We start from the raw sequence: 56,594 nt of genomic DNA, 5'->3' as shown, positions 1-56,594 counted from the left end.
GGGCCTGGGTGGGGCTCAGCTCGGCGAACGCGCACTCCTGCAACGCGGTGATCGTGTCGTGGTCGAGGGTGCCGGCCAGGACCCGCTCGGTGACGATCTCCTGCAGCCACGAGGGCCACCAGCTGTAGCGGCCCAGGATCAGGCTCGAGCGGACGGCGGTCGCCGGGGTGTGGCCGGCGTTGAGCAGGCGCGCGGCCAGCTCGGCGCCGAACGGCTCGAGGTGCAGGGCGGCGATGAACGCCCGGACCAGCGGCCTCGAGCCGACCAGCGGCTCGGCCTCGGCGGCGGCCCGCGCCCAGTTGCCCCGGAGCAGCCGGCAGAGGGCGTACGCGGCCTGGGTGCCCTCACTCCCGGAGCGCTCGTTGATCCGCTCGACCGTGCCCGTCAGTCTCTCGGCCGCCGTAGCGGCGATCTCGGCCCGCTCGGCGCTGTCCGGCCGGTTCAGGTGACGCAGCACCTTCTCCGTGGCGATCTCTCCTTCACGGCGCAGCAGCAGCGAAGGGATGCCGGGGAGGATGGCGTCGCCGAGCGCCTCGGTCACCGACGCGGCGTCGAACCTCTCACAGTTCTGCTCGAACTCGGCCCACCACGATTCGGGGTGGGTCCCGGTGGTCGTGCTCACGTGTATCCCCCTGGCTTCGACGGCATCTCGACCATCGCATCGGCCGCCGGGAGAAACGGACTTAGTGCAACTTTGCCGGACCGAACGTGCAACCTACCCGCAATGCTCGAACGGGCTGTCGTAGGCGGCATCGCCGATCGACCCACCCCACTTGACGCAGGTCTTGTTGGCCGCGGCGCGCACGGGCCCGGCGTAGTACTCGAAGTTGCCGGTGTCGCTCACCCGGTCGGCGCCCTGCACCTCGAGATAGGCGGAGGCGGCCGAGGCCGTGCCCACGTCGGTGGCCTTGAGGGTGACGGTGCAGTTCTTGCCGGTCGACTCGTTGTAGAGCAGGTAGACCTTGCCGAGCACGGTGCCGTCGCCGGCTTTGAGCGCGGCCTGGTCGATCACCGAGAAGGCGCTGCCACAGACCGCCTTGGGGGTGTGCGGATTGGTGGCGCCGACAGTCGGCCCGGTCGCCGTGGGATCGGCCGCCTCGGTCGGGTCGGTGGTGGGGCCTTCGGTGGGGTCTTCCGCCACGGGGGCGGTCGTGGCCGGTCGCGAGCGGGGCGGCTTCTTGGAACCCTGCTTGGTGGCGGTCGTCGCGGGATTGCCCTTGGGGTTGGCGTCCGGGTCGGCCAGGCCGAGGTCGGGTCCCTGGTTGGTTGAGGTGTTGGCCTCGCCCTTGCCCGGGCCCAGTGCGACCACGGTGCCGATGCCGATGGCGGCCACGAGGACACCGGCAGCGATCGCGGCCACGGTGGCGTTGCGGCGGCGCTTGCCATCCGATTTGCCGGGATTCCCGCCACCGAACCCGCCGCCACCGCCGCCGGTCGCGCCGCCGCCGAACCCTGCGCTGGGCGCGCTGCCTGCGGCTTGAGCAACGCCGGTGGGATAGGCCGCGCCCGCCGCCGCACCGAAGCCGGCGGGCGGAACGGCGGCGGATCCTGGGGTGAAGCCTCCCGGCGAGACCGAGGCCGACCCCGGTGGGAATCCGCCCGGCGAGATCGACGCCGACCCTGGTGTGAATCCGCCCGGCGAGACCGACGCCGACCCTGGTGGGAATCCGCCCGGCGAGAACGACGCCGAACCGGGCGTGAAGCCGCCGGGCGGCAGCGCGGCGGAGCCGGCCGCGGGCGACGGCTGCTGCCAAGATGCCGCCGCGCGCTGGGGAGCGGCCGGGCCCCTCGCGCCGAAGCCGGCGGCCGGGGCGGCGAAGCCGGCGGCCGGGGCGGCGAAGCCAGCGCCCGGGGCCGCGAAGCCGGCGCCCCGTGCTGGGGACTGGGTGACGTGCGGGACGGCTCGGGCGGCGGTCGCGAACGCGGCGGCGGAGGGGTAGCGGTGGGCCGGGTCTTTGGCGAGCGCGCGCATCACGACGGCGGCCGCCTGCGGCGGCACCTCCACCGGGAGGGTGGGTGGCTCGGCGGTGACGAGCTGCGCGAGCACCTGCAGGGGATGATCCCCGACGTACGGCGGGCGGCCCGCCAGGCAGCAGTAGGCGACCGCGCCGAGCGCGTACACGTCGGTGGCGCCGTCGAGGGGTTTGCCCTCGGCCTGCTCGGGCGCCATGTAGTGCGCCGAGCCCAGGACGACGTTGGTGCTGGTCAGCCCCTCGACGCCGGCCGACCTGGCGACGCCGAAGTCGACGAGGACGATGGCCCCGCCGGGGCGTACGAGAAGGTTGCTGGGTTTGACGTCGCGGTGGACGATGCCGGCGTCGTGCGCTACCTGGAGGGCGTCGGCGACCTGGCCCACGATCGTCATGGTCTCGGCGACCGGGAGCCGGCCCGCGGCCTCGATCCTCTTCGAGAGCGGGGTGCCGTCGATGTACTCCATGACCAGGTAGTCGAGGCGGCGGCCGTCGACGCTCGCGTTCTCGCCGTAGTCGTAGACCTGCACGATCCCCGGGTGCCGCAGCGCCGCCATGACGCGGGCCTCCCGCCGGAACCGGGCGATGAACTCCCCGTCGGCCATCAGCGTCGGCAGCAGCACCTTGACCGCCACCCCGCGGTGCAGCAGCAGGTCGACGCCGCGCCAGACCTCGCCCATGCCGCCGGCCGCGATCCGTTCGGTGAGCCTGTAACGGTCGCTGAGCACGACTCCCGGGGTTAGCACCCGATCATGCTACTGGTCGGGGTCGATCAGCCTCCGGGCCAGACGCTCGGCGTTCAAGGCATGGACGCCCTGATCGACGGCCGCCCGATCGTCGAGATCGACCCCCCGCCCGGCCAGCTCGGCGGCGATCGCCTTGGCCGGTCCCCAGCCACTCTCGTCGTCGAAGGCCTCGGCAAACTCGTCCAGATATTCGTCGACGGCGGCCACCACGGGCTCGATCCACCGCTCCGCGACACCCCGCCGCCCCAGCGCGAAGCGCACCCATCGGCGCAACGTCTCGGGCAGGGCCGCACGCTGCCCGGCATCGAGGACCACCTTGCGCGGCAGCCAGTCGGTGAGGAACAGCGCGACCGCCATCGGGCTCCAGCCCAGCGGGTGGTCGTGCAGATAGCCGTCCCCGTAATCAAGAAACAGATCAGCCAGCGAGGCAGCAACGTCGTCGCCAGGCTCGCCGCCCGCACCGGCCCCGGCAGCGTCACCGTCGCCGCTCGCCGCGTCGCCACCCGTCGCGTCGCCACCCGCCGCGTCGCCGCTCGCCGCGTGAGCGGTCACCTGGTCGGCGCTCGCCGCGTCGCCGCTCGCCGCGTCGCCGCTCGCCGCGTGAGCGGTCACCTGGTCGGCGCTCGCCGCGTCGGCGGGCGCGGAGCCGGCGCTCGCCGCGTGAGCGGTCACCTGGTCGGCGCTCGCCGCGTCGGCGGGCGCGGGGCCGGCGCTCGCCGCGTGAGCGGTCACCTGGTCGGCGCTCGCCGCGTCGGCGGGCGCGGAGCCGGCGGGCGCCGCGTCGGCGGGCGCGGGGCCGGCAGGCGCCGGGTCGGCGGTTGACGCGTTGGCGGCCAGGAACGCGGTGATCAGGGACTGGCGCTCCGCGGCGGGCAGCGGCTCGAAGTCGCGCCAGTCGGGCAGGTGCGGCGCGCATCGGGCCCAGGCCAGCGCCCGCGAATCGATGTAGTCGTCCTCGTCGGGGCGTGGCCACAGCATGTCGGTGGCGCGCAGCGCGTCGGCCAGCTCGGCGAGCACGTCGTCGGCCGTGGCCTCGGTCAGCGGCATCGGCGGCCGGTCGGGCCCGACCGCCTCCTCCCATGAGGCGGCCGCGCCGGCCCGGAGGACGTCCAGGTAGCTGATCATCGTGCCGGACGTCGTGAGGATCTGGGCCATCAGCGTGTGCGTCGCCTCCGCGTCGCCGGACGCCGTGAACTCGACGAACAACACCCGCTCGCTGTCCCAGACGTCGACGGCCCGCCACGCGCGCACGGCCTCGAAGCTGGGCGTGTCATGCCAAGCCGGCAGCGGCTGCGACTCGGCCAGCAGCTCGATCGCCTCGTCGAGCAACCGGTGCTCGCTCTCGCGCGCGACCCGCCGCAGAGCGACCACGGCGGCCAGCGCGTCGACGGTCCGCCAGCTCACGGCCCGGGCGGCGACTTCCAGGCACAGCTGGTGCTCGGGCTCGCGTTCGCCGATGGCGGCGTCCCGCCATGCCCGTCCCAGCCATCCGGAAGCCCACAGCTCGGCGCCGAGCACGCTGGGCTCGGCGTGGAGTCCGAGCGCGTCCGGCAGCAGGCGATCGGAGAGCCGCAGGTGCCGCACGACTCGGCCGGGTCTGGACTTGTGACGCCCACGTCCCGCCGGGCGGCCACGACTCTTAGGACTCACCGGCACACCACACCACAAATCGCCGGGCGGGTCCATCGCCCGTCAATAGGTCGCCCTCCCTCCGCTGATGTCGTACACGGCGCCGGTCGAGAACGTCACCCGGTCGGAGCAGAGCCAGGCGATCAGCTCGGCCACCTCCGAGGCCCGGCCGACGCGGCGCATCGGGATGAGGCTGGTGATGTGGGCGAGCGCCTCGGGACCGGTGTCGGCGTTCATCGGGGTCTCGATCACGGCCGGCGCGATCGCGTTGGCGAGCACACCGGTCGTGGCCAGCTCCTTGCCGAGCGACTTGGTCAGCGCGATGACTGCGGCCTTCGACGCCGAATAGGGCGACATGTTCGGATTGCCGTCCTTGCCGGCCATGCTGGCGATGTTGACGATCCGGCCCCAGCCGCGGGCGATCATGCCGGGGACAAAGGCCTGGCAGGCGTTGAACGTGCCTCGAACGTTGACCGCGAAGGTCCGCTCCCACCCCTCGAGCGGAATCTCCCACAGCGGCGCGTTGGGCCCCACGATGCCGGCCGAGTTGACCAGAATGTCCACCTCACCCGCCGCGGCCGCCACCTCCCGCACGGCGCCGGGGTCGGTGACATCCACGACGAGATCGGCCTCCGGCGAGAGGTCGAGCGTGAGCACCTCGACGCCGTCCGCCCGCAGCCGAGCCGCCGTAGCCGCCCCGATCCCGCTCATCCCGCCGGTGACCACGGCCCTCCGCGTCATCAGTGGGACTCCCGGGAGACGTGCCAGCCGCTGCCGCCGACGAGGAAGTCGAGGTCGGCGCCTGTGTTGGCCTGGCCGACGGTGTCGACGTAGAGCTTTTCCCAACCTCGCGTGGGCGCCGCGTAAGCGCTAACCGCGGCGGAGGCGGGCTCGCGTGCGGCGAGCTCCTCGTCGGGGATGTCGACGTCGAGGCGGCGCTTGGCTACGTCGAGCACGATGATGTCGCCGGTGCGGACCTTCGCTAGAGGGCCGCCGGCGGCGGCCTCGGGGGCGACGTGCAGGACCACCGTGCCGTACGCCGTGCCGCTCATCCGCCCGTCGCAGACCCGCACCATGTCGCGGACGCCGAGGGCCAGCAACTTGGCCGGGAGCGGCATGTTCGACACCTCGGGCATGCCGGGATAGCCCTTGGGCCCGCAGCCGCGCAACACGAGCACCGAGTCGGGTGTGACGTCGAGATCGGGGTCGTCGAGCCGGGTGTGCAGATCCTCGATCGAGTCGAACACCACGGCCGGGCCGCGATGGGAGAGCAGCGCGGGCGTGGCCGCGGCCGGCTTGATCACCGCGCCGTCGGGGGCGAGGTTTCCGTAGAGCACCGCAATGCCCGCCTCGGGCTGCAGCGGCTCCTCCCGCGCGCGGATCACCTCCCGGTCGTAGACCTGGGACTCCTCCAGATAGGACACCAGTGGCCGCCCGGTCACGGTCATCGCGGCGGGATCGAGCAGGTCGCGCACCTCGCGCAGCACGGCATGCAGGCCACCCGCCCGATACAGGTCGTCCATCAGGAAGCGGCCGGCGGGCTGCAGGTCGACCAGCAACGGGACGCCCGAACCGACCCGGTCGAAGTCGTCCTGCGTCAGCTCGACGCCGAGCCGGCCGGCGATGGCGAGCAGGTGCACCACCGCGTTGGTCGACCCGCCGAGCGCCGCGAGGGCGACGATCGCGTTGAGGAACGAGGCCCGGGTCATCACCTGGCTCGGCCGCCGCTCGGCGTCGACCAGCCCGACGGCCAGGACGCCGGTGGCGTGCGCGGCCTCGAGCAGGCGGCTGTCGGGCGCGGGGGTGCCCGCGATGCCGGGCATCGTCATGCCGAGCACCTCGGCGAGCAGGCCCATGGTCGAGGCCGTGCCCATAGTGTTGCAGTGGCCGCGACTGCGGATCATCGACGACTCGGAGCGGACGAACTCGGCCGCGCTCATCGTGCCGGCGCGCACCTCCTCGGAGAGCTGCCACACGCCGGTGCCGCAGCCGAGCGGGACGCCGCGGAACGTGCCGGAGAGCATCGGGCCGCCCGGCACCACCACGGCCGGGATGTCGACCGAGGCGGCGGCCATCAGCAGCGCGGGGATCGTCTTGTCGCAGCCGCCGAGCAGCACCACGCCGTCGATCGGGTTGGCCCGCAGCATCTCCTCGATGGCCATCGCCGCCATGTTGCGCCAGAGCATCGCGGTCGGCTTGACCTGGGTCTCGCCCAGCGACACCACGGGCAGGTTGAGCGCGATGCCGCCGGCCTCGTGGATGCCGTCGGCCACGCTGCGCGACACCTCGTTGAGGTGGGCGTTGCAGGGGGTCAGGTCGGAGGCGGTGTTGGCCATCGCTATGTGCGGACGGCCGTCGAACGCGTCGGCGGGCAGGCCCCGGCGCATCCAGGCGCGGTGGATGTAGCTGTTCCGGTCGTCGCCGCCGTACCACTCCGCGGTGCGTCGCATGGATGGACCTCCCAGATTCCGTTTATCGGAACGGCTGTCGGTCAGTCGAAATGATGCCGACACTTTAGACCCGGCGACCCCGGGTTGGGAAGCCTCTTTCACTTTGCCGGAACCTGGGTCTAACATCCGGAACATGACCGACCTGTCCGAGGAGGAGACGCGCCTGGTGGGCGCCGACCGGGTTCTCGCCGTGCTGGCCGAGCTCGCCCGGCACCCCGAGGGCGTCGGCCTCGAGGACATGGCGCGGGCCATGGCGAGCCCCAAGCCGACCGTGCACCGCGCGCTCGCCGCGCTGCGCCGGGCCGGTTTCGCCGCGCAGGACGGCTGGGGGCGCTATGTGCTGGGCGACGAGTTCCTCCGCCTCGCGTTCGCGCATCACGAGGCCCGCCCCGATCATCTCCGGATCGAGCCGGTCCTGCGGCGTCTTTGCGAGAGGTATGGCGAGACCGTGCACTACGCGGTGCTCGACGGCCGCTCGGTCATCTACCGTTCCAAGATCGACCCGCCGGAGGGCGCTTTCCGGCTCACCTCGGTGGTCGGCGGCCGCAACCCGGCGCACACCACCGCGGTCGGCAAGCTGCTGCTCGCCCATCGGCTGTACACATTCGAAGAGGTGCGCGACTGGATCGGCGACGAGCCGCTGGCCGCGCCGACGAGCAACTCGATCACCACCGCGAGGGAGCTGCACGACGAGCTCGAGCGCACCCGCGACCGCGGCTACGGCCTCGACGACCAGGAGAACGAGCGGCTCATCAGCTGCCTCGCGGTGCCGGCCTATCTCGCCGCCCCGAGCATGCCGAGCGGCGCGATCAGCATCAGCGCCTTCTCCTATCGCACGCCGCTCCAGGTCCTGATCGACGACCTGCAGGCGATCTGGGAGATCACAGCGGCCGGGGGTGCACCGCAATGACCGTCACCTTCACCGCGACCCCGGTGAGCCCCGAGGCGTACACGCTCGGCGAGGGACCCGTCTGGGACCCCGTACGCGAAAGAATCTTGTGGGTCGACATCGTCGCCGGAAAGGTCTTCGCGGCCCGGCTCGACCCCTTCGAGGTGATCGAGACCTGGTCGTTCGACGGCATGGTGGGCGCGGTCGCCGTCTCCGTCGAGGGCGAGCTCATCGTCGCCGAGCGCGACACCCTCACCCGGGTCGACCCGTCCGGGGCGCGGGTTCCGCTCACGCGGGTGCTGGCCGAGCACTGCGGGAGCCGGCTCAACGACGGCGCGGTCGACCCCTTCGGCCGTTTCCTGGTCGGCAGCCTCTCGCTGACCGACGAGACCGGCTCGCGCAACGAGCTGCTCGTGCGCCTGGAGAACGGCATCACCACCGTGCTCGACGGCGACCTGACCCTGTCCAACGGGCTGGCCTGGAGCCCCGACGGGCGCACGCTGTACAGCATCGACTCGGTGCCCGGCATCGTTCACGTGCGCGACTATCCGATCGGCAAGCGACGCGACCTGTTCCGCATCGAGGACGGGCTGCCCGACGGCATGTGCGTCGACCGCGACGGCAATCTGTGGATCGCGATCTGGGGCCGTGGCCGGGTCGAGAAACGCACCCCGGCCGGCGAGCTGCTCGCGGTCGTCGAGACGGGCGCCACCAACACCACCAGCGTCACGTTCGTCGACGACCTCCTCGTGATCACCTCGGCGACCCAAGGCCTCGACACCGTGGGCAGCAGCGACGGCCGCGTCCTCACCGCACGCGTCGACACGGCCGGCCTGCCCACGCCGTACTGGAATCCCGTCCTCTGACCACCCGCCTGAATGACATCGGAGACCTCGTGTATCTCATGCGTGTCGGCGCCCCCGGCGCCGAAAAACCCGTCGTCCGGGTCGACGACACCCACTACGTGGACGTGTCCGACCTCGTCCGCGACTTCGACGAGGCGTTCTTCGGCGGCGACGGCCCCGCGCGGCTGGCCGAGCCGGTCGCCGAGCGGATCGCCGCCGGCGAGACCGAGCCGTTCGGATCGCAGCGGATCGGCTCGCCCATCGCGCGGCCGCACCAGATCCTCTGCATCGGCCTGAACTACCGCGACCACGCCGCCGAGACCGGCCAGGCCGTCCCCGACGAGCCGATCCTGTTCACGAAATCGCCCAACACGCTGATCGGCCCGAACGACGAGATCCGCATCCCGCGCGGCTCGGAGAAGACCGACTGGGAGGTCGAGCTCGGCATCGTCATCGGCCGCCGGACGTCATATCTCGACACCGTCGCGGACGCCGCGGATGCGATCGCCGGATACGTGCTGGTCAACGACGTGAGTGAGCGCGCGTTCCAGATGGAGCGCGGTGGCCAGTGGAGCAAGGGCAAGAGCGCCGAGACGTTCAACCCGGCCGGGCCGTGGCTGGCCACCCCCGACGAGATCCCCGACGTGCTCGACCTGAACATGTGGCTCGACGTCAACGGCGTGCGCCGGCAGACCGGCAACACCAAGACCATGGTCTTCGACCCGCATTTCATCGTGCATCACCTGAGCCAGTTCATGGTGCTCGAGCCGGGCGACCTGATCAACACGGGCACCCCGCCCGGCGTCGGCATGGGCTTCCGGCCCCCGGTGTGGCTGCAGCCCGGCGACGTCGTCGAGCTCGGCATCGACCGGCTCGGCAGCGGCCGGCAGCAGGTCGTGGGGCCGCGCTGATGCGTGCCCTCGTCTTCACCGCGCCCGGCAAGGCCGAGGTGCTCGCGGTAACCGCGCCCGTGGCCGCGGCCGGGCAGGTGGTCGTGGACGTCGAGCGGGTGGGCGTCTGCGGCACCGACATGGAGCTGTTCAGCGGTGAGATGAGCTACTTCGGCAGTGGTGGCTCGACGTATCCGCTGCGGCCCGGCCACGAGTGGTGCGGGGTCGTCTCCGCGGTCGGCGACGGGGTGGACGAGGGCTGGATCGGCCGGCGGGTCACCGGCGACACCATGGTCGGGTGCGGGCACTGCCGGCGCTGCGAGTCGGGGCGGCATTGGGTCTGCGCCGACCGGCACGAGCTCGGCATCACCGACGGGCTGCCCGGGGCGCTGGCCGAACAGGTCGCGGTGCCGGCGGCCTTTCTGCACCGGCTTCCCGGCGCGGTGGGCGCGACGCTCGGCGCGATGGTCGAGCCGGGCGGCAACGCATTGCGCTGCGTCGACGCCGCCGGCGTCGCGGCAAAGGAGCGGCTACTCGTGCTCGGCACCGGGACGATCGGGTTGCTGGTCGCCCTGTTCGCGCGCGCCCGGGGCGTCGAGGTGCACCTGATCGGCAAGACCCCGCACGACCTCGAGCTTCCGCGGTCGATGGGCTTCACCGACGCGTGGACCCGCGACACGCTTCCGGCGGTTCCCTGGGACGGGATCGTCGACGCCTCGACCGGGCACGAGATGCCGGCGCTGGCGCTCGATCTCGTCGAGCCCGGCCGCCGCGTCGTCTACATCGGGCTCTCCGTCCCCCCGAGCCTCATCGACACCCGCGCGTTGGTGCTCAAAGACGTGACGGCGGTGGGCATTCTGGGTGCTTCGGCCGGGCTTGCGGGAGCGATCGACGCGTACGCGAATGGCTCGGTCGACCCCCGGCCGCTGGTCGCCGGGACCGTGAGTCTCGACGAGCTGGCCGGTGTGCTGGCCGGTCACCATCGCCCACCCGGCGCCGGCCCCAAGATCCACGTCGACCCGCGGCTGTGAACACATACTCCTGGAGGCTGAAGCCATGTCCGAATTCGCCGGTCTGAACGCGATCGTCACCGGAGGCGCCTCCGGCATCGGGCTCGCCACCGCGACGCTACTGGCCGCCCGAGGCGCGCGGGTGGCGTGCCTCGACCTCAATCCGTCCGTCGAGGCGCCGCTGCTCGGTTTCAAGGCCGACGTGACCGACGACCCGTCCGTCCGCGAGGCCGTCGCCGCCGCAGCCGAGGCTCTCGGCGGCATCGACATCGTCGTCAACAACGCCGGCATCGGCGCCCAGGGCTCGGTCGAGGACAACGACGACGCCGAGTGGGCGCGCGTCTTCGACGTGAACGTCCAGGGCATGGTCCGCACCAGCCGGGCGGCCCTGCCCCACCTGCGCCGCTCGTCGCACGCCGCAATCGTCAACGTCTCGTCCATCGCCGCCACCGCCGGTCTCCCCCAGCGGGCGCTGTATTCGGCCACCAAGGGCGCCGTGCTCTCGCTGACCCTGGCCATGGCCGCCGACCACCTGCGCGAGGGCATCCGGGTCAACTGCGTCAACCCCGGCACCGCCGACACCCCCTGGGTCGGCCGGCTGCTGGCCAAGGCGCCCGACCCAGCGGCCGAGCGGGCCGCCCTGGAGGCCCGCCAGCCCACCGGCCGGCTGGTGACGGCCGACGAGGTGGCGGCGGCTATCGCGTATCTGGCCGGCCCGCTCGCGTCGGCGACGACCGGAACGTCGCTGGCCGTCGACGGCGGCATGCAGGGGTTGCGCCTCCGCCCGCAGAAGTAGCCGACGCGATCCCGTCGGGCCACCGCCTGACGTGCGCCGCGCTACCAGGAGTGGAAGCGGACGCGTCGGCGGCATTGGTGGCCGGGCCGGGCCGGCAGGGCCAGGCCGCGTGCAGGGGCGGGATTCCGGCCCGGAGAGGACCGGCGGGCCGTCCACATCGGACAGAGCGGGGCTCGCCCGTGGTCCACTTCGGAGTGTTTTGAGGGCTACAGCAGGTCTCCGAATGGTCCCGGACGGCGTGCCCGGCTCGGCGTGCGCTCCGTGGGTCGTGGCGTGCGCCCTGTCCGGCCGGATGACTGCGCGGAGGCGCACCTCCACCGTAGAGTGATCGGCGCGGAGGGGGACTGCGAATGACTCTGGTGACGTCGGGGCGCATCTCGGCGGTCGACCGGCACTGGCTCGAGCGGGCCGTGTCGCTGGCCTGGGAGGCGCGGGAGCGTGGTGACCACCCGTTCGGCGCGTTGCTGGTGACCGGCGGCGGCAGCGTCCTGGAGGCGCGCAACAGCGTGGTCACCGGCGCCGACCCGACTGGGCACGCCGAGACCAACCTGGTGCGGGTGGCCGGCAAGCTCGACCGGTCGACCCTGTCCGGCAGCGCGCTGTACACGAGCACCGAGCCGTGCGCGATGTGCGCGGGGGCGATCTACTGGTCGGGCATCGGCCGGGTGGTCTTCGCGCTTTCCGAGGAGGGCCTGGCCGGCATGGTCGAAGAAGAGGAGGGCGTGCCGCCGCTGCGGCTGCCCAGCCGTGAGGTCTTCGCCCGTGGCGGGCGCTCGATCGTGGTCGACGGGCCGGTCGGGCTGATCAGCGCGACCGCCGTCCACGAGGGCTTCTGGGGCTAACCGCCGGGGTAGAGGGCTTCTGGGGCTAGCCCCCGGGGTAGAGGGCGTCCTTCTGCGATTCGCTGATCGCCGCCTCGGGGCGGCCGGCCCTGCTGTCGGACTCGACGAGCACGACATATTCGTCGGGCTTGACCCGCGGTGGCAGCTCGCCGAACTCCGCGTGCCTCAGGAACGCGGACTCGGCCTCGGTGAGCGGTTGCTCGGCCATGCCGTCATTCTAGGCGCGCGGCAAAGGCCCACGGCCTCCTCCGCCCGGCGGAAAGGCGGGCGGCAAGGCGGACGGGCAGCAAGGCGCAGGCGACAAGGCGGGCCGGCAGCTAGGTGGGCGGCAAAGGCCTGCGCCCGGCGAACCCGAGGTCGGCCCGGTGGTACCACTTCAGCTCCTCGTCGCCCTCCAGCCAGCACAGCAGGACAGGCACCCCGTCGAGGTCGGCCGGGAAGTCGACCAGCAGCGGCGCGACGCCCTTGAGCTCGGCCCCGGTCTGCTGGACCTCGGTCATCAGCTCGTTGAGCCGGGCCTCGGCGGCCTTGCGCTCGGGCAGCCCGCCGAGGTCGGTCGGCTCGCCGCCCGGTGTCAGCGCCGCCGACAGCTCCACCAGGTCGGCGCGGACCACCACCAGTTCGTCGAGGATCGGCCGCAGCCGGGCCAGCTCCGCCCGCGCCTCCGGCACCGTGAACAGCCCCATGACTCAGATCTTGCCTCGCCCGGTCGAAGCGAATGGCAGGGGGTGGTCCGGTGACGGCGCTGGGTGGGTGGCTGCGCGACCGGCGGCTGCGCACCAAGGTCGGCGGGGCGCTGGCCGTGGTGGCGCTCGCGGCGATCATCGTGGGCGTGGTCGGGGTGCTCGGGCTGCGCGGCGTCGCCGACGAGGCCGACGACATCTCGCAGAGCAATCTGGCCAATACCGTGCAGCTTGCGAAGGTGCGGCAGGCCATCGCCGAGACCGCCATCCACCTGCTCAATCACAACGCCACCCGGGTCGGCGCCGAGATGGACGCGGTCGAGCAGGCGCTCGAGGCCGACGACCAGGCGTTCGAGGCCGCGCTCGCCGGCTACCTCGACGGCGGCTACGCGGGCAGCGGCGATCAGCTCAGCACCTTGACCGACGCGTGGGTCACGTATCAGAAGCTGCGCGACGAGACCCTGCTGCCGCTGAGCCGGGCCAACGACGCCGACGCGTTCACCACCGCCAACCAGGCGCAGGCGCAGCCGCTGTACGAGCAGGCGGCCGCCGCCATCACCGCGATGGCCGCCGACGAGACCGAGGACGCCGAGCAGGCCGCCGCCGAGGTCGAGCGGACCTACACCCGGGAACGCAACGTCGTGCTCACCGTGCTGGGCGTGGGGCTGTTGCTGGCGGTTCTGGCCGGCGCGGCGGTCGTGCGCGGCGTGGTGGGCCCGCTGGGCCGGGTGTCGGGGGTGCTGCACGCGGTCGCCGAGGGCGATCTGACGCGTACGGTCGGGCTCGGCACCCGGGACGAGATCGGCGTGATGGCCACCGACGTCGACCGGGCAGTGGCCAGCATGCGCGGCACGGTCGAGGTGCTGACCCGCTCGTCGGCCACCATCGTCGAGGCCGCCGACCGGCTCGGCGCGAGCACCGCGATCGTCGAGCGCTCGGCCCGGCAGGTGCGCGACGGCTCGGGCCGGGTCTCCGGCGACACCCGGGAGGTCGCCGACAGCATGACCGAGGCGGCGACCGGCAGCGACGAGATGACCTCGACGATCCAGGAGATCGCGCGCAGCGCCTCCGAGGTCGCCGCGGTGGCGACCGAGGCCAGCGACACCGCGCAGCGCACGGGCGAGCAGGTGGCTCGGCTGGCCCAGTCGTCGGCCGAGATCTCCAACGTGGTCGAGCTGATCACCGCGATCGCCAACCAGACCAACCTGCTCGCGCTGAACGCGACGATCGAGGCCGCCCGCGCCGGCGAGACCGGCAAGGGCTTCGCGGTGGTGGCCGGCGAGGTCAAGGAGCTGGCGATGGAGACGGCCAAGGCCACTGAGGCGATCACCGAGCAGGTCGCGGCGATCCAGGCCGACACGGCCGAGACCCGCGCGACGATCGACGAGATCACCGCGGTCATCGAGCGGATCCGGGAGCATCAGGACACGATCGCCGCGGCGGTCGAGGAGCAGAGCGCGACCAGCGACGTGCTGCGCGGCAGCGTCGGTCACGCCGCCGGCGGCGCCACCAGCATCGCGGCGACGATGGGCGAGTTCGCGGATGCCGCGACGGCCACGGTCACGGCGGTCGGCGACAGCCAGCGCGCGATCGCCGATCTGACCGAGACGTCCGCCGAACTGACTCGAGTTATCGGCAGCTTCCGCATTTAACGAACTTATCGGACAAGTTCGGCTTTGCGATGGGCGCGGCTCATCCGTTCAGTGGGATCGCTTTCACATGTTCACGACGTAGTCTCCTGCCTGAACGGTCCTTAACACGATCGGGAGGCGTCGGATGGCCAGCAGGGACACCCGGCAGGAGTTCGAGGACATAGTCGAGCGCCTGACCAGCGACTATCCGTCCTTGGCGCGTACGGGGATGCCCCCGTTCACGCGCCCGGTGCTTGTGACACTTCTGATCGTCGGCGGCATGACCTGGGGCTTGCTCTCGGTCGCCATGGTCGCCTGGGGCTGGAAGGGCGTCGTGCTGACCTGCGCGACGGTCCTAGGCTCCGTGATCGCGCTGGCCGTGCGCACCTACCGGTGGCGCGCCGGCCGCTAGGGCCGGCTTCATCGAGTCAGGGCGTCGCGAAGAGCGGCCCGGGAGCTGATCCCGAGCTTCGGAAACGTGCGGTACAGGTGTGCCGCGACGGTCCGCGGTGACAGCGCCAGCCGCTCCCCGATCTCCTTGTTCGTCAGTCCGGTCGCCGCGAGCTCGGCGATCTCCCGCTCCTGGGCTGTCAGCAGCGCGCCGACGGACCGGGTGGGACCCGCCGCCCGCAGCTCGGCCGCGGCCCGCCCCGACCACGGGCCCGCGCCGAGCCGGTCGAACGCCTCGACCGCCGCCGCGAGCTGCCGGCGGGCCTCGGTGATCTGCCGTCGCCGGCGCAGCGCCTCGCCGAGCAGCAGCCGCACCCGGGCCTGCGCGAACGCCCATTGGCTCGCGCCCGGCGCCGCGAGGGCCTGTTCCAGCAGCGTCGCCCGCTCGTCTTCGGGGGCGATCAGCGCCTCGGCCGCGCCCACCACGAGCGCGAGCCGCGACGACAGCCGGTCCAGCGAAGCCGCCCGCATCGCCGCGACGTGCCGGCGCGCCTGATGTTCGCGGCCGGTGCGCACGGCCGACTCGACCAGGTCGAGCAGCAGCGAGAGCACCTGCGGCTGGTGCGAGGGCAGCATGCCGGGCGGCGCGACCGCCGTCGCGTGCCGGTACGCCACCTCGAACTCCCCCCGCCCCAGCGCCGCCACGCAGTGCACGTGGGCCGCGAAGGCCAGCGCGATCCGGGCGCCGCGCGCGCTCGCCCACCGTTCCAGCCGGACCGCCGCCGCCTCGGCGTCCTGGTTGCCGCGCGCCGCCCCGATCAGGCTGCCCAGGTAGCAGCCGAGCGCCGCGTCGTAGCGGGTGTAGCCCCGCTCCCGGCTCAGCCGCTGCCCCTCCCCGATCAGCAGCAGCGTCTCGTCCCAGCGGCCACGCACCCAGCCGTCCACCGACAGCGTGACGATCGCGTTGAGCGCCGCGGCCACCGCTCCCCCGTGGCGGCCGTCCTCGACGACCCGGTGCAGCGCCTCCCGGGCCGGCCCGATCCGGTCGACATAGGTGCCGAATAGCCCGAGGCGGATGATGCGCCGCGGGTTCTCGGTGCGCGACAACGTACGCATCTCGACCTCGAGATCGACCACCACCGGCGCCGCCAGCCGGACCGGATCCGCAAGTGCCGCCGCGCCGATCCGCAGCGTGTCCGGCGCGTCCGCGCCGAGCCGCCGCACCCACTCGTGGAACGGCGGCCAGAGCTCCGGCCGCCCGCCGAACCAGCACAGCTCCAGCAGCAACTGCAGCGCCTCCGCCACCGCCTCCTGATCGAGGTCGCCGACGTGCGCGTCCAGCGCCCGGGTCAGCAGCCGGTGCGCGGCGTCGACAGCGCAGTCCCGGTTGAACAGCACGCTGGCCGCTGCGGTGGCCAGCTCCAGCGAGCCCGACGCGTCCTCCGCCGAGCGGTTCGCCTCGTCCAGCAGCCGCTGCGCGTGGTCGAGCGTGCCGGCCAGCTCGGCGCCGAGGGTCGCCGCCCGGGCCAGCCGCCGGACTCGTGCCCGCCGGTCGGTGCTCAGCTCGGCCGATCGGGTCAGGGTCTCCAGGCCGGCCACGGCGTCGCCGCGCTCCAGCACGGTCCGTGAGGCCTGCTCGACGAGCTCGGCGACCTTCTCGTCCGGCTCGATCGTGGCCTCGGCCAGGTGGAACGCGCGGCGCACCGGGTCGGCGGCCCGATCGGCAAGCCGGCGATGCGCCTCGGCCCGCTCACCCAGCGTGGCCCCTTCGATCACCGCGAAGCGGCTCAGCGGCCGCCGGAAACTCAGCCGGCCGGTCTCCGGGTCGACGTCGATCACGCCGGCCCGCACTGCCGGATCGAGGTCGCTCAACCCCGCAGCCGTGCCGGCGACGGCCCGCACGTCGGCGGGCTCGCCGGTCAGCGCCGCCAGCAGCAACAGCTCCCGGGCCGGTCCGGGCAGCGCGCCGATCCGGTCGGCGTCCGCCGCACCCAACCGGCGGCCCATCGGCAGCTCGATCAACGCGAGCGGGTTGCCCCGCGCCTCGTCCAGCAGCCGCCGCCGGGCCCGCGGGTCCAGGCCCGGGTGCCGCTGGTCGAGCAGCTCCCGGCTCGCGTCCTCGCCGAGCGGCTCCAGCACGAGCCGGGGCAGGCCGCTGCGCTCGAAGAAGCCGCCCGCGCCGGCCCGCTGCGCACCGATCAGGGCCACCGGCAGGCCGGTCAGCCGGCGCGCCACCAGCCCGAGTACCGTCGCGCTCGGCCGGTCGAGCAGGTCCAGATCGTCGACGAGCAACGTCACCGGCGACCGCTCGGCAAGCAACGCCAGCACCGCGTTGGAGACGCTGAGCGGGTCGGGCGCCGGCCCGTCGTCCAGCCCGAGGGCGACCCGCAACGCCGGTCCCGCGGCCGTGTCCCGCACCGCCGGCAGCAGCAACTGGTGCAGCCCCGCGTACGGGATCCGCGACTCGAACTCCACCCCGGTCGCCCGCAGCACCCGGCCGCCGCCCCCGGCGACCGCGTCCAGCAGGGCGCTCTTGCCGGCGCCGGCGTCACCCACCACCAGCAGCGCGCCGCCGTCGCGCAGCGTCGCCCCGATCCGCCGTAACTCGCTCGACCTCCCGACGACCCCCATCTGCCCCTCCCACCCCAGATCTCTCTCGGTAAGAGCCTGCTCGGGCGAGGTGCCGATAGCCTCAGCACTATTACCTAAGCCGGTCCGGCACGGCATCGAACAATGACGGATTGTTCTGTCAAGCTTCCGCGACCAGGCTGGTTCGCATGCCGGACCCCCTGATCGATCGCCTCGGCTCGCTGCCGGCGGACACCCGGCGGGCACTGCTCGCCGCCGCCGTCGACGAGTCCGGCGACCTGCGCGTGCTCGCCGGGGAGTCCCCTGCCGTGCTGGAGCCGGCCGAGCGCGCCCGGCTGATCACCGTGGACGAGCAGCGCCGGCGGATCGTCTTCAGCCCACCGCAGGCACGCACGCTGCTGATCGACCAGGCCGATGAGGCGGAGCTCCGCGAGGCACACCGCGCGGTGGCCGCGGCACTGTCCGGTTTCGACCAGCCGCGGGCGGCCGAGCACCTCGCCGCGGCCACCACCGGGCCGGACGAGACGGTCGCCGCGGCGCTCGAGGCGGCGGCCGACGACCACCTGGCCGACGGCAAGCCCCGGGCGGCCGCGTCGGCGCTGCTGCGAGCCGGCGCGCTCAGCCCGGATCCCCAGCAGCGCGCCCGGCGGCTGGCCCGCGCCGATTATTTGGACGCGGCGCTGATCGGGCTGCCGCCGGTGGGCGACCCGGTCCCGGAGTCGCTCGAGTCGGCGGTCGCGGCCGCGCACCGGACGGCGCAGGGCGATCCGGGCGCCCGGTTCCTGCAGCTGGCCACGATCCTGCGCGCGGCACGCCGGCCCGCCGACGCGGCCCTGGAGGAGGCGCTGCACGCCCTGCTCGGGCTGGCCATGTTCGCCGGGCGCGCCGATCTCTGGCCGATCTTCGAGACCTTTCTTGACGCGTACGAGGAAAGATTGCCCCCGCCGGTGCGGGTCTTCGCCGGCGCTTTCGACACCGGCCGCACCTCGATCGAGGAAGCCGAACAGCTGCTGGACGACCTGCGCGCCGAGACCGATCCGGCGGCGGTGCTGCGCGCCAGCATCGTCCTGGTCTCGCTGGACCGGCTCGGCGCGGGCCGCGAGCCGATCGTCCGGATCGCGCGCGACGGCGAGGCCGACAGCGCGCCGATGGCCGGGCAGCGGGCCCGCAGCGCGTGGTGCATCGACGCGTGGGCGGCCGGGCAGTGGGACGAGGCGGAGCGGCTGGTCGTCCGCTCCGAGCGGATCGCGGCCGAGCAGGGCTGGGCCGGGCTGAGCCTGCTGTTCGTGCAGATGATCGGCGGGCTCGTCGCGGCGGCCCGGGGCCGGACCGACGTCGCCCGGCTGCGGGCGCGCGAGCTGGAACGCCGGCACGCCGACGACCGGATCGGGCTGGCCGGCGAGTTCGCCAGCCACATCCGCTGCTCGCTGGCCCTGGCCGGCGGGGACGGCGAGCGCGCCTACCGGTACGCGGAGGAGCCCGGCCGCTACCGGGTGCACGCCGCCCGCTCGGCGCTGGACCTGGTGGAGAGCGCCGTGCGGGCGGGCCGGCGGGGCGCGGCGGCCGGGCACGTGGCAGCTCTGCGGGACTGGCCGGCCACGCGGCTCTCCGCGCGGCTGCCGTTCGTGCTGGCCGTGGCCGAGGCGATGGCCGCCGACGACCCCGAGCTGTTCGAGCGGGCGGTGACCTTCCCCGGCGCACAACTCTGGCCGTTCGAACTTGCGCGCGCTGAGCTCGCGTACGGGGAGAATCTGCGCAATCACCGCGCACCGCACCATGCCCGCCCTCATCTGCGGACCGCCCTGCGATGGTTTCGGCGCCTCGGCGCCCGGCCTTGGGCCGGACGCGCCGCCGAGCTGCTGCGCGCGACCGGCGACGGGCGCCAGACCTCCGCGCCGGCCGCGTGCCTCACCCCGGTCGAGCTGCGGATCGCCGAGCTGGTCGCCGCGGGCATGTCCAACAAGGAGATAGGGACGCAGCTCACGCTGTCGGCCCGCACCGTCGGAAACTACCTTTATGGCATGTTCCCGAAGCTCGGCGTGAGCTCGCGCGCGGCTCTCGCCGACGTGTTGCGCAGAGGTGGTGGAACGTGACGAGCCTGCTCGATCAGGCGTTGCAGCCGGGCCTGCCGATGTCCGCCGAGCTCCGGGACGCCGTGCTGAGCGCCTCGACGCATTCCGAGCGCCGCGCGGCCCACCTGCGCCTGGCCTCGCGTCCCGGCGCCGGCCCCGCGGAACGCGCACACCACCTGGCCAACGCCACGATCGGGCCCGATTCGCGGGTCGCGGCGCTGCTCGAGGAGGCGGCGCAGTGCACACCGTCCAAGGGCGAGGCGGCCGCGTTGCTGATCCGGGCGGCCGAGACGAGTCCGGTGGCGAGCGACCGCGCCCGGCGGCTGGCCGAGGCCGCGCGGATCAAGGCGCAGTTCACCGCCTCGCTCGACGAGGTGTCCGCCCTGCTGGCCCGCGCACGCCGCTGCGACCCGCTGGTCGCCTCGTCGCTGACGGCCGTGCTGGCCCGCTCCGACCTGCTGCTGCACACCAACGGCGACATCCGCGGCGCGCACCGGCTGCTGGTGACCGGCATCCGCGGTTTGTCCGGCCCGTCGCCCGTGCTCGCCGACGCGGTGCACGCGCTGCTGCTGGTCTGCGTGGTCGGGCACGACCCGGCGATGTGGGCATCCTTCGACGAGGTGCTCGCGCGGCACGCGTCCTCCTTGCCGCCGGCGCTGGTCACGGCGGCCGAGGCCCTCGCCCGGCCGGGGCTCACCGACACGGATGCTTTGGACCACGGCATAGCGGCGCTCGACGAGCAGACCGATCGGGCCACCGTGATGCGGGTGGCGATGGCGGCGTACACGGTGGATCGTCTGACCGGATGTCGTTCCGCGCTGCGGCAGGTCCTCGACGGCCCCGCCGATCAGGTGAAACTGCTGGCGATGGCGATGCTCGCGGTCGAGGAACTGCGCGGCGGGGAGTGGGATTCGGCGGGCCGGCGGGCCGGCGAGGTAGTCGAGCTCAGTCGCCGGCTGCGGCGGCCGCTGCAGGAGCTTCCCGCGCGCTACGTGCAGGCTTACCTCCATGCGGCGCGTGGCGACGAGGAGGAGCTGGCGCGGCTGGACGCCTGGGCCTATCAGGGACCGGTGCCGCGCGGCGCGAACGCCGCGAGGATGATGCTCACGCACGCGACGGCGGTCGCGGCCCTGGGCCGAGGGGACTTCGAGGACGCGTACGGGATATTGCTGCCGGTCGCGGCGCCTTTCGAACCCCATGATCGGTACGCGCCGTGGATGTTGCTCGACTTCGTGGAGGCGTGCCTGGCCACGGGTCGCCTCGACCGCGCCCGCGCGCACGTGGCCTCCTCGGCGGCTTCTCAAGTGCCCGATTTGTCACCTCGCTACGCCTTCGTCCACGCCGGCGTGGCCGCGATGGTCGGCGAGGCCTCGTTCGAGACCGTGCTGGCCGGGGACGCCGAGGCCGGCACGTTCCACCGGGCCCGGCTCGAGCTCTCCTACGGCAGCCAGTTGCGCCGTCAGCGGCGGGCGAAGGACGCCCGGCCGGTGCTGGCGTCCGCCCTCGGCGTCTTCGAGCGCCTGGGCGCGTCACCGTGGGCCGAGAGGGCGCGCACCGAGCTGAACGCGACCGCGGCCACCCGCGGCGGCGGACGACTGACGCCGCAGGAGGAGGTGGTGGCCGATCTGGCCGCCGCCGGGCTGACCAACCGCGAGATCGCCGCCCGCCTGCAGGTCTCGCACCGGACGGTCGGCTCCCACCTGGCCAGCGTCTTCGGAAAGCTGGAGATCAGCTCGCGGGCGGCGCTGCGCGAGGCTCTGCTCCGGCCGGGCTGACATCTGCCGATAAATGCCCTACCGGGTTGATCGACATGAATTCACGCATGGTGCCAGCGGCCATTTGATGTTTCTCGGCACGTCAGAGGATGACGCTTTGGTGGGCTCCGCTCAGGTTCGCTTAGGAGGTTGACCCAGCATGGCCATTTCTCGCCGTCAAATCCTTGCCAGTGGCACCGCGGGTGTCGGGCTGGCCGTCGCCGGCACGCTGCCCGCGCTTTCCGGGCCGGCCGCGGCCTCGTCCGGGCACGGCGGCCCGCGCCGCGGCTCGGGGCGCCCGTTCCCGCCGCTGCAGGACGACCCGAACGGCATCCTGGCCCTGCCGGCCGGCTTCACCTACAAGATCGTCACCCGCGAGGGCGTCACCGATCTCTCCGGCGGCCAGGGCAAGACGCCCGCCTTCCACGACGGCACCGGGGTGGTCGCCGACGGCCGCAACCGGCTCACCGTCATCCAGAACCACGAGATGACCCCGCACATGGGGACGTACGGAGTGCCGCACATCGCCGGCACCGTCTACGACCCGGGCGCGCCGAACGCCGGCGGCTGCACGGTCATCACCACCGACGGCAGCGGCAAGCGGATCGCCGAGTGGGTCGGCATCTCCGGCACCGTGCGCAACTGCGCCGGTGGCGTCACCCCGTGGGGCACGTGGCTGACCTGCGAGGAGACCTTCATCAACGCGGGCACGGCGTGGTCGGCGGCCGGGCAGACCGGCACCTACGAGAAGGACCACGGGTACGTCTTCGAGGTGTCGCAGGCCGAGTCCGGGCGCCAGCTGCCCAAGCCGATCAAGGCGTTCGGCCGGTACGAGCACGAGGCGCTCGCCGTCGACTCGGATCTCAAGCACGTGTACCTGTCGGAGGACGCCAGCGGTCCGAACGGCCTGTTCTACCGATGGACCGCGCCAGCCGGCACGCGCCTGCGGCTCGGCCTCGCCAACCAGCTGGCGGACAACGCCGGGAAGCTGGAGGCGATGCAGATCCGCCTCGACGACGGCAGCATCCTGCCCGACGTGGCGTTCCTGACGTCGGCCCAGATCGGCCGCCCGTTCAAGGTGACCTGGATCGAGGTGCCCGACCGGGACGCCCGCACGGCGCCGGTCCGCACCCAGTTCGCCGACGGCACGGTCACCCGTGGCAAGAAGTTCGAGGGCGTGTGGAGCAACGGCCGCGGCGCGTACATCGTCAACAGCTTCGCCTTCGGCGCCAACGACCTGCCGGCCGGCGCCACCCGCCACGACGGCATGGTCTGGTTCTACGACTACAAGGACCAGACGATCACCCTGGTCACGTACTTCCCGCACAACCCCGCGGCGGAGACCGAGGGCGAGTTCCCGAAGTACGCCGACCTGACCTTCGACGGCCCCGACAACGTCACGGTGACGCCGTGGGGCAGCCTGGTCCTGGCCGAGGACGGCGTGCGGGCCTCGCACGTGCTGAGCTCGGTGCCGGGCGGCCCGACCTACGCGATCGCCCGCAACCAGGTCACGAACGGCACCAGCAACGGCGTCCCGACCTACTCGGAGTTCACCGGCCCGACCTTCTCCCCTGACGGCAAGGTCCTGTTCGTGAACATCCAGGTCCCGGGCATCACGCTCGCTATCACCGGCCCGTGGGAGCACTACCTCGGCTGAGGCTCGCGGATGGCCCCGGGCGCTTCCCGGGGCCATCCGGCGGCTCAGGCCCAGACCGGGCGGGTGGGCGCGGGCAGGCCCGTCTCCTCCTCGCAGCGTTCCAGGATGACGTCGAGGGACGGGCCCATGTCGAAGACCGGCAGCTCGGCCGGCCGGCTCGTCCGCATCTCCGACCGCAGCGACTCGGTGCCCGCCTCGTCGAGCCGGCCGTCGTCGAGCACCGCCACGCCGTACCGACGGGCTCCTGACGTCGTGACCAGGCCGCGCCGGACCTCCTTGGCGACCAGCGACGGATCTCTCTCCAGGGGGTCGCCCCACCCGCCGCCGCCCCACGTCACGAAGTGCAGCACGTCGCCGGGGCGGACCGGCACGTCGTGGCACTTGCTGGGCAGCATCTCGCGCTCTCCCGACGCCCGGTCGATCCATTTGCGGCCACGGGCGCCCGGCTCACCGCCGTTCACGCCCCACGGGTACGTCAGCCAGCGGTCGTCGTGGATGGCGATCGTGCCCGGCTCGAGGAAGCGATAGGCGACGTCGACCCCGTTGCCGCCGCGATGCAGGCCCGCGCCGCCGGTGTCGGCGACCGTCTCCCATTTCTCGATGCGCAGCGGGTAATACGACTCGAGGAACTCGCACGGGATGTTCACGAAGCTCGGCCACAGCGAATGCCCGTCGGGGCCGTCGCCGAGCGGCCGGCCGGGGATCCCGCCGAAGCCGATCGAATACAGCTGGAACCACTCGCCCTTGCGGTCGCCGCCGGAATAGTTCCCGGAATACATGAAGTGCGGCGACGACGAGAAGCCGGCCGCGTTGAGCAGGGCGGGGTTGGTCTGGCCGAGCAGGCCGCCGAAGAGGTCGAAGACACGCCCGATGCCGTGGTTGCGCGCGTTCAGGGCGGCGGGATGCTTGGGCTTCCAATACGAGCCGTCCGGAATGGTGACGTCCACCAAGGGATAGAAGCCGTCGTTCCAGAGGATCTGCGGGTCCGCGACCGTGATCATGTAGATGCCGAAGAACATCCGGGCGAGGTTCTCGTTGAGGTAATAGTTCACCGGGCCGATCGCCTGCGGGGACGAACCCGTGAAGTCCAAGTGCACCTTGTCGCCGGTGCGGGTCAAAGACAATTTCAGCTCGTACGGGCCATAGCCCACCCCGTCATCGCAGATGTAGTCGGTGAAGGAGAGGGTTCGGCCCTCCTCGAAGACGACGTGCAGCAGGGTCTTCATGGCGTCGTAATTGCGCTGGAGCAGGGCGTCCAGGGCCGACAGATACGTGTCGACGCCGAAACGGGCGCACATCTCGGTGACCCGGCGGGCGGCGGTGCGGCAGGCGGCCACCAGCCCGTTGAGGTCGGCGCGGTTCCAGTCGGGCACGCGCACCTGGTTGAGGATGATGCGCAGCGCGTCCTCGTTGAGCTCGCCGGCGGCGTACAGCTTGAAGGGCGGGATGACCACGCCCTCCTCGTAGATCGTCTTGGCGTCGGTCGGCATCGACGACGGGGTCTTGCCGCCGACGTCGGACATGTGGCCGAACATCGACGCCCAGCCGACGACGCGGCCGTCGAAGAAGACCGGCATGACGACGAGCCAGTCGTTGGCGTGGCTGATGGCGGCGCCGCACGAGTACGGGTCGGAGGTGAGCAGCACATCGCCCTCGCCGATGTCCCCGGCGAACCCGGCCAGGAAGTCGGGGATGGAGAGCCCGAACTGGCCGACGACCATCTTGCCGCTCGGGTCGGCGATCAGCGGGAACTCGTCGTGCTGCTCGCGGATGCCGGGCGACAACGCCGTACGGAAAAGGACCTCGTCCATCTCGTAGCGGGCGTTGCGCAGGCCGTTCTCGACCAGGTCGAGCGTGACCGGGTCGACGTCGGCGTGCTCGACCGGGGTGGTGTTCGCTTCCACGATGCGGGCCATGGCTCAGGCCTCCTGGGTCGGGCGGATCAGCAGGCTGCCGGACGGGTCGGTGGTGGCGGTGTGGCCGGGCAGGATGAGCGTGGTCGAGTCCATCTCGGTGACGATCGCGGGACCGGCGATGACGTCGCCGGCGCGCAGCTTGAGGCGGTCGTAGAGCGCCGCGTCCACGAAGTGGCCGTCCACGTAGATCGGTGTCGTCCCGCCGCTGACCGGATCGCCGTCGCCCTTCTCCAGGTGGATCGGCGTGACGGTCGGCTTCGCGCCGGTCACGGTCGCCCGCGCGTTGACCAGCTCGTGGTCGACCGGCAGCGTGAAGGAGAAGAGCCGCTCGTGCTCGCGGTCGAACCGAGCGGCCAGCCTTTCCGGGCCGTCATTCAGCTCGAACGTGACCGGCAGCTCGTTGCCCTGGCCGACGAATCGGACGTCGGCCGAATATACGATTTGTTCCGCCGCCACGCCCTGCTCGGCCAGGCGGGCGCTCGCCGATTCGGACAAATCCTGGAATATCGTGTTGAACTCGTCGACGGTCAGGTCTCCGAGCTTGCGCAAAACGGTCCGCGCCGACTCATCCCGCGCCGAAGTGGTCGCATCGCCGAGCGCGCACAACACACCCGGCGACGGCGGGACGATCACGGGCCAGGCCCCGGTCAGCCGCCCGAGCGCGTTGGCGTGCAACGGCCCCGCTCCCCCGAACGCCACCAGGGCGAACTCGCGCGGATCGAACCCCTGCTGCACGCTGACCAACCGCAGGCCGCCCAGCATGTTCTCGTTGACGATGTCGATGATCCCGGCGGCCGCCTGCTCCACGCTGGCCAGGCCCATGGCGTCGGCGATCGTCTGCACCGCCGCGCGGGCCGCTTCCCGGTCGAGGGTGATCTCGCCGCCGGCCAGGGCCGTCGGCAGATAGCCGAGCACGACGTTGGCGTCGGTCACCGTGGGCTGGTCGCCGCCTTTCCCGTACGCGGCGGGGCCCGGCTCGGCGCCGGCGGACTGTGGCCCGACCCGGAGCGCCCTGGTGAGCGGCGGAACGTGAGCTATCGAGCCGCCGCCCGCGCCCACCGTCCGTACGTCGACTGCCGACGCACGGACCGTGAGGTCACCCACCTTGGTCTCACGACCGATGCGCGCTTGCGCGCCCTGCACCAGCGCCACGTCGGTCGAGGTGCCGCCCATGTCGAAGGTCAGCAGCTCGGTGTGGCCGGACTGCTCGGCCACCCAGACCGCGCCCGTCACACCGCCGGCCGGCCCGGAGAGCAGCATCGTCACCGGCGCCGCGATCGCCGCCTCGGCGGCCGAGAGACCGCCGTCGCTGCGCAGGATCGACAGCTCGGCCCGGACGCCCTCGCTCGCCAGCTTCGTCCGCAGATTTCCGACGTAGCGGGCCACCTGCGGCTGCACGTAGCCGTTGGCGACCGTCGTCAGGGCCCGCTCGTATTCGCGCATCTCGGGCAGGACCACGCTGGAGAGACTCATCTCTATGCCGGGCAGCTCTTCCCGCGCGATCTCGCGCAGGCGGCGCTCGTGCACATCGTTGGCGAACGCGTTGATCAGCGAGATGGCCAGGGCCTCCACGCCGTTGTCGCGGAGCTTGCGCAGCTGGGCGCGGGCCGCCTCCTCGTCGAGGGCCGTGATGATCGTGCCGTCGCTGCCGACCCGCTCGGGGACCTCGACCGTGTTTTCCAACGCCGCCAGGGGCTCGGGCTTGGGCCAGATGATCCAGCCGGCCAGGCCGCCCGGGACGAACGAGCGGGCGATCTGCAGCACCTGCCGGAAGCCCTGGGTGGTGACCAGGCCGACGGTGGCGCCCTTGCCCTCGAGGATCGCGTTCGTGGCGACCGTGGTGCCGTGCAGCACGTGGGCGACCGCGGACCGGTCGACGCCGGCCTCCGCGCACACCTTGTCGATGCCGTGCAGCACGCCCACGGACTGATCGCTCGGCGTCGAGGCGGTCTTGGCCCGCCACGTCGAACCCGTTTCCTCGTCGACCAGCAGCACGTCGGTAAACGTGCCGCCCACATCCACGCCGAGTCGATACGACATGTCTCTCCTTAAATGATCTTGGCTTGGCGCAGGCGCGCGCGCTCCGTTTCGTCGAGGCCGATCAGGCCGCCGTAGATCTCGTCGTTGTGCTCACCCAGGGCCGGTCCCACGCTGCGCACCTTGCCAGGGGTGTGTGACAGTTTCGGCGTCGCGTTCTGCATGGGGATCTCGCCGAAGTCGGGGTGCGGCACCTTGACGATCGCCTCGCGGGCGGCGAAGTGCGGGTCGTTGAACATGTCCTTGGCCCGGAAGATCCGGCCGGCCGGGACGCCGGCCTCGTGCAGCTTCTCCAGGAGGTCGTCGGCTCTTTCCGTCACCGTCCACTTGGCGATCAGGGTGTCGAGCTCCTCCATCGCCGCGCCGCGGGCCGAGTGGGTGGCATAGCGGGGGTCGGTGGCGAGCTCTTCGCGGCCCATCACGGTGCTGAGACGACCGAACACGCTGTCCTGGTTGGCGGCGATGAGGATGAGATCCCCGTCCGCGGTCGGATACACGTTGCTCGGGGAGACATTGGGCAGGACTGCCCCGGTTCGCTCCCGCTGATAGCCGGCGACGGCCCACTCCGGCAGCAGCGACTCCATCATCGCCAGCACGGCCTCGTAGATCGCCGAGTCGACGACCTGACCCACGCCGGTACGGGATCGGTGGTGGATCGCGACGAGAGTCCCGAGGCACGCGTACGTCGCGGCGAGCGAATCGCCGAGCGAGATGCCCGCTCGCACCGGAGCACGGTCGGGGTCGCCCATCACGTACCGGATGCCGCCCATGGCCTCCCCGATCGAACCGAAACCGGCGCGACTGGAGTAGGGCCCGCTCTGCCCATAGCCCGTGACGCGGGTGATGACCAGGCCCGGGTTCGTCTCCCAGAGCACCTCGGGGGCCATGCCCCAGCGCTCGAGCGTGCCGGGCCGGAAATTTTCCACCACGATGTCGGCGGTGTCGATCAGCTTGCGGATCAGCGCCTGACCCTCGGGTTGCCGTAGGTCGCAGGTCACCGACTTCTTGTTGCGCGCTACGACCGGCCACCACAGCGACTTGCCGTGCGGCTTCTCCCGGCCCCACTCGCGCATCGGATCGCCGCGGCCCGGGTCCTCCACCTTTATCACCTCGGCGCCGAAGTCGCCGAGCAGCTGACCGCAGAACGGGCCCGCGAGCAGCTGGCCGAACTCGACCACGCGCAGATCGCCGAGAGGCAGGGTCACGACCGTCCCCCGATCATCGTGGCGCGGGCGTTGTAAAGGTGGGCTCGCATGATCGCCTCGGCCCAGTCGCCGTCGCCGGCCCGCGCCGCCGCGACCATCTCGACGTGGTGCTGGAGGCTGCGTTTCAGCGCGTCCGGCGTGTAATCGTGGAAGTTCTGGTGGACGACAGCCGCGTGGGTGACGCCGCGCAGCGCGCCGGCCAGCGGTGGCGAGCCGGCCGCGTCGATGAACATGCCGTGGAACCGCCTGTTCAGCTCGACTATCGCGGTCAGATCCTGGGCGCGGCCGGGCTTTCCGGCCCGGGTCATCGCGGCCGCCAGATCGTCGAGCTCGGTCAGCTGCTCCTCGTTCAAATGCGGCACGGCGACGCGTACGGCGTAGGGCTCCAACCGCAAGCGAAGCTCGAAGATCTCGCGCAACTGCTCGGTGCTCCAAGTGGCGACCCGGGCGCCGCGGTTGGGCTGCAGCTCGACCAGTCCCTCGGCCGCCAGGCGCGACAGGGCCTCGCGGATCGGGGTGCGGCTCACCGAGAGCCGGCTCGCCAGATCGGCCTCGCCGAGCCGGGTCCCGGAGGCGATCGCCCCCGAGAGGATCTCGTCCCGCAGGGACTGCGCCGCCTGCTCCGCCGCTGGTCGCACCGGACCCCCTCGTCGTCGATTGCATGCAATCCTGACCCTCTGGCGTCCCCTGCGCAAGATCCTTTGGCTGATTGCATGCAATCCGGTTTTGTCGTACGCCCCCGCTAACGTTCCGGGCCATGCGGACCTTGGAGTTTCACGAAGACACTTTCGTCTTCCCGGCGGCCTGGTATCGGTATCGCTACGCGCGCCGTGGCAGCGCCGGTCTCACCGCGTTCACGCCCGATCCCAAGGCCGAAAAGATCGTCGACGAAGAGATCAAGCGCGTCCCCAATCAGGTCAGGCGGGTCCTGGAGGCGCCGGGGACCGCTCCCGACGTGCGCCTCGCCGGTCTTGCCTGGCGTGACGGCGACGCGTCCGCTCTCGCTGTGGGCGCGGCGGCCGTGGCGATCGCGGCGGGGCTCGGCAAGTGGAGCGACCAGCAGCGCCTGGCGTCCTTCGTCGACGTGTGGTTCGCCGAGCGCGGGTTGATGTTCGCGGTCGAGGCGGCGGTCGAGGTGATGGCCATGCGCGTCGCCGAGGACGGCGCACAGCGCTATTGCATCAAGGCCATGGGTCCCGGCGACTCCCGGTACGGCTACCAGATCGACGATCAGCTGCTGATCCTCCTCCGCGCCCGGCAGGCCCTCGCCGCCGCTTCCTCCTCCGATTACGACGCGGCAGTTGCCCTGCTCGCGGAGCACCGCACCCCCTCGCTCTACCGCCGGGTCGCCACCTCCGTGCTGGCGCCCGACCAGGTCGAGTGGGTCTCGCAGGACATCGCCGACGCGGTCGCCGCCGACGACCATTACCTGGCCACCGCGCTGCTGGCCGCGGCCGGCACCGGCGAGCAGGCGAGCACGCTCGCGCCGCTGGTCAACACCTGGTCGGTGGCCGGCTCGCTGGCCCTGCCCGCCACGCTCGCCGACGGGCTCGGAGCCGATTGCGCGCCGGCCCTGTTCCACTGGTTCGACGAGGACAGCGGCGCCGAGGGCCAGCGCCGGCTGCTCACCGTGCTCGCCGCCCTCCCCGGCGACGACGTCATGACCGGGCTGATCGAGCGGATCGACGCCAAATACATCACGCCTGCCCTGATCGAGGCGGCCGAGCGCTACCCGGTGCGTGCCTTGCGCCTGCTCGCCGAGGCCGCCGGCAAGCGCGCGGTCGCCGACCTGCTGCGCGGCCACGTCACCGCCCATTCCGACCTGGTCGAGCAGGTCCTGCCGACGCTGAGCGCCGCCGCGGCCGCCCGGGTCGAGGCGATGGCCGGCGAGGCCGCGGCGATCACGGTCGCGCCCGCCGAGGCCGTCCCGCCTGTGCTGCTGTCGCCGCCGTGGGTGGACCGGGGCAAGCCCGCCAAGCCGGTCGTCGTGCCCGGCCTGACCTGCGCCGACCCCGCCACCATCGAGTGGCTCCCGGGCGAGCGGGATCGGTGGCGCGAGATCCAGTTCGAGCGATACTCCGCCCCCGCGGACGGCTGGGCCAAGGTGGCGCTGCGCATCGCCAGTGGCCAGGCCGGTTGGCACGAACCGGTGCTGTTCTTCACCGAGGCGCCCGAACTGGTCGCCCGACCTTTGCTCACCCGGTGGACACCCAAGTACGTCTGGGAGTCCAGCCACTGGATGCGGGTGATCATCGCCCGCTTCGAGCTGGACGCGCTGCCGCTGGCGCTGCACATCGCCGAGCGGTCGCCGTCCGAGGGCGCGGCCCAGTTGCTGCCGTTCTTCTCCCCCGCGATCGCCGTGCACATGGCCGACTGGCTGACCCGGCTCAAGAGCGTCCGCGAGCTGGCACAGACCTGGCTGCTGCGGCACGCCTCGGCGGCCGCCCGCGCGCTGGTGCCGCCGGCGCTGGGCAAGGCCGGCGCCGCCCGCCGCCAGGCCGAGCGCGCGCTGCTCGTGTTGCACACCAACGGCCACACCGATGCGGTCCGGTCGGCGGCCAAGTCCTACGGGGTCGACGCCGAGGCCGCGATCGAGACGCTGCTCGCCACCGATCCGCTCGACGTGCTGCCGGCGAAGATCGCGGCCAACCCGGCGTGGGCGGTGCCGGGCCTGCTGCCGCCGCTCGCGTTGCGCGACGGCGCCGGGGCGCTGCCGCCCGAGGCGGTGTCGAACGTGGTCACCATGCTGGCGCTGTCGCGCTCCGACGATCCGTACGCGGGGCTGAAAATCGTGCGGGAGGCCGTCGACCCGGATTCGCTCGCCGAGTTCGGCTGGCAGCTGTTCCAGCGCTGGCAGTCCTCGGGGGCCAACTCGAAGGAAAACTGGGTCCTCGACCTGCTGACCCTGATCGGCGACGACGAGACGGTCCGCCGGCTCACCCCGCTGATCCTGGCCTGGCCCGGCGAGGGCGGCCACGCCAAGGCCGTCACCGGCGTCAACGTGCTGGCCGGCATCGGCTCCGACGTGGCGCTGATGCACCTGCACGGCATCGCCCAGCGAGCCAAGTTCAAGGGTCTCAAGTCGGCCGCCGAGCAGAAGATGGACGAGGTCGCCACCGGGCTCGGGCTCAGCGCCGAACAGCTCGCCGACCGCCTCGTCCCCGACTTCGGGCTCGATGCCGACGGCAGCATGCGGCTCGACTACGGCAGCCGCCAGTTCGTGGTCGGCTTCGACGAGCAGCTGCGACCGTACGTGGCCGACGCGGCCGGCAAGCACCTCAAGGCGCTGCCCAAGCCGGGCGCCCGCGACGACGCTTCGCTGGCGCCGGCCGCGTTCAAACAGTTCGCCGCCCTCAAGAAGGACGTGCGGACGGTCGCGGCCGACCAGATCCGCCGGCTCGAGCGGGCCATGGTGACCGGGCGCCGCTGGTCCGGCGCCGAGTTCCGGCAGCTCTTCGTCGATCACCCGCTGCTCTGGCACATCGTCCGCCGCCTGGTCTGGGGCCTCTACGACTCGTCGGGCGCGCTGACCGGCGCGATCCGCGTGGCCGAGGACCGCACCTTCTCCACGGCCGACGACGACGAGATCTCCGTTGCCGCCGACGCCGTGGTCGGAGTGGCACACCCTCTGCACCTGGGCTCGGCTCTCGCGGCCTGGTCCGAGGTGTTCGCCGACTACGAGATCCTGCAGCCGTTCCCGCAGCTGAGCCGGCAGACGTTCGCCCTCACCCCGGCCGAGGCCGAGGTCCCCGAGCTGTCCCGCTTCGAGGGCATCACCCTGCCTACGACCAAGGTGCTGGGCCTGGAGCGTCGCGGCTGGCGCCGGGAGACCCCGCAGGACGGCGGCGTGCAGGGCTACATCGAGCTGAAGCTGGGGCCGAAGCTGGAGATGGCGGTCTCGCTCGACCCCGGCATAGCGGTCGGCATGGTGACCGAGTTCCCCGAGCAGAAGCTCACCGCTGTCTTCCTGCACGACGGCAACGGCACCGGCTGGCAACGCACCGACTCCCGCATCCCGCTCGGCCGCCTCGACCCCGTCACCGCGTCCGAGATCATTCGCGACCTCACCGAGATCACCGCATGAGCAAGCAGCTTGGAGATACCGAGATGACCGTCCTCGAGGTGACCGACCCGGCCGAGTCGGTGCAGCGGCCGCCGGCCGAGGTCCGCTTCGCCGGCGAACTGCAGCGCCTGCGGGCCGCCGACACCGCGGCCCGGCCGCCGGGCTGGGCGCTGAGCGTGCAGGCCGCCCGCCGCTTCGTGATCGGCGACCCGAAACTTGATGTCAGCCGCAAGTTCGTCGGCGACCCGTCACTGATCGACCGCGCGCTGATCACCCTGGCCACCAGTCGCGGCCTCATGCTGGTCGGCGAGCCCGGCACCGCGAAATCCCTGCTGTCCGAGCTGCTCGCGGCGGCGGTCAGCGGCGACTCGACGCTGACCATCCAGGGCGGCGCCGCCACCACCGAGGACGCGATCCGCTACTCGTGGAACTACGCGCTACTGGTCGCCGAGGGCCCGTCGCAGCGCTCGCTCGTCGCCGCCCCGCTGCTGCGCGGCATGGCCGAGGGGCGCACGGTCCGCTTCGAGGAGATCACCCGCTGCCCGCTGGAGGTGCAGGACTGCCTGCTCTCCCCGCTCTCCGACCGGGTGCTCGCCATCCCCGAGCTGACCGGCCCCGAGTCGATGGTCTTCGCCCGCGACGGCTTCAACGTCATCGCCACGGCGAACACCCGCGACCGCGGCGTCAACGACATGAGCGCGGCCCTCAAGCGCCGGTTCAACTTCGAGACCGTCTTCCCGATCGCCGACTTCGGCACCGAGCTGACCCTGGTCGCCGAGGAGGCGGCCAAGCTGCTGCGCCGCTCCGGGGTCACCGCCGAGCCCCGCCGCGACGTGCTCGAGGTGCTGGTCACGACGTTCCGCGAGCTGCGCACCGGCGAGACGGCCCGCGGCGACTCGATGGACCGGCTCTCCGCGGTCATGTCCACCGCCGAGGCCGTCTCGGTGGCGCATGCGGTCGGGCTGCGCGGCTGGTTCCTGCGCGGCGAGCCCGGCAACGCCGAGGACTTCGTGGCCTGCCTGGCCGGCACCGCCGCCAAGGACAGCCCCGAGGACCTGGCCAAGCTGCGGCGCTACCTCGCCCAGCAGGTCACCTGGCGCGACGGCGGCCAGTGGAAGGCCCTGCACAACGCCCGCCACCTGCTCCCGGGCTAACCGATGCCGGTCACCTTCCTCGGCGTCCGCCACCACAGCCCCGCCTGCGCGCGGCTGGTGGCGGAGACCATCACGCGCCTGCGGCCGGCCCACGTCCTGATCGAGGGCCCGGCCGACTTCAACCCGCGCATCGACGAGCTGCTGCTGGGCCACGACCTGCCGATCGCCGTCTTCAGCAGCTACCGCGACGAGACCCGCCGGCACGCCTCGTGGTCCCCGCTGTGCGACTACTCCCCCGAATGGACAGCTCTCACAGCCGGGCGCGCGGTGGGGGCCGCGCTGCGCTTCATCGACCTGCCGGCGTGGCATCCGGCGTTCGCCGACCGCAGCAACCGGTACGCGGACGCCGAGCTCCGCTACGCCGAGGTGATCGAGCGGCTGTGCCGTAGCTTCGACGTCGACAACGCGGACGCCCTGTGGGATCACCTCTTCGAGATCGCGCCGGCTCTTGACCTCGGCGAGCGCTTGGACGCCTATTTCGACCTGATCCGCGGCGAGTCGGCGGCCAGCGAGTCGGACACGGCTCGCGAGGCTTACATGGCGACGTGGGTCGCCGCCGCGGCCGCGGATGCCGGCGAGGGCGACGTCGTCGTGGTGACCGGGGGCTTCCACCGGCCCGCGCTGGTGGCGGCCCACGCTTCTGCTGTTACAGGGGACTGGGCATGGCCGTCGGTGCCGACGATGCCGGATGAGGCCGTGGGCGGGAGCTTTCTGGTGCCGTATTCGTTCAAGCGGCTGGACTCCTTCGACGGGTATCAGTCGGGGATGCCGTCGCCCGGGTACTACCAGGAGCTCTGGGAGTCGGGGCCGGACGGCGCGGCGCGGCACCTCGTGGAGGCCGTGGCCGGGCGGCTTCGCAAGCGGAAGCAGCACGTCTCCACCGCCGACCTGATCGCGGCGCGGGCCACCGCCGACGGGCTCGCCCTCGTGCGCGGGCATCATGCGCCGGGGCGGACAGATGTGCTCGACGGCCTGGCTTCCGCGCTGGTGAGCGAGGCTCTCGACGTACCCCTGCCCTGGTCCTCCCGGGGGACGCTCGGAGCCGGAAGCCACCCGGTCGTGGTCGAGATGGTCGCCGCGCTCAGCGGGAGTCGCGCCGGGCGCCTGCACCCCGAGACGCCCGCGCCGCCCCTGGTGCACGACCTCGACGCCGAGCTGGCCCGGCGCGGCCTCGACGGCGCCGCCGACCTCGACCTCGACCTGACCCGCGACGACGACCGGGCACGCAGCCGCATCCTGCACCGGGTGCGGGTGCTCGGCGTGCCCGGCTTCAAGCGGGATTCCGGCCCCACGACCGGCCTCGAGCCCGTCCTGAGCGAACGCTGGACGCTACGCCCCGGCCCCGAACGCCTCACCGCCGTGATCGAGGCCGGCGCCTACGGCGCGACGCTCGCCGACGCCTGCGCGGCCGTGCTGGCCGAGCGGGCCGCCGACGCCGGCCGGGACGTCGACGCCCTGGCCGGGGTGCTGTTCGACGCGGCGTTCTCCGACTGCCCCGACATCTCCGACCGCACGCTGGCCGACATCGAGTCCTCGGTGGGCGCCGCGCCCGAGCTGGGCCCGCTCGGCCGGATGCTCGCCGTGGTCCTCACGATGTGGCGGCACGATCGTGTGCTGGGCACCGCAAACAGCGCCACCCTGGGCACGGTGATCGTGGCCGCCGTCCGGCGCATCCTGTGGCTGGCCGAGGGTATCCAGGGCAGCGAGGCCCGGGCCGACCCTTCGCGCATAGCTGCGCTGGCCGCATGCCGGGACGCACTGCGACACGCCGAACGGCGGCTGGGCCTCGACCGGGAGTCCGCGCTCGAGGTGGCCACACGGGTGGCCGCAGATCAAGGGACGCCACCGGACCTGCGAGGGGCGGCCTTCGGGTTCCGCTGGGCGTTGGCTCCCGCCGAGGACAGTTCCGGAAACGGCGAGCTGGATCCGGTGCGGGCCGTTCGTGGGGCGTTCCAGCCGCGGAGCGTTGGGGACTGGCTGGCCGGGCTGTTCGCGCTCGCCCGCGAGGAAGTGCTCTCCGACCAGCGGATCGTCGGCCTGCTCGACGAGCTGTTGTCGGGGATGTCGGCCGAGGACTTCCTGATCGCGCTGCCGGCGTTGCGGCAGGCTTTCGAATACTTTCCGCCGCGCGAGCGGGAAAGCATCGCGGATCAGGTGCTCGCCCGGCGCGGCATCGGCGGAGGCGGGCGGCGGCTCCTGCGCGGCGGCGGCGATCCACACGTGGTGGCGGCGGGAATGCTGCTCGACGAGCTGGTCGACGCCTCGCTGCTGCGCGAAGGGCTGGTTGTCGAGGGGAGCCGGGCGTGACTGATCCTGATCTCGAACGGTGGCGGCTCGTGCTCGGCGAGCCCGCCGCCGCGGCCGGGGAGCTCGGGGCCGACGCGGCTCGGCGGGACGCGGCGCTGGAGTGGCTCTACGGGCGGGACGAGGATCTCGACAAGCGGGAGGTGCGGCGCGGCACCACCCGTGAGGGCGGCAGCGGCGAGTCCGTGCTGACCACGGTGGACTGGCTCAACGACATCAACCAGCTGTTCCCGAAGGAGACCGTCGAGCGGCTCCAGCGCGACGCCATCGAACGGTATGAGATCACGGACATCGTGACCGACCCGGAGGTGCTGCGTACCGTCGAGCCCAACCAGGGACTGCTGCGCGCCGTGCTGCAGACCAAGCACCTGATGAACCCCGAGGTGCTACGGCTGGCCCGGCGGATCGTCGAAGCCGTCGTCCGCGATCTCATGGCCAAGATGGCCACCGAGATCAAAAAAGCCTTCACGGGTACGCGGGCGCGCCGCCCCAGCCGCTGGAAGCAGGCCCGTGACTTCGACGTGACCAGGACCCTGCGCGCCAACCTCGGCCACTACCGGCCCGACGAGCAGCGGCTCTACATCGAGACGCCGCACTTCTTCTCGCGCACCCGCAAACACGTCGAGCAGTGGCAGGTGATCCTGCTCGTCGACCAGTCCGGGTCGATGGTCGACTCGGTCATCCACTCGGCGGTGACGGCCGCATGCCTCTGGGGGCTGCCGGGCGTGCGTACCCATCTCGTGGCCTTCGACACGGCGGTCGTCGACCTGACCAGCGAGGTGGACGACCCGGTCGAGCTGCTCATGAAGGTGCAGCTCGGCGGCGGCACCGACATCCACAAGGCGGTCCGCTACGGCGCCGGCCTCATCGAGCAGCCCCGGCGCGCGATCGTGGCCCTGATCAGCGACTTCTACGAGGGCGGGTCGGCCGGGCCGCTGATCCGGCAGGTGCGCGAGCTGGTCGACCAGGGCACCAAGGTGCTCGGCCTGGCCGCGCTCGATGAGGCCGCGAACCCTTCCTACGACCGCGAGACCGCCCAGCGCCTGGCCGACGCCGGCGCCGCCGTGGGCGCGATGACCCCCGGTCAGCTGGCCGAGTTCGTCGCCGAGCAGGTGTCCCGATGAGGGCCGACCTGCTGGCGCTGACCCCCGACACGCTGGCCGAGCTGACCAACCGCGGCCTGGTCAAACGAGCCACCCGCGAGGTGGAACGGGACGCGCCCACGATCACCGAGGACCCGGACGGCACCGTCCACGCCACCACTTCCGACGGCACGGCCACGTCGCTGCCGCCGGGCGGTCTCGAGGCCGGCAAATGCGGCTGCGGCGCGCCGGGCGTGTGCCGCCACATCGTGGGCCTGGTCCTCGCCTATCGGGCTCACCAAACGGCGGGCGCAGCAGCAGCCCCGACGACCACAGACCATGACCCAGCCACGGCCGAGGCCGCAGCAAACGGCACCAGCGAGGGCGGCGCGAGCGGGGCCGGCGTGAGCAGGGCCGGCGCGAGCGGGGCCGACGCGAGCGGGGCCGGCGCGAGCGGGGCCGGCGCGAGCGGGGCCGACGCGAGCGGGGCCGGCGCGAGCGCGGGCAGCGACGGCGCCGGGGCGGTGGGGTGGTCGCCGGGTGCGTTCACGGATGCGGAGCTGACCGCGCGGATCGGGGAACGCATGATGACCGCGGCTCGGCGGGTCGAGCGCGGCGGGTATGTGGCCCGGGTGCATCGGGGGCGGCCCGGGGATCCGGTGCCGACGGTGGAGCTGCCCACCGCGACGGTGCGGTTTCTGGTGCCAGGGAACCTTGGGTTCGCGCGAACCGACGCGGTGGCGGGGGTTCGGGACGATGTGATCGCGCTGGCGGTGTGGGCGTTCCGGGCTGCGGATGCTCAGGGGCCGGGTGAGACAGACCTGCAGGTTCAGGTGGGCGGCGGGGGCCGCGCGGTGTCGGGGCCGGCGCTCGAGCGGGCCGTGGCGCTGGCGGGGCTCGTGCTGCGGGAAGGGTCCGTGCACCTCGGGGCGGGGATCGGGGCCGAGGTCACCGGCGTGCGGCGCGACCTCGACGCGGCTCGGATGCGGTGGCCGCTGCTCGCGGTTGACGACCTGGTGGCTCAGCTGGACGCCTATCGGGATCGGAGCGCCCGGTATCGGCCGGAGGCGTTGGCCGATCACGTGGCCGAGCTGTTCGCGCGGCATCGAGCCGTCACCCGGGGCGGGGCCAGCCTCACCTCGCGGGTGCTGGGGACGGACGAAGCCTCGGAGACACCGCTGCGGCGGGCTCGGCTCGACGGGCTCGGGGCGCGCGTTTCGGCGGTCGGCGAGGAGCGGGTGGTCGACGTCTTCCTCGCACACTCGGACAGTGCCACCGTTTTGGTGCTGCGGAGGGCGTACGAGACGGAGGAGCCCGGCCCCCGCCTGGCGGAACGTCGCGTCGCCGGGGTGACCATCGGGGCGCTCGCGGGCGGTGCGGTGATCACCGAGTCGGCGGCACGCAGCGCGAGCCGGACGGTGCGGCTCGGGGCGCGACGGTTGAGCCGGACCGAGGCGATGGCGTCCCGCGGGTCTTGGCAGGGCCTGCCGCGGGCGCTGATCGCGGCCGACCTGAGTGCTCTCGCCGCCGAGCTGGACGCGCTGCCGCCGCGGCCGGTGCGGGCCCGGGTGGAGGCCGAATTGGTCCGGGTCATCCCGATCGGCGAAGTGGTGTCGGTGAGCTATGCGCCGGGCGCCCAGCGGCTGGACGCGGTGATCGCGGACTCGGCGGGCGCCCTCGCGACCATCACCGCTACCCACGCCGCCTGCGCCCCCGGGCGGCTCGACGGGGTGGCGGCGGCGCTCGCCGGCGAGGTGCGCTACGTGGCCGGCAGCGTGCGGCGCGGCGGGGGCGGCATCATCGTCGACCCGCTCGGCTTCGCGGTCGGCGACGGCGTGCTCGTGCCCGACCTCTCCCCCGCCGATGGCGGCGCCGACCCGTACGACCGGCCCGATCCGACGTCGGATCCGCTCGGGCACGCTCTGGAGGAGGCTCTCGCGCTGCTGGCCGAGATCGCCCACCGCGGCCTCGTGCACACCCCGCCCACGATGGCCGGGCGACTGCGCCAGGCCGCCGACCGGCTCGGCCAGGTGGGCCTGCGCCGCGCCGCCGACGCGACGACGCGGCTAGCCGCCCTGCTGGGCCCGGACCCCGGAGAGGAGGCGGTGGCAGCATGGGTCGACGCCTACCTGCGCCTGAGCGTCTCGGCCGACCTGCGCCCCTGACCGGGGTACGGTTTTCCGCAACCCGAGGGGTGCAGTAAGGACTCTGAGCTGGGCGGTTGACCTCATGGTCCGAGGGGTCTGCGGGCTCCTAGCGTCATGGCCATGATTGCTTCGGCGGAACTGCAGGATGGTGGAATGGCCGGGTTCGTCACCGGGCTGGTGGAGCGGCTCGGTGGGCCGGGCGCGGGGCTGGCGGTGGCGTTGGAGAATCTGTTTCCGCCGATTCCGAGCGAGGTGATCCTGCCGTTGGCCGGGTTCACCGCGAGCCGTGGTGACATGAGCCTGGCCGGCGCGATCGGGTGGACCACGCTGGGGTCGGTGGTGGGGGCGCTGGCGTTGTACTACGTGGGAGTGGTGCTGGGGCGGGAACGGGTGCGAGCCATCGCGGCCCGGCTGCCGCTGATCAAGCTGGAGGATGTGGACCGGACCGAGGCCTGGTTCGGGCGGCACGGCGGGAAGGCGGTCTTCTTCGGGCGAATGATTCCGATCTTCCGGAGTCTGATCTCGGTGCCGGCCGGGGTCGAGCGGATGCGGGTGGGAACGTTCCTGCTGTACACGACGCTGGGGAGCCTGATCTGGAACACGGTGTTCGTGATGGCGGGATACACGCTCGGGGCGAACTGGACGGCCGTGGAGTCCTACGTGGGCACGTTCCAGAACCTGGTCATCGTGGGGTGCGCGCTGGCGGTCGGCGCGTTCGTCCTGGTGCGGCTGAAAGGACGGCGAAGGGCATGACGCGGCTCGGGCGGACGCTGGCCGGGGTGGCCGTGGGGGTGCTCACGGCGGTCGGCGAGGCGCTGTTCCTGGTGCTGGCCGGGCTGGCCTTCCTGGCCACGGCGCCGGTGCCGCGCCTGCGCCGCCGCGTCCGCCCGGCCCTCGCCGCCCTGGCCGTACGCGCCGCCGACGCGGAACGCCGCCGGCTGGCGCTCCCGGCCCAAACGCCGGAGCCAAGACCGGCCACCGCCTCGCCAGGGCCGGCCACCGCCGAGCCGGCACCGGCCGCCGCCACGCCCGGAGCGCCCACCACCCCGGCCCCCCGCGCGATCGCCTACCTCGCCGCCCGCCTGATCCCGGGCGCTCTGGGCGCCCTGACCTGCGGCCTCCTCCTGATAGGCCTCATCCTGGCCGGCATCGTGATCACCTCGCTGGCGACCGGCGACATGTCCGTGCCCGACGCGCTCCTGCAGGCCCTCATCGGCTCCGCCCTGCTGGTCATCAACCTCCAGGCGATCGGCAGCGTAGCCGCCCTCGACCGCCGCCTCGCCCACCGCCTGCTGGACACCAGCGACCGCGAGCTACTCCGCCGGCGGATCGACGAGCTGACCACGAGCCGCGCGGGTGTCATCGCCGCCGTGGACGCCGAGCGCGCCCGCATCGAGCGTGACCTCCACGACGGCCTCCAGCAGCGCCTGGTCGCGCTCGGCATGCTGCTCGGCCGGGCCCGCCGCGCCGCCGACCCGCAACGGGCCCGCGACCTGCTCACCCAGGCCCACGAGGACGCCCAGCGCGCCATCGACGACCTTCGCGAGGTGGCGTGGCGGGTCTACCCCTCCGCGCTCGAGCACAGCACCCTCGACGAGGTCCTCACCATGGTGGCCCAGCGTTCCGCCCTGCCCGTCACGGTCCGCTACGACCTGGCGGAACGGCCGCCGCGGCCGGTCGAGACCGTGCTCTACTTCGTCGCCTGCGAGGCGGTCACCAACGCCGCCAAACACGCGAACGCTACGGTGGTCGAGATCGAGATCGCGGCGAGCGCAACGGGGGTGGGCATGCTGGTGCGCGACGACGGCCACGGCGGCGCCGACCCGGACGGGCGCGGGTTGCACGGGCTGGCCCGCCGCGTCACCGCGCTGGACGGCCGCTTCGAGGTGGACAGCCCACCGGGCGGGCCGACGCTGATCCGGGCGGAGCTGCCGTGCGGATAGTTCTCGCCGAGGATTCGACGCTGCTGCGCGAGGGCCTGGCCCGCCTGCTCGCCGACGAGGGGCACGAGGTGGTCGCCGCCGTCGGCGACGCCGGCCTGCTGACCGAGGCCGTCGAGCGGCACGGTCCCGAGGTGGTGATCACCGACGTACGCATGCCGCCCACCAACACCGACGACGGCCTGCGCGCCGCCCTCGAGCTCCGGCGCCGATGGCCCGAGCTTCCGGTGCTGGTCCTGTCCCAGTACGTCGAGAAGCGTTACGCCGCCCAGCTGCTGGCCGACCGCGCCGAGGGCATCGGTTACGTGCTCAAGGACCGGGTCGCCCAGGTCGAGGACTTTCTCGACGCGCTCGACCGGGTGGCCGCCGGCGCCACCGCGCTCGATCCCGACGTGGTGCGCCAGCTCATGTCGGCCACCAGTCACGGCGACCCGCTCGCCCGCCTCACGCCCCGCGAGCGGGAGGTCCTGCACCACATGGCCCAGGGCTACACGAACGCCGCGATCGCGGACCGTCTCCACGTCTCGCTGAGCGCGGTGGAGAAGCACGTCAACACGATCTTCGACAAACTAGATCTTGCGGGTACGACGGGGTACAGCCGCCGCGTTCTGGCGATCCTTCGGTACCTGGACACCTGAGCGATGAGTTTCCCGTCCCGGCCCGGTCTGACCGGGAGACGACGACCTAGGGAGCGGACCATGCGAAAGATCATTTACTGGGTGCACACGTCGATCGACGGCTTCGTCGACGGGCCCAACGGGGAGTTCGACTGGCCGGTGATGGGCCCGGAGCTGTCCGCCTATTCGGAGGGCCTCGACGAGCGGGTCGACACGCTGCTGTTCGGGCGCCCGGTCTGGGAGATGATGGTGGGCTTCTGGCCGAACGCCGAGTCGATCAGCCAGGACCCGCACACTGTGGCTTTTGCGCCGTTCTGGCGGGCCACCCCCAAGATCGTGTTCTCTCACGACTACCCGGGCGACGAGTGGACCACGCGGGTCATCAGCAAGGATCTCGCGGCCGAGGTGACCGCGCTCAAGGCCGAGCCGGGCAAGGACATGCTGCTGACCGGTGGCGCGGGCATCGGCGCCGCGCTGACCGAGCACGGCCTCATCGACGAGTACCACATCGCCGTGCACCCGGTCGTGCTCGGCGGCGGGCGCAAGCTGTTCGGCGAGCCGAAGCAGCGGCTCAACCTGCGGGCCACCGCGTCGCGCCTGCTCGACGGCCAGGTCGCGGTCACCAGCTACGAGCGCGCAAGCTAGGCGTCGACCAGCGCGGCGCCGGCTCGTCGAGGGCGGGCGCACGAAGGCAGCGTCGCGGCCGGGCGCACGAAGGCAGCGTCGACGGCGGGCGCACCAAGGCAGCGTCAAGACCTCTCACGATCGCGATTGGCATCGCGCGCGGGACAGCACGCACCATCGATGGCATGACTGACGTGATCGTGCTGGGCGGCGGGGTGATCGGGCTGACCGCGGCTGTCCGGCTTCAGGAGCGCGGGGCCGACGTGACGGTGTGGGCGGCGGACGAGCCGGCCGAGACGGTGTCCAGCATGGCGGCGGCGGTCTGGTATCCCACCCGGACCGGCGCGGACCCGCGGGTGCTGCGGTGGGCCGCCGACACCTACGCGGAGTTCCGCCGGCAGATCGACGAAGGTGTTCCGGGCGTGCTGCTGCGCCGGACCCGGATGCTGCTGCGCCACCCGATCGCGGAGCTGCCGTGGTGGGCCCCGGCCGCCGGGCACGTCGAACTTCGGGGTGCTCCGGACCCGTACGCGAACGCCTTGATCTTTGATGCTCCTCTGGCGGAAATGCCGGTCTACCTGGGCTGGCTTCGCAAGAAAATAAAAAATATCGAACGGCGGCGGGTGGCAAGCCTCGGCGAAGCGACGGCGGAGGCGTCGATCGTGGTCAATGCGACCGGTCTGGCGGCGGCGCGGCTGTGCGACGACGCGAGGGTCCATCCCGTACGCGGGCACGTGGTGATCGTGGAGAACCCGGGGCTGGACGAATCGGTGCGCGACGAGGACAACCCGGCCGGCGTGACCTACGTGCATCCGCGCCGCGAGGACGTGGTGCTGGGCGGTTCCTTCGACGACGGCCGCGGCGACACCGACCCGGATCCGGAGGAGGCCGCGGGGATCGTCGAGCGTGCGACGGCGCTGGTCCCCCGCCTGCGAGGCGCGAAGATCCTCGGCGACCGCATCGGGCTGCGGCCGGCTCGCACCGGAGGCGCGCGGGTGGAGAGAGAAGGCAACATCATTCACGCGTACGGCCATGGCGGCGCCGGAATGACGCTGTCGTGGGGCTGCGCCGAGGAGGTGGCCCGCCTGGCGCTGGGCTGAGCCGCCACGAAGCTGAGCCGTCAAGTGGCTGAGCCTTCAAAAGGCCGGGATGGGCTGGCACGATCGGCGGCATGACCGCTGTTCAGATCGACGAACATGACGGTGTCACGGTCGTGCGGATGGCGCACGGCAAGGTCAATGCGCTCGACCTTGACCTGCTGGCCGAGCTCACCGCGGTGTTCCACGAGATCCGCACCGACGCGGTCGTGCTCACCGGCGCGGGCCGCGCGTTCTCGGCCGGCGTCGACCTCTGGCGGCTGCTCGACGGCGGCCCCGACTACGTACGTGAGTTCCTGCCCGCCCTCAACGACGCGTTCCTAGCCGTCTTCGGCCTCGGCAAACCGGTGGTCGCGGCGGTCAACGGGCACGCCATCGCGGGCGGCGCGATCCTCGCGGCGGCCTGCGATCACCGCGTCATGGCGGCCGGCACGATCGGGGTGACCGAGGTCCGGGTCGGGGTGCCGTTCCCGCCCACGGCACTTTCGATCCTCGCGTACGCCTACGGCGAACCCGCCGCGCGCCGAGCCGTGCTGACCGGCGCCACGATGGGCCCGGCCGACGCGCTGGCGGCCGGATACGTCGACGAGGTGACAACGCCGGAGGCCTTGCTCGACACGGCCATCGCCCGCGCCCGCCTCGCCGTGCCGGCCGACACTTACCGGCTCACCAAGGCTCAGTTACAGGCCGGCGTCCGTGAGCGCCTGACCCACGAGCGGCCGCTGATCGACCCGCAGGTGCTCGACCTCTGGCTGCGCGGCGTCGAGGACGGCCGGATCCACCGCTACATGGCGACTGTCACCGGCCGGGGAAACGCTCGGTAACTTCCTGAAGCAGGAACCCGTTGCCGTCCGGGTCGGCGAACGATGCGAACGAGCCGTAGGAGCGCCGCCCCGGATAGAGCCCCCGCACCCGCTTCTGCTCGCCCGCGTGGTGGAAGACGCCACCTTCGTCGTGGAAAATTTCGCTTACTTCCACGCCCCGGCCGACCAGATCGGCGCGCGCTTCCTCGATGTCGCCGACCACCAGGTGCACGTTCTCCACCGAGCCCGGCGCCGCGGTGCCGATCCCGTCACCCACGATGATCGAGGCAGCCGACCCCGGCGGGGTGAAATGCACGACCCGGAACTCCCCGTCGATGTAGTCGAGATCCTCGCGAAACCCGGCCCGCTTGTAGAACTCCTTGGAGCGGTCCACGTCCGCGACCGGCAGCACGATCACCTCGAGCTTGTACTCGACCATCTCCGACACCTCCGCTTTCCCGGACGCCGGTGGGACATCCGGGATCCACGATCGCGCGGCGAGGGCCGGGCCTGCCCCAGTGTCGTTCCCTGGGATCGCCCCGGGCCCTACTGGTCGCGCAGGCCCGCCGCCAACTCACGGCGCGACGAGATGCCGAGCTTGGTGAACACCTTGCGCAGATGCCATTCCACCGTCCGCGGGCTCAGGAACAGCACCGCCCCGATCTCGGCGTTGGTCCTCCCCGCCACCGCGAGCCGAGCGATCTGCGACTCCTGCGGCGTGAGCTCATCGCGATCCCCAAGCACCTTTTTCCGTACGGCTTCGCCGGTAGCCGCAAGCTCCCGCCCGGCCCGCTCCGCGAACGCTTCCGCCCCCATCGCCCCGAACGCCTCATACGCGGCACGCAGCTGCTCCCGCGCGTCCCCGCGCCGCCCCGCCCGGCGCAGCCATTCGCCGTAGAGAAGGCGAGCCCGCGCAAGCGAAAGCCCACCCAGCCGCCCGACCGCCTCCCGGAAGCTCGCATCCGCCCCCCGGCCCGCGCCCGCGCTGCCCGCGCCACCGCTACCGCCCGCGCCGCCACTGCCGCTCGCACCCCCGCTGTTGCCCGCGCCGCCGCCTGCATCCGCGCCTGGACCGCCGCCCGCGACCCAGCCGCCGGATCGGTCCGCCTCGGCGAGCGCATCGGCCAGCGCCTGAACGCCCATCGCCCATTCCGTGCCCGCCGCCGAAGTCCGCTCGGCCAGGCGGTCCCGCGCCTGCGCCGCCAATCCCAATTCCCCGCCGTGCGCCGCAGCCTCCGCCATCTCGAGCAGCGCCGCCCCCGCGACCCCGAGATCCCCGCGGTCGGCCGCCTTGCGCGCGGCGTCGAGCGCGGCCGGGTAACGCCCCAAACCGTTACACAGCATGGCTTTCGCGAGCAGAGCAACCCCGAGGAGCCGCCCTTCGGCCCCCTTGGCCGCCACCTCGATCAGGTCGAGCGCCGCTTCCTCCCGGCCGCGCAGGGCCGCCAGCGAGAGCGTCGCCGACGGGTCGATCGGCAGCCCGGTGGCCGCCCCGAGCGCGTCCAGCTCGTCGAGCAGCTCGGCGGCATCCGCGAAGCGGCCCGCATCCAGCAGCGCCCCGGCCCGAAACCCGAGCGCCGACGGTAACAGCGCCAACGCTCCCGTGGCCCGGGCAGACGCGACCGCCTTCTCGGTGAGCCGCTGCCGCGCCGCGTCGTCCCAGACTTCGAGGGCGGCCGGCACCGCAAGCCAGAGCTGCCCGAGATCGTCGAGCCCTTCCAACGCCGCCCGGATCCGGGGCGCTGCCTCGGAATACCCGTCGAGCGTCCACGTGGTCAAAGCCTCCAACAGCGGGAGACCCTCAAGACCGCGTGCGCTCTCGGCCGCCACTCGCGGGTCGTCGCCGCCGAGGAGGGCCGCGCCCAAAGCTTCGAGATAGGTGTCCCGGGCTGCCGCCGCGTCGATGCCTTCCAGCTTCTGGGCGGCCGCGAGCAGCTGTGGGCCCGCCGCGCCGCCTGGGTTGAGCGCGAACGCGATCTGCGCCCGCAACCTCTCCACCCCCGCCTGCTGAAGCGGGTCGAGCGGGCCCAGCTCGGCCGCCGCCAGCAGACCGGAGGCGTCCGCCGGCGCGCCCGCCGCGAAGCGGGCCCGCGCCGCCGCCAACGCCCGCCCGGCACGCTGCTTGGAATCGGGTGTCAGCTCGGCCGCCCGCTGCAGGAACGCCGCCGCCGCCGACCGGCCGCCCCGCGACAGCGCGCGGCCGGCCGAGCTCTCCAGCTCCGCCGCCACGTCCTCGTCGGTGCCGACCGCGGCGTGCGCCCGGTGCCAGGCGCGGCGATCCGGGTCCTCAGACGGGTCGGTCACCTCGGCCAGCGCCGCGTGCACCGCGCGCAACTCCTCCGGCGCGGCCGACCGCCAGACCGCCGATCGGACCAGCGGGTGCCGGAATCGCACCCGCGCGCCCAGCTCCACCAGGCCGGCCGCCTCCGCCGCCGCGGCGGCCGATGCGGGCACTCCCAGCCGTTCCGCCGCCCGCCACAGGAGGGGCACGTCCCCGACCGGCTCAACGGCGGCCGCGAGCAGGAGCGTACGTGTGGAAATCGGCAATGCCGCGACGCGCCGCTGGAAGCCCTCCTCGACGCGGCCCGCGAGCGGCGCGGCGCCCTGCCCGCCGAAACCGAACGCCAGCTCGGCGGGGCTCAGGCCGCGGGGCAGTTCGAGCAGCGCGAGCGGGTTGCCCCGCGTCTCGGCGACGATCCGATCCCGTACGCGATCGTCGACCGGACCCGTCAGCACCTGGTCGAGAAGCGCTCGCGCGTCGGCCTCGGCGAGGCCGTCGACGCGCATCTCCGGGAGCCCGCCGAGGATCTGCTCGTCGCCGGGGCTGCGGGCGGCGAAGACCAGCGCCACCGACTCGGCGTCGAGGCGCCGGGCCACGAACGTGAGGATCACCTCGGACATCCGGTCCAGCCACTGCACGTCGTCGACCACGCAGACCAGCGGCTCGTCGGAGGCCGCCTCGGCCAGCAGCCCCAGCACGGCCAGCCCGACCATCAGCGCCTCGGGCGGCGCGCCCGCGCTCAGCCCGAACGCGGTCGAGAGCGCCATCCGCTGCGGCTCGGGCAGCTTGCCGAGGTGGCTCAGCAGCGGCGCGATCAGCTGCTGCAGCGCGGAGTACGCGATCTCGGTCTCGGGCTCGACGCCGGCCGCCCGCGCCACCCGCCCGGTCGCGGCGTGCCCGGTGAGGTAGTCGAGCAGCGCCGTCTTGCCCGCGCCGGCCTCCCCACGCAGCACCAGCACACGGCTCTGACCAGCACGGATGTCGCGTAACAGGCGATCGAGCGCGTCCCGCTCGTGCCGGCGTCCGCGCAGCGCCGGATGTACGTCAGTCACAGTCGGGAAGAGTATCGCCGTCGCCGGTCAGGTGATCGACGACACGGTTCCGAACACCGGGTGGGCGGCTGCGTAGTGCTCGATGCCAACCCAAGGAGGAAATGACATGACCGACCCGGTTGTGGTGCTGGTGCACGGCGCGTTCGCCGAGTCCGCCAGCTGGAACGGTGTCATCGAGCGGCTCGCCGAGCGGGGTGTCCGGGCCGTCGCCGTGGCCAACCCGTTGCGCAGCCTCGACGGCGACGCCGCGTACGTCCGCGACGTGGTGGCCTCGATCGGCGGGCCGGTCGTGCTGGCCGGCCACTCGTACGGCGGCCAGGTGATCACGCAGGCCGCCGCCGGCAACGACGCCGTCAAGGCCCTCGTCTACGTCTCCGCCTTCGCCCCCGACCAGGGCGAGAGCGCCCTGGCGCTCACCGGCAAGTTCCCCGGCAGCACGCTCGGCGACGCCGTGCTGAGCAAGCCGCTGACCGCCGGCGGCACCGAGCTCGCCATCGACGTCCCGAAGTTCGCGCTGCAGTTCGCGGCCGACGCCGACCCGGCCACAGCGGCCCTCATGGCGGCCACCCAGCGCCCGGTCGCCGAGGTCGCGCTCACCGCCGGGCTCGATGGCGAGCCGGCCTGGCGCACCGTGCGCAGCTGGCACGTCTGGGGCGCCGCCGACAAGAACATCCCGGCCGAGGCGATGCGCTTCATGGCCGAGCGGGCCGGCGCCGAGCAGGCGCAGGAGATCCCGGGCGGCAGCCACGCGCTGACGGTCTCGCAGCCGGGCCAGGTCGCCGACCTCATTCACGCGGCGCTCGAGAGCGTCAAGTAATACCGGTGGCCGTGCTGACGACGTTCACCATCCTGGGCCCGGTCCGGGCCCGGCGTGGCACGGCCGAGCTCGATCTGGGCGGGCGCCAGCAGCGTGTGCTGCTGGCGTTCCTGCTCGCCCGGGCCGGCTCGGTGGTGAGCGTGGCCGAGCTGGTCGACGCGATCTGGGGCGACGACCCGCCGGCGAGCGCGGCGAACAGCATTCACCGCGCCGTGGGCGCGCTGCGGCGCATCATCGAGCCGGAGCTGCCGGTCCGGGCGGCGGGCGATCATCTCGTACGGCGTAACGCCGGCTACTGCCTGCGCGTCGATGTGGACACCCTCGATCTGGCCCGGTTCCGCGCGCTGGCGTTGCGGGCCCGGCAGTCGGGCGGCGACGCCGAGGCGACCGGGTTCTACGAGTCGGCGCTGGCGCTCTGGGTGGGCCCGTGCGCCGCCGGTTTGGAGCCCATCAACCGTACGCATCCGCTTTTTGTGGCCCTCGAGGCCGAGCTTTCGCAGGTGGCCCGGGATGCCGCCGATGCTTCTCTTCGCGCCGGCGCAGCCGCGCGTCTGCTCCCCCACCTGTTGCGCATCGCCGGCTGGCGCCCCCTCGACCAGGCGCTGCACGCGCGGATCGTGCTGGCGCTCGCGGCGGACGGCCGCACGGCGGAGGCGCTGGACGCGTTCCGGGAGATCCGCCGCCGGCTCGCCGACGAGGTGGGCCTCGATCCCGGCCCGGAGCTGCGCCTTGCCGAGGAACGCGCGCTGCGCCCGACGCCGGCGCCCCCGCCGGTGGAGGCGCCGCCGCGGGAGACCGGCCCGGCCCAGCTGCCGGCCGACCATCCCTTCTACACCGGCCGGATCGAGCTGATCCAGCGGGCCGAGGCGCTGATCGCCGACGACCATCGCGCGGGCCGGCGGCGAGTGGTGCTGGCGTTCGACGGCATGCCGGGCGTCGGCAAGACGACCGTGGCGATCCATCTGGCGCACCGCTTGGCGCCGTCCTATCCGGACGGTCAGCTCTATGTCGACCTGCGCGGCGCGGCCCCGCACTGCCCGGCGATGCCGCCGGCGGAGGCCTTGCGGGGTCTCTTGCGCTCCTTGGGCGTACGCGAGGCGGACAGTCCCGCCGATCGGCATGCCGCCGCCGGGCTCTTCCGCAGCCTGCTGGCCCAGCGGCGAATGCTGATCGTGCTCGACAACGCCCTGGACCACGACCAGGTGCGCGACCTCTTGCCTGGCGACGGAGACAACCTGGTGCTGGTCACCAGCCGGGTGCGGATGCTGGGTCTGATCACGGCGGGCGCGCACCCGCTGCCGGTCGACCTGCCGACCGCCGAGGAGGCCCGCGACAACCTGGTGCGCCGCCTCGGCCGCCGGCGGGTCGAGGCGGAGCCGACCGCGGTGGCCGAGATCGTGGAGCGGACCGGCCGCCTGCCGCTGGCCCTCGCCATGGTGGCCGCCCACGCCATGGCCGAGCCGGAGGCGCCGCTCGCCGAGCTCGCCGAGCGCCTCAAGGGCGCGCCCGAGCCCGACCTCGCCGCGGTCTTCGCGTGCTCCTACAACGTCTTGTCACCGGCCGCGGCGCAGCTGTTCCGGCTCATCCCGCTCTACCCCGGAACCGCCGTCACCCCCGAGATCGCGGCCCGGCTCCTCGACGTCAACGCGCGCACGGCCCGGATTCTGCTGGCGGAGCTGGCCCAGCAGATGCTCGTCCAGATGCGGGGCAACGACTACCTCATGCACGACCTGCTCCGGGCGTACGCGTCGGATCTGTCGGCGGCCGAGGACAGCGAGCAGTGGCGTACGTCAAGATCCTGAACTTCGACGCGGGCGCGCCCGTCGTGTGGTTGACGCGTACGAGCTGAAGGGATGTGCCCGATGATGGAGAACCGGTTGCGGGCGGCCACCGACGAGCGGCTTTCTCCCGAGGAGGCGGCCCTGTTCGACGCCTTCATCGGCGCGGCCGTCACGGTGCAGCGCAATGTCGACGCCGACCTGATGTACGAGCGGAACCGCTCCCTGAGCGAGTACCAGACCCTGCGGCGACTGGCCGAGGCGCCGGACAAGCGGCTACGGATGAACGAGCTCGCGGCGGCGGCCTTCCTGTCGCTGAGCCGGATGAGCCGCATCGTGGAGAAGCTGGAACAGCAGGGCCTGGTGCGCCGGGAGCAGGCGGAGGGAGACCGGCGCGGCTGGAACGCGATCCTCACCGAGGCCGGCACGGAGTGGCTGCGGCGCAGCGAATGCGCGTACGCGTCGAGCGTGCGCCGCCACGTGCTGGACAACCTCGACAACGAGACCGTGTCGGTGCTGACCGCGGCGGCCCGCCGGATCGCCCACCTCCCGGGCCCGCGCCACGACCGGATCTTCTCCGTCAACGGCCAGTAGAGCCGATCACGGCCGGTCGGCCCGGCCGTGATCGGCAACCTGCCCTAGCGGCCGTGCGCCGCGACGAAGTCGGTGACCGCCTTGGCGAAGCGCTCCGGCTCCTCGACGTGGCCCAGATGGCCGCTGTGCTCGAGGACGACCAGCCGCGAGTTGCGCACCAGGCCGTGGATCTCGCGGCCCCACTTCTCGCCGCAGATCACGTCGTATTCTCCGGCGATGACCAGCGTGGGCAGCGCGATCGTGGCGAGCAGCTCGCGATCGGCGATGACGTCGGGCGTGCCGTCGGCGGCCCGGCCCGAGATGTAGGTGACCTGCACCGAGTTCCGCACCGGCGACAGCTCGGCCTCCCGGCCCCAGTAGTCGGCGAAGTAGGCCGGCAGCAGCCCGCGCAGCGCCGCGGTGAGCTCCTCGTCGTCGGTGATGCCCCCGATCGACTGCAGCGCGGCGAGCACCCCCGGCGCCGCGGGGTTGTCCTGGTTGCGGGCCATGAACTCGCCGAGCAGCCGCATCGACTCGGCGCCCTGCTCCTCGCCGGTGACCGGGGACGACTCGTAGAGGATCACGCCGGCCAGGTTCTCCGGGTGGTGCGCCGCGTAGTACTGGGCCACGAAGCCGCCGTACGAATGTCCCAGCAGGTAGACCCTGTCCCGGCCCAGCTGCTTGATGACCTGGTCGAGCGCGTCGGCGTAGACGGCCCGCGTGTAGCCGTCGGGGTGCGTGGGCAGCCGGCCCGAGTCGCCGGTGCCGATCGGCTCGACGTACACCACCGTGACGTGCCGCTCCACCTCGGGCATGCGCAGGCTGTCCCAGTACACGCCGGGCCCGCCCGGCACGGCGACGAGGACAGCCGCGCCCTGCCCGTACACGTGATAGCGCTGGGCGATCCCGTGCACGTCGATGGTGTGTGCGCCGGGAGCGAGCGGCTCAGACATGGCTGACCTCCCGCAGCAGCGAGGTGAAGTCGGCGCGGACGGCGTCGGACCAGGGCGCGGGGCGGCGGGTCACCGGGTCGACTTTGATGGCGACGCGGCTGCCGTGCGCGTGCACGCGGTGGCCGTCGGCCGACGTGATGCGGAAGCCCATGACCGCGCTGGAACCGCCGACCTTCTCCATCCAGAAATGCATCGCCACCGTGCCGCTGTCGGTGATCGGTTGCTCGTACGTGATGGTGACCTCCCGGACGAGCGCGAGCGTGTCCGGCGTCGCGTCGCCCTCGAAGGTGTAGCCGCGCTCGCCCCAGAAGCGGACCCAGGCCCGGTCGATCAGGATCAGGTAGTGGGCGTTGTAGACCATGCCGTAGCGGTCGAGATCGTCGAAGTAGACCTCGACCGGCTGCACGGCGCCGGCCTCGGCGGTGTAGATGTCGGTCATACCGGCAACGACGTGGCCGATGCGCGGTAATTCACGAATGTGACGCAGGTCAGGCGAACGCCTCGCGCAGCGCGCGCATCGCGTAATGGGCGCGCGACTTGACGGTCCCGGCCGGCAGCCCGAGCCGCCGCGCGGTCTCGGCCACCGACCGGCCCTTGAGGTACAGCTCGTCGACGACCCTCCGATGCTGCTCGCTCAGCGACCCCAGCGCGCCGTGCAGGGTCTGCACCGCCACCACCGTGTCCGAGGTGTCGTCGGCCATCGCGGGCGCCGTGACGTCGTGCAGCTCGACCTCCGCGGGCCGGGCCTTCCTGGCCCGCAGCGCGTCGATGGCGACGTTGCGGGCGACCGTGTAGAGCCAGCGCCGGGCCTGCTCGCCCGCGGGCGGCACCCGGTCGAGGTTCCGCCAGACCCGGATCATCGTCTCCTGCAGCAGATCCTCGGCCTCGGTCTTGTCGCCGCGGGTGAAGCCGAGCAGGTACTTCTCCAAGGCGTCGCCGTGCTCGTCCCGCAGAGCCGAAAACTTGGAGTCCACGCCGGGAAAGCTAGGAACCGGCGGTGGAGAAACAGTGGTGATCGAGTGGGCGTGACGCCGGTTACCCCACCGGCGAGGCGGGCCGGCGGCTGGTGAGCTGGACCACGCCGGTCAGCGGATCGGCCTGGGGCTGGGTGCCGGGCGCCGCCACCGCGGCGAGCGGCACCTCGGTCTCGCAGGCCGAGGTGAACGGCAGCCCGAGGGCGGCGATGAGGGCGAGTGGTGCGATGCGTGCGCGTGTCATGCCCGCGTACAACGGCCGCGCACCCACCCGGGTTCACCGGCGGCCGGTTCGCGATTCAAGTGCTCGTCCGGGAGTACGCGGTGTCACATCCCTGTCCGTCGAGCCGCTGAACGGAGCGCGAATGGGAGCGTTGTACCGGATGTGAGCCGAACCCTGCTGACCACCGGAACGCCGCTCTCGCCCGCGCTCGAGCTGATCTTCCCGCGCTGGACGCCGCACATCGTGTGGCTGCTCGGCTCCGGCCCGATGCGCTTCGGCGACCTGCAGCGACGGCTCGCGCCGGTGGGCACGGCGATGCTCGCCCAGCGGCTGCGCGAGATGGAAGCGGCCGGCTTCCTCGAACGCAGCCTCTACCTGCACCACCCGCCGCGGGTCGAGTACTCGCTCAGCGACCTCGGCCGCACGATCGTGCCGATACTGCGCTCGATCGAGCGGTGGTCCGCAACCCATCTCAGTCAGGAGGAAGTGCGATGAAGAGCTGGATCTCCTACCTCTGGCAGGCGCTCGCCGCCATGGACGACGACGGCCTGATCTACGCGGCGCAGCAGAGGCAGGCCGAGGCGGAGCGCCGCGAGCGCCGCGTCGACCTGTCCGACGACACCGCCGTACGCGCCGCGTTCAAGGAGATCGTCGACCGCGAGTGGGGCACCAGGCCTCGATGACGCGGCCAGGAGATCCGCGACTGGTCCGGCCGCCTGCTCTCCGGCATCGACGTCCACACGATCTGGGGCGACGCCGGCGAGTGCCTGGCGATCCGCCGCGCCGACCTGCTGGACCTGCTCGTCGAGGCGGCCGGCCTCGATCGGGCGACTGGCGCGACCTTTTCGCCGACCTCGACCCCGGCGCCGCCGCCCTTCTCGACACCAGCGCGTTCGAGGCCCGCCGCCGCGACCGCATCCGCTTCGTCCTGGAGCAGAACCACCGCCGCGACCGGGCCCGCAACCTCCCCGGCTTCATCCGGGCGGCACTCTTCCGCCGTTTCGGCGAGCGGATAGTCCGCGCCAACCACGCCAAGCTCCTGCCGCGCCCGTAGTCTGCGACGTCACACCCCCGGTAGTGGACGTGTCAACCGCGGTGACGCACTATTGACGCGTCAATCACTTGGGGTGATGTATGAACCACACCGAGCAGGCTCTGCCGGCCGCCGAGCGGCGCCGGATGACCTCGCGTGAGCTGGTCGTCTGGCGCTCGCTGATCGACACCACGGCCGAGCTGCGCCGCCGCCTCGCCGCCCAGCTCGCCGCCGACTCCGGCCTCTCGCCGGGCGACTACGCGGTGCTGCTGGCGCTCTCCGAGGCCCCGGGCCGCCGCCTGCGCTCCTCCGAGCTGGCCGCCGCGATCGACTGGGAGCGCAGCCGCCTCTCGCACCACCTGGGCCGGATGGAGAAGCGCGGCCTGATCGAGCGGGCCGAGTGCGTCACCGACAGCCGCGGCGCCGAGGTCGTGCTCAGCGAGGAGGGCGCCCGCATCTTCCGGGCCGCGACCGCCCCGCACGCCCGCGGCATCAAGCAGCACTTCGGCGACGCGCTCAGCCCCGCCCAGTTCGAGGCCCTCGACGACATCCTGCAGACCCTCGACCGCCACCTGGAGGCGACCCGATGAGCCGCATCGCCGTGCTGGGCTCGGGGCACACCGGTCCGATCGTGGCCCGGATGGCCGTCGAGACCGGCCACCAGGTCTCCCTCTCCGCGTCCGGCGACCCCCGGCGGATCGCGCTGATCGCCTCCGTGCTCGCGCCCGGCGCCGAGGCCCGCTGGACAGCCGACGCCGTCCGGGACGCCGACATCGTGGTCCTCGCGATCCCGATGCACGCGTTCCCCGCGCTGGATCCTTCGATGTTCGACGGCAAGCTGGTCATCGACATCATGAACTACTGGCCGCCCAACGACGGCGTGCTCGAGATGTTCGAGAACAGCGGCCGCGGCAGCAGCGAGGTGGTCGCCGACCGGCTCGCCGGCGCCACCGTCGTGAAGACCCTCAACCACGTCGGCTACCACGACATGGACGAGCGCCGCCTGCCGCCGGGCGCCCCGGGCCGGCTGGCGCTGGGCGTGGCCGGCGACGACCCGGCGGCCGTGGACGCCGTCGCGGCGCTGGTCGACTCGTTCGGTTTCGACCCGGTGCCGTTCCACGCCCTGAGCGCCGGCCGCGGCTTCGAGCCGGGCCACCCCGTGTTCGGCGCGCTGCTGACCCGCGACGAGTTCCTCGGCGCGCTGGATCTGCTCGCCGAGGAGTAGAAGCTGCGGCCGGCATATGTTGGAGCGGTGACAACTGTGCTGGACGAGATCATGGCCGGCGTGCGCGAGGACGTGGCGAAGCGTGCGGCTCTGACGAGCCTCGACGAGATGGTGGCGCGGGCGTCGTCGTCGCCTCCCGCCCTCGACGCGTACGGCGTGCTGGCCCGCCCCGGCGTCTCGGTGATCGCGGAAGTGAAGCGCCGTTCGCCGTCGAAGGGCGACCTCGCGCCGATCGCCGATCCGGCCGCCCTCGCCGCGGACTATGCGGCCGGCGGCGCGACGTGGATCAGCGTGCTGACCGAGGAGCGCCGGTTCGGCGGTTCGTTGCAGGACCTCGCGATGGTCCGGCAGGCGGTCCGCATTCCGCTTCTGCGCAAGGATTTCCTGTACGGCGAGTATCAGGCCTACGAGGCGCGCGCGTGGGGCGCCGATGTGGCGCTGCTGATCGTCGCCGCCCTCGACCAGCCGACCCTGACCAGGCTGCGGGTCCTGCTCGAGGACGAGCTCGGCATGACCGCCCTGGTCGAGGTCCACGACGAGGAGGAGGTGTCCCGAGCGGTCGACGCCGGCGCCCGCGTGATCGGCGTGAACGCGCGCAACCTGCGCACCCTCGAGGTCGACCGCGCGGTCTTCGAGCGCCTGGCCCCGCTGCTGCCCTCGACGGTCCTCAAGGTGGCCGAGTCCGGCGTCCGCGGCCCCGGCGACCTGATCCGCTACCGCGAGGCCGGCGCCGACGCCGTCCTGGTCGGCGAGGGTCTCGTCACCACGGCCAGCCCCCGCGACGCCGCGGCCGCCCTGGTCGCCGCGGGCCGCTAGAAGGCGTACGCCTCGACCCGTCCCACCTCGGCGAAGCCGAGCCGCCGGTAGAGCGGCTCCCCCGCCGGGCTGGACTGCAGCATCGCCACGCGCAGCCCCCGGCGGCGCGCCACGTCGATCGCCGCGCTGGCCATCGCGGCGCCGATCCCGCGCCGCCGGTAGCCCTCCACGACCGTCACCACATAGAGCCCGGCCACCCCCGCCGCTTCCAGCATCGCCGCCGTTCCGGCGATCCGGTTGCCGATCCGCCCCTCGATCCGGGTGATGCGCCCGGTCATCGTCGCCTCGACGTCCCACACCGCCGCGACCTGCTCGCGCGGCATGCCGAAGCTCGACGTGTACGCCGCCACCCAGGCCCCGAGGTCGGTGGTCTCCCGGATCGTCACCCCGTCCGGCGCCGGCACCCGCGCCAGGTCGTCCACCGCCGCCGCCATGATCGGCGCCTCCGACGCACGCCGTCCGCCCAGCCCGTGCAGCAGCTCCCCGGTGTCCGCCGGTTCGTCCGGCCCGACCCACCACCGCCACGGCAGCCCGTCGAGCCGTTGCCGCGCCTCCGCGAGGATCGACGCGACGGGCCGCGCGTCCCGCCGCACCACCCCGTTGAGCTGCGGCTGCGGCAGCCCACTCCGGAAGATCACGGCGCCGTCCGGCTCGCCGCCCCACTCGAGCAGATAGGCGCGCCAATTGGCCAGCAGGTTTTCCACGGCCCAGAGGCTGCCAAAAAATCAAGCGCTCATCATCGTTTTGGTCAAAAGATCACATGAGGAAAAGCGATTTCCATAATTGCTTGGGCAAGCATTGCCGAAATCTATTGTGCGGCCGGCAGGCTGACCGTCACGGTCAGGCCGCCGTCGGGGCGGGCGCCCGCGATCGCGGTGCCGCCGTGGGCCGTGGCGATCGACGCGACGATCGCCAGCCCGAGGCCGAAGCCGCCGTCCCCGGTGCGGTCGTGCAGGCGGCGGAACGGCTCGAAGAGGCGGCCGACCGCCTCCGAAGCCACCACCGGGCCGGTGTTCGCGACGGTCAGCACGACCCGC

General features: G+C 72.7%; 49 protein-coding genes and 2 pseudogenes (2 of these 51 only partly in view). 31 read left to right on the top strand and 20 right to left on the bottom strand.

The annotated features are described in order from the left end of the window. The 5 genes from ACQPZX_RS17255 to ACQPZX_RS17235 all read right to left on the bottom strand — a co-directional run. Positions 1–622 carry the 5' portion of a hypothetical protein gene (locus ACQPZX_RS17255; RefSeq protein WP_433381523.1) on the bottom strand. It extends 152 nt beyond the left edge of the window, so the window shows 622 of its 774 coding nt (coding positions 1–622); it begins with the start codon at positions 620–622; its stop codon lies off the left edge, out of view. A 93-nt stretch (positions 623–715) separates the two neighbouring features. Then, on the bottom strand, positions 716–2,716 hold the full coding sequence (locus ACQPZX_RS17250) for a protein kinase domain-containing protein (RefSeq protein ID WP_433381520.1): 2,001 nt from the start codon (positions 2,714–2,716) through the stop codon (positions 716–718). A 9-nt stretch (positions 2,717–2,725) separates the two neighbouring features. Beyond that, positions 2,726–4,300, bottom strand: a complete 1,575-nt coding sequence (locus ACQPZX_RS17245) for a hypothetical protein (RefSeq protein WP_433381517.1) — start codon at positions 4,298–4,300, stop codon at positions 2,726–2,728. 108 nt (positions 4,301–4,408) lie between these two features. Then, a complete protein-coding gene (locus ACQPZX_RS17240; protein ID WP_433381514.1) occupies positions 4,409–5,086 on the bottom strand; it encodes an SDR family NAD(P)-dependent oxidoreductase in 678 nt (225 codons plus the stop codon). Next, entirely contained in the window at positions 5,086–6,795 is a 1,710-nt protein-coding gene (locus ACQPZX_RS17235; RefSeq protein WP_433381511.1) for a dihydroxy-acid dehydratase, read from the bottom strand. Before ACQPZX_RS17235 ends, ACQPZX_RS17240 begins: the two co-directional genes overlap by 1 nt. Before the next feature lie 133 nt (positions 6,796–6,928). Between ACQPZX_RS17235 and ACQPZX_RS17230 the strand changes: the two genes are divergently transcribed. The 6 genes from ACQPZX_RS17230 to ACQPZX_RS17205 all read left to right on the top strand — a co-directional run bounded on the left by ACQPZX_RS17230 (position 6,929) and on the right by ACQPZX_RS17205 (position 12,067). Next, positions 6,929–7,705 (top strand): IclR family transcriptional regulator, encoded by a 777-nt coding sequence (locus ACQPZX_RS17230; protein ID WP_433381508.1) that lies wholly within the window; start codon positions 6,929–6,931, stop codon positions 7,703–7,705. Further along, complete coding sequence (locus tag ACQPZX_RS17225; RefSeq protein ID WP_433381505.1) at positions 7,702–8,550, top strand: SMP-30/gluconolactonase/LRE family protein; 849 nt, start codon at positions 7,702–7,704, stop codon at positions 8,548–8,550. Before ACQPZX_RS17230 ends, ACQPZX_RS17225 begins: the two co-directional genes overlap by 4 nt. Before the next feature lie 38 nt (positions 8,551–8,588). Continuing rightward, complete coding sequence (locus ACQPZX_RS17220; protein ID WP_433385288.1) at positions 8,589–9,440, top strand: fumarylacetoacetate hydrolase family protein; 852 nt, start codon at positions 8,589–8,591, stop codon at positions 9,438–9,440. Next, entirely contained in the window at positions 9,440–10,450 is a 1,011-nt protein-coding gene (locus tag ACQPZX_RS17215) for a zinc-dependent alcohol dehydrogenase (protein WP_433381502.1), read from the top strand. The genes ACQPZX_RS17220 and ACQPZX_RS17215 overlap by 1 nt, the downstream gene beginning before the upstream one ends. A 25-nt stretch (positions 10,451–10,475) precedes the next feature. Continuing rightward, on the top strand, positions 10,476–11,225 hold the full coding sequence (locus ACQPZX_RS17210) for an SDR family NAD(P)-dependent oxidoreductase (protein ID WP_433381499.1): 750 nt from the start codon (positions 10,476–10,478) through the stop codon (positions 11,223–11,225). A gap of 350 nt (positions 11,226–11,575) precedes the next feature. After that, positions 11,576–12,067, top strand: a complete 492-nt coding sequence (locus ACQPZX_RS17205) for a nucleoside deaminase (protein ID WP_433381496.1) — start codon at positions 11,576–11,578, stop codon at positions 12,065–12,067. A 25-nt stretch (positions 12,068–12,092) separates the two neighbouring features. Here ACQPZX_RS17205 and ACQPZX_RS17200 read toward each other — a convergent pair whose 3' ends face one another. Together ACQPZX_RS17200 and ACQPZX_RS17195 are read right to left on the bottom strand one after the other, a co-directional pair. Beyond that, the gene (locus ACQPZX_RS17200; protein ID WP_433381493.1) at positions 12,093–12,275 is read right to left on the bottom strand and encodes a hypothetical protein; all 183 of its coding nucleotides are present in this window, start codon (positions 12,273–12,275) and stop codon (positions 12,093–12,095) included. A 109-nt stretch (positions 12,276–12,384) separates the two neighbouring features. Next, entirely contained in the window at positions 12,385–12,753 is a 369-nt protein-coding gene (locus ACQPZX_RS17195) for a DUF2203 domain-containing protein (RefSeq protein WP_433381490.1), read from the bottom strand. 50 nt (positions 12,754–12,803) lie between these two features. Between ACQPZX_RS17195 and ACQPZX_RS17190 the strand changes: the two genes are divergently transcribed. Continuing rightward, positions 12,804–14,402, top strand: coding sequence for a methyl-accepting chemotaxis protein (locus tag ACQPZX_RS17190; protein WP_433381488.1), 1,599 nt, complete (start codon positions 12,804–12,806; stop codon positions 14,400–14,402). 124 nt (positions 14,403–14,526) lie between these two features. Next, positions 14,527–14,793, top strand: a complete 267-nt coding sequence (locus ACQPZX_RS17185) for a hypothetical protein (RefSeq protein ID WP_433381486.1) — start codon at positions 14,527–14,529, stop codon at positions 14,791–14,793. A gap of 8 nt (positions 14,794–14,801) precedes the next feature. Here ACQPZX_RS17185 and ACQPZX_RS17180 read toward each other — a convergent pair whose 3' ends face one another. Next, the gene (locus ACQPZX_RS17180; RefSeq protein WP_433381483.1) at positions 14,802–17,402 is read right to left on the bottom strand and encodes a LuxR C-terminal-related transcriptional regulator; all 2,601 of its coding nucleotides are present in this window, start codon (positions 17,400–17,402) and stop codon (positions 14,802–14,804) included. Positions 17,403–17,548: 146 nt separating this feature from the next. Here ACQPZX_RS17180 and ACQPZX_RS17175 point away from each other — a divergent pair, with 146 nt between their 5' ends. The 3 genes from ACQPZX_RS17175 to ACQPZX_RS17165 all read left to right on the top strand — a co-directional run bounded on the left by ACQPZX_RS17175 (position 17,549) and on the right by ACQPZX_RS17165 (position 22,843). Further along, the gene (locus tag ACQPZX_RS17175) at positions 17,549–19,453 is read left to right on the top strand and encodes a LuxR C-terminal-related transcriptional regulator (RefSeq protein WP_433381481.1); all 1,905 of its coding nucleotides are present in this window, start codon (positions 17,549–17,551) and stop codon (positions 19,451–19,453) included. Continuing rightward, positions 19,450–21,207 (top strand): LuxR C-terminal-related transcriptional regulator, encoded by a 1,758-nt coding sequence (locus tag ACQPZX_RS17170; RefSeq protein WP_433381478.1) that lies wholly within the window; start codon positions 19,450–19,452, stop codon positions 21,205–21,207. The genes ACQPZX_RS17175 and ACQPZX_RS17170 overlap by 4 nt, the downstream gene beginning before the upstream one ends. A gap of 139 nt (positions 21,208–21,346) precedes the next feature. After that, on the top strand, positions 21,347–22,843 hold the full coding sequence (locus tag ACQPZX_RS17165) for an alkaline phosphatase PhoX (protein WP_433381475.1): 1,497 nt from the start codon (positions 21,347–21,349) through the stop codon (positions 22,841–22,843). 44 nt (positions 22,844–22,887) lie between these two features. On the opposite strand, the gene ACQPZX_RS17160 is transcribed toward ACQPZX_RS17165, so the two are convergent. From ACQPZX_RS17160 to ACQPZX_RS17145, 4 genes are read right to left on the bottom strand one after another with little or no spacing between them, the layout of a single operon-like run. Beyond that, a complete protein-coding gene (locus ACQPZX_RS17160; RefSeq protein ID WP_433381468.1) occupies positions 22,888–24,759 on the bottom strand; it encodes a hydantoinase B/oxoprolinase family protein in 1,872 nt (623 codons plus the stop codon). A gap of 3 nt (positions 24,760–24,762) precedes the next feature. Then, the gene (locus tag ACQPZX_RS17155; RefSeq protein ID WP_433381465.1) at positions 24,763–26,799 is read right to left on the bottom strand and encodes a hydantoinase/oxoprolinase family protein; all 2,037 of its coding nucleotides are present in this window, start codon (positions 26,797–26,799) and stop codon (positions 24,763–24,765) included. Between the two features lie 8 nt (positions 26,800–26,807). Then, positions 26,808–28,001: a CaiB/BaiF CoA transferase family protein gene (locus ACQPZX_RS17150; RefSeq protein WP_433381462.1), complete on the bottom strand. Its 1,194-nt coding sequence runs from the start codon at positions 27,999–28,001 to the stop codon at positions 26,808–26,810. Further along, a complete protein-coding gene (locus ACQPZX_RS17145; RefSeq protein WP_433381459.1) occupies positions 27,998–28,639 on the bottom strand; it encodes a GntR family transcriptional regulator in 642 nt (213 codons plus the stop codon). Before ACQPZX_RS17145 ends, ACQPZX_RS17150 begins: the two co-directional genes overlap by 4 nt. 119 nt (positions 28,640–28,758) lie before the next feature. On the opposite strand from ACQPZX_RS17145, the gene ACQPZX_RS17140 reads away from it, so the two are divergent. The 11 genes from ACQPZX_RS17140 (at position 28,759) to ACQPZX_RS17090 (ending at position 43,853) form a co-directional block, all read left to right on the top strand. Further along, on the top strand, positions 28,759–32,085 hold the full coding sequence (locus tag ACQPZX_RS17140) for a DUF4132 domain-containing protein (protein WP_433381456.1): 3,327 nt from the start codon (positions 28,759–28,761) through the stop codon (positions 32,083–32,085). Positions 32,086–32,108: 23 nt separating this feature from the next. Beyond that, entirely contained in the window at positions 32,109–33,218 is a 1,110-nt protein-coding gene (locus ACQPZX_RS17135) for an ATP-binding protein (RefSeq protein WP_433385285.1), read from the top strand. Between the two features lie 3 nt (positions 33,219–33,221). Beyond that, on the top strand, positions 33,222–35,525 hold the full coding sequence (locus ACQPZX_RS17130) for a DUF5682 family protein (RefSeq protein WP_433381453.1): 2,304 nt from the start codon (positions 33,222–33,224) through the stop codon (positions 35,523–35,525). Continuing rightward, on the top strand, positions 35,522–36,646 hold the full coding sequence (locus ACQPZX_RS17125; protein WP_433381450.1) for a VWA domain-containing protein: 1,125 nt from the start codon (positions 35,522–35,524) through the stop codon (positions 36,644–36,646). The genes ACQPZX_RS17130 and ACQPZX_RS17125 overlap by 4 nt, the downstream gene beginning before the upstream one ends. Next, positions 36,643–38,769: a hypothetical protein gene (locus ACQPZX_RS17120; RefSeq protein ID WP_433381447.1), complete on the top strand. Its 2,127-nt coding sequence runs from the start codon at positions 36,643–36,645 to the stop codon at positions 38,767–38,769. The genes ACQPZX_RS17125 and ACQPZX_RS17120 overlap by 4 nt, the downstream gene beginning before the upstream one ends. 96 nt (positions 38,770–38,865) lie before the next feature. Further along, positions 38,866–39,504 (top strand): DedA family protein, encoded by a 639-nt coding sequence (locus ACQPZX_RS17115; protein ID WP_433381444.1) that lies wholly within the window; start codon positions 38,866–38,868, stop codon positions 39,502–39,504. Then, a complete protein-coding gene (locus tag ACQPZX_RS17110) occupies positions 39,501–40,694 on the top strand; it encodes a sensor histidine kinase (protein ID WP_433381441.1) in 1,194 nt (397 codons plus the stop codon). Before ACQPZX_RS17115 ends, ACQPZX_RS17110 begins: the two co-directional genes overlap by 4 nt. Then, positions 40,685–41,329, top strand: coding sequence for a response regulator (locus ACQPZX_RS17105; protein WP_433381438.1), 645 nt, complete (start codon positions 40,685–40,687; stop codon positions 41,327–41,329). Before ACQPZX_RS17110 ends, ACQPZX_RS17105 begins: the two co-directional genes overlap by 10 nt. Positions 41,330–41,389: 60 nt before the next feature. After that, positions 41,390–41,953, top strand: coding sequence for a dihydrofolate reductase family protein (locus ACQPZX_RS17100; RefSeq protein WP_433381435.1), 564 nt, complete (start codon positions 41,390–41,392; stop codon positions 41,951–41,953). 164 nt (positions 41,954–42,117) lie between these two features. Next, positions 42,118–43,032: an FAD-dependent oxidoreductase gene (locus ACQPZX_RS17095; protein ID WP_433381432.1), complete on the top strand. Its 915-nt coding sequence runs from the start codon at positions 42,118–42,120 to the stop codon at positions 43,030–43,032. Positions 43,033–43,103: 71 nt separating this feature from the next. After that, positions 43,104–43,853: an enoyl-CoA hydratase/isomerase family protein gene (locus ACQPZX_RS17090; protein WP_433381429.1), complete on the top strand. Its 750-nt coding sequence runs from the start codon at positions 43,104–43,106 to the stop codon at positions 43,851–43,853. Here ACQPZX_RS17090 and ACQPZX_RS17085 read toward each other — a convergent pair. After that, positions 43,828–44,271: a VOC family protein gene (locus tag ACQPZX_RS17085; protein ID WP_433381426.1), complete on the bottom strand. Its 444-nt coding sequence runs from the start codon at positions 44,269–44,271 to the stop codon at positions 43,828–43,830. The genes ACQPZX_RS17090 and ACQPZX_RS17085 overlap by 26 nt on opposite strands. 107 nt (positions 44,272–44,378) lie before the next feature. Beyond that, a complete protein-coding gene (locus ACQPZX_RS17080; RefSeq protein WP_433381423.1) occupies positions 44,379–47,165 on the bottom strand; it encodes an ATP-binding protein in 2,787 nt (928 codons plus the stop codon). A 106-nt stretch (positions 47,166–47,271) separates the two neighbouring features. Here ACQPZX_RS17080 and ACQPZX_RS17075 point away from each other — a divergent pair, with 106 nt between their 5' ends. The 3 genes from ACQPZX_RS17075 to ACQPZX_RS17065 are packed head-to-tail and all read left to right on the top strand — an operon-like array spanning position 47,272 to position 50,354. Continuing rightward, complete coding sequence (locus tag ACQPZX_RS17075; protein WP_433381420.1) at positions 47,272–47,982, top strand: alpha/beta fold hydrolase; 711 nt, start codon at positions 47,272–47,274, stop codon at positions 47,980–47,982. Positions 47,983–47,987: 5 nt separating this feature from the next. Continuing rightward, on the top strand, positions 47,988–49,784 hold the full coding sequence (locus tag ACQPZX_RS17070) for a BTAD domain-containing putative transcriptional regulator (RefSeq protein WP_433381418.1): 1,797 nt from the start codon (positions 47,988–47,990) through the stop codon (positions 49,782–49,784). 60 nt (positions 49,785–49,844) lie between these two features. Further along, positions 49,845–50,354 (top strand): MarR family winged helix-turn-helix transcriptional regulator, encoded by a 510-nt coding sequence (locus ACQPZX_RS17065; RefSeq protein ID WP_433381415.1) that lies wholly within the window; start codon positions 49,845–49,847, stop codon positions 50,352–50,354. 44 nt (positions 50,355–50,398) lie between these two features. Here ACQPZX_RS17065 and ACQPZX_RS17060 read toward each other — a convergent pair whose 3' ends face one another. From ACQPZX_RS17060 to ACQPZX_RS17045, 4 genes are all read right to left on the bottom strand, one after another. After that, positions 50,399–51,286, bottom strand: a complete 888-nt coding sequence (locus tag ACQPZX_RS17060; RefSeq protein WP_433381412.1) for an alpha/beta fold hydrolase — start codon at positions 51,284–51,286, stop codon at positions 50,399–50,401. Beyond that, entirely contained in the window at positions 51,279–51,725 is a 447-nt protein-coding gene (locus ACQPZX_RS17055) for an acyl-CoA thioesterase (RefSeq protein WP_433381409.1), read from the bottom strand. Before ACQPZX_RS17055 ends, ACQPZX_RS17060 begins: the two co-directional genes overlap by 8 nt. A gap of 49 nt (positions 51,726–51,774) precedes the next feature. Then, the gene (locus ACQPZX_RS17050; RefSeq protein WP_433381406.1) at positions 51,775–52,260 is read right to left on the bottom strand and encodes a sigma-70 family RNA polymerase sigma factor; all 486 of its coding nucleotides are present in this window, start codon (positions 52,258–52,260) and stop codon (positions 51,775–51,777) included. 61 nt (positions 52,261–52,321) lie between these two features. Continuing rightward, positions 52,322–52,504 (bottom strand): hypothetical protein, encoded by a 183-nt coding sequence (locus ACQPZX_RS17045; RefSeq protein ID WP_433381403.1) that lies wholly within the window; start codon positions 52,502–52,504, stop codon positions 52,322–52,324. Positions 52,505–52,645: 141 nt separating this feature from the next. On the opposite strand from ACQPZX_RS17045, the gene ACQPZX_RS17040 reads away from it, so the two are divergent. The 6 genes and pseudogenes from ACQPZX_RS17040 to trpC form a co-directional block, all read left to right on the top strand. Next, positions 52,646–52,978 (top strand): winged helix-turn-helix transcriptional regulator, encoded by a 333-nt coding sequence (locus ACQPZX_RS17040; protein ID WP_433381400.1) that lies wholly within the window; start codon positions 52,646–52,648, stop codon positions 52,976–52,978. After that, on the top strand, positions 52,975–53,166 hold the full coding sequence (locus ACQPZX_RS17035) for a hypothetical protein (RefSeq protein WP_433381397.1): 192 nt from the start codon (positions 52,975–52,977) through the stop codon (positions 53,164–53,166). The genes ACQPZX_RS17040 and ACQPZX_RS17035 overlap by 4 nt, the downstream gene beginning before the upstream one ends. An 80-nt stretch (positions 53,167–53,246) precedes the next feature. Further along, a complete protein-coding gene (locus ACQPZX_RS17030; protein WP_433381395.1) occupies positions 53,247–53,537 on the top strand; it encodes a hypothetical protein in 291 nt (96 codons plus the stop codon). Positions 53,538–53,617: 80 nt separating this feature from the next. Beyond that, the gene (locus ACQPZX_RS17025; RefSeq protein WP_433381392.1) at positions 53,618–54,106 is read left to right on the top strand and encodes a MarR family winged helix-turn-helix transcriptional regulator; all 489 of its coding nucleotides are present in this window, start codon (positions 53,618–53,620) and stop codon (positions 54,104–54,106) included. Beyond that, positions 54,103–54,741 carry an NADPH-dependent F420 reductase gene (locus ACQPZX_RS17020; protein ID WP_433381389.1) on the top strand — a complete coding sequence of 213 codons (639 nt, stop codon included), beginning with the start codon at positions 54,103–54,105 and terminating at the stop codon, positions 54,739–54,741. Before ACQPZX_RS17025 ends, ACQPZX_RS17020 begins: the two co-directional genes overlap by 4 nt. Before the next feature lie 36 nt (positions 54,742–54,777). Continuing rightward, positions 54,778–55,579, top strand: a pseudogene (gene trpC, locus ACQPZX_RS17015) (indole-3-glycerol phosphate synthase TrpC); the annotation flags it as partial. A 55-nt stretch (positions 55,580–55,634) separates the two neighbouring features. On the opposite strand, the pseudogene ACQPZX_RS17010 reads toward trpC, so the two are convergent. After that, a pseudogene (locus ACQPZX_RS17010) lies at positions 55,635–55,772 on the bottom strand (GNAT family N-acetyltransferase); the annotation flags it as partial. Positions 55,773–56,365: 593 nt separating this feature from the next. Further along, positions 56,366–56,594: the 3' end of a HAMP domain-containing sensor histidine kinase gene (locus ACQPZX_RS17005; protein ID WP_433381386.1), read on the bottom strand. Its footprint extends 947 nt past the window's final position; 229 of the gene's 1,176 nt are visible here — the last part of the coding sequence; the start codon falls outside the window, past its right edge; the stop codon is at positions 56,366–56,368.

It is taken from the genome of Actinoplanes sp. CA-142083, assembly GCF_050942195.1.
Classification (GTDB): domain Bacteria; phylum Actinomycetota; class Actinomycetes; order Mycobacteriales; family Micromonosporaceae; genus Actinoplanes.
This window is presented reverse-complemented; position numbering and strand designations above follow the sequence as displayed.

Excerpts from the sequence above, each read along its gene's own strand:
- ACQPZX_RS17240 (WP_433381514.1), bottom strand. The coding sequence starts at position 5,086 with ATGACGCGGAGGGCCGTGGTCACCGGCGGGATGAGCGGGATCGGGGCG.
- ACQPZX_RS17235 (WP_433381511.1), bottom strand. The coding sequence starts at position 6,795 with ATGCGACGCACCGCGGAGTGGTACGGCGGCGACGACCGGAACAGCTAC.
- ACQPZX_RS17230 (WP_433381508.1), top strand. The coding sequence starts at position 6,929 with ATGACCGACCTGTCCGAGGAGGAGACGCGCCTGGTGGGCGCCGACCGG.
- ACQPZX_RS17225 (WP_433381505.1), top strand. The coding sequence starts at position 7,702 with ATGACCGTCACCTTCACCGCGACCCCGGTGAGCCCCGAGGCGTACACG.
- ACQPZX_RS17220 (WP_433385288.1), top strand. The coding sequence starts at position 8,589 with ATGCGTGTCGGCGCCCCCGGCGCCGAAAAACCCGTCGTCCGGGTCGAC.
- ACQPZX_RS17215 (WP_433381502.1), top strand. The coding sequence starts at position 9,440 with ATGCGTGCCCTCGTCTTCACCGCGCCCGGCAAGGCCGAGGTGCTCGCG.
- ACQPZX_RS17210 (WP_433381499.1), top strand. The coding sequence starts at position 10,476 with ATGTCCGAATTCGCCGGTCTGAACGCGATCGTCACCGGAGGCGCCTCC.
- ACQPZX_RS17205 (WP_433381496.1), top strand. The coding sequence starts at position 11,576 with ATGACTCTGGTGACGTCGGGGCGCATCTCGGCGGTCGACCGGCACTGG.
- ACQPZX_RS17200 (WP_433381493.1), bottom strand. The coding sequence starts at position 12,275 with ATGGCCGAGCAACCGCTCACCGAGGCCGAGTCCGCGTTCCTGAGGCAC.
- ACQPZX_RS17195 (WP_433381490.1), bottom strand. The coding sequence starts at position 12,753 with ATGGGGCTGTTCACGGTGCCGGAGGCGCGGGCGGAGCTGGCCCGGCTG.
- ACQPZX_RS17185 (WP_433381486.1), top strand. The coding sequence starts at position 14,527 with ATGGCCAGCAGGGACACCCGGCAGGAGTTCGAGGACATAGTCGAGCGC.
- ACQPZX_RS17180 (WP_433381483.1), bottom strand. The coding sequence starts at position 17,402 with ATGGGGGTCGTCGGGAGGTCGAGCGAGTTACGGCGGATCGGGGCGACG.
- ACQPZX_RS17175 (WP_433381481.1), top strand. The coding sequence starts at position 17,549 with ATGCCGGACCCCCTGATCGATCGCCTCGGCTCGCTGCCGGCGGACACC.
- ACQPZX_RS17165 (WP_433381475.1), top strand. The coding sequence starts at position 21,347 with ATGGCCATTTCTCGCCGTCAAATCCTTGCCAGTGGCACCGCGGGTGTC.
- ACQPZX_RS17160 (WP_433381468.1), bottom strand. The coding sequence starts at position 24,759 with ATGGCCCGCATCGTGGAAGCGAACACCACCCCGGTCGAGCACGCCGAC.
- ACQPZX_RS17155 (WP_433381465.1), bottom strand. The coding sequence starts at position 26,799 with ATGTCGTATCGACTCGGCGTGGATGTGGGCGGCACGTTTACCGACGTG.
- ACQPZX_RS17140 (WP_433381456.1), top strand. The coding sequence starts at position 28,759 with ATGCGGACCTTGGAGTTTCACGAAGACACTTTCGTCTTCCCGGCGGCC.
- ACQPZX_RS17135 (WP_433385285.1), top strand. The coding sequence starts at position 32,109 with ATGACCGTCCTCGAGGTGACCGACCCGGCCGAGTCGGTGCAGCGGCCG.
- ACQPZX_RS17130 (WP_433381453.1), top strand. The coding sequence starts at position 33,222 with ATGCCGGTCACCTTCCTCGGCGTCCGCCACCACAGCCCCGCCTGCGCG.
- ACQPZX_RS17120 (WP_433381447.1), top strand. The coding sequence starts at position 36,643 with ATGAGGGCCGACCTGCTGGCGCTGACCCCCGACACGCTGGCCGAGCTG.
- ACQPZX_RS17115 (WP_433381444.1), top strand. The coding sequence starts at position 38,866 with ATGGCCATGATTGCTTCGGCGGAACTGCAGGATGGTGGAATGGCCGGG.
- ACQPZX_RS17110 (WP_433381441.1), top strand. The coding sequence starts at position 39,501 with ATGACGCGGCTCGGGCGGACGCTGGCCGGGGTGGCCGTGGGGGTGCTC.
- ACQPZX_RS17100 (WP_433381435.1), top strand. The coding sequence starts at position 41,390 with ATGCGAAAGATCATTTACTGGGTGCACACGTCGATCGACGGCTTCGTC.
- ACQPZX_RS17095 (WP_433381432.1), top strand. The coding sequence starts at position 42,118 with ATGACTGACGTGATCGTGCTGGGCGGCGGGGTGATCGGGCTGACCGCG.
- ACQPZX_RS17090 (WP_433381429.1), top strand. The coding sequence starts at position 43,104 with ATGACCGCTGTTCAGATCGACGAACATGACGGTGTCACGGTCGTGCGG.
- ACQPZX_RS17085 (WP_433381426.1), bottom strand. The coding sequence starts at position 44,271 with ATGGTCGAGTACAAGCTCGAGGTGATCGTGCTGCCGGTCGCGGACGTG.
- ACQPZX_RS17075 (WP_433381420.1), top strand. The coding sequence starts at position 47,272 with ATGACCGACCCGGTTGTGGTGCTGGTGCACGGCGCGTTCGCCGAGTCC.
- ACQPZX_RS17065 (WP_433381415.1), top strand. The coding sequence starts at position 49,845 with ATGATGGAGAACCGGTTGCGGGCGGCCACCGACGAGCGGCTTTCTCCC.
- ACQPZX_RS17060 (WP_433381412.1), bottom strand. The coding sequence starts at position 51,286 with ATGTCTGAGCCGCTCGCTCCCGGCGCACACACCATCGACGTGCACGGG.
- ACQPZX_RS17055 (WP_433381409.1), bottom strand. The coding sequence starts at position 51,725 with ATGACCGACATCTACACCGCCGAGGCCGGCGCCGTGCAGCCGGTCGAG.
- ACQPZX_RS17045 (WP_433381403.1), bottom strand. The coding sequence starts at position 52,504 with ATGACACGCGCACGCATCGCACCACTCGCCCTCATCGCCGCCCTCGGG.
- ACQPZX_RS17035 (WP_433381397.1), top strand. The coding sequence starts at position 52,975 with ATGAAGAGCTGGATCTCCTACCTCTGGCAGGCGCTCGCCGCCATGGAC.
- ACQPZX_RS17025 (WP_433381392.1), top strand. The coding sequence starts at position 53,618 with ATGAACCACACCGAGCAGGCTCTGCCGGCCGCCGAGCGGCGCCGGATG.
- ACQPZX_RS17020 (WP_433381389.1), top strand. The coding sequence starts at position 54,103 with ATGAGCCGCATCGCCGTGCTGGGCTCGGGGCACACCGGTCCGATCGTG.